At 59.1% G+C, this 55,389-nt stretch carries 53 protein-coding genes (1 of these 53 only partly in view); 28 read left to right on the forward strand and 25 right to left on the reverse strand.

The features are described 5' to 3' along the window. Positions 1–52 precede the first annotated feature (52 nt). From HHJ16_RS13990 to HHJ16_RS14000, 3 genes are all read right to left on the reverse strand, one after another. Positions 53–169, reverse strand: coding sequence for a hypothetical protein (locus tag HHJ16_RS13990; RefSeq protein WP_296901857.1), 117 nt, complete (start codon positions 167–169; stop codon positions 53–55). Between the two features lie 66 nt (positions 170–235). Next, on the reverse strand, positions 236–760 hold the full coding sequence (locus HHJ16_RS13995; RefSeq protein ID WP_296901541.1) for a sigma-70 family RNA polymerase sigma factor: 525 nt from the start codon (positions 758–760) through the stop codon (positions 236–238). Between the two features lie 74 nt (positions 761–834). Then, positions 835–2,334, reverse strand: coding sequence for an AMP nucleosidase (locus tag HHJ16_RS14000; RefSeq protein ID WP_296901542.1), 1,500 nt, complete (start codon positions 2,332–2,334; stop codon positions 835–837). Positions 2,335–2,441: 107 nt separating this feature from the next. Between HHJ16_RS14000 and phnC the strand changes: the two genes are divergently transcribed. The 3 genes from phnC to phnE are packed head-to-tail and all read left to right on the forward strand — an operon-like array spanning position 2,442 to position 5,124. Further along, positions 2,442–3,305, forward strand: coding sequence for a phosphonate ABC transporter ATP-binding protein (gene phnC, locus HHJ16_RS14005; protein WP_296901544.1), 864 nt, complete (start codon positions 2,442–2,444; stop codon positions 3,303–3,305). 35 nt (positions 3,306–3,340) lie between these two features. Further along, entirely contained in the window at positions 3,341–4,306 is a 966-nt protein-coding gene (gene phnD, locus HHJ16_RS14010) for a phosphonate ABC transporter substrate-binding protein (protein ID WP_296901545.1), read from the forward strand. 32 nt (positions 4,307–4,338) lie between these two features. After that, entirely contained in the window at positions 4,339–5,124 is a 786-nt protein-coding gene (gene phnE / locus HHJ16_RS14015) for a phosphonate ABC transporter, permease protein PhnE (protein ID WP_296901858.1), read from the forward strand. A 167-nt stretch (positions 5,125–5,291) separates the two neighbouring features. Here phnE and phnN read toward each other — a convergent pair whose 3' ends face one another. From phnN to phnF, 3 genes are read right to left on the reverse strand one after another with little or no spacing between them, the layout of a single operon-like run. After that, positions 5,292–5,831 carry a phosphonate metabolism protein/1,5-bisphosphokinase (PRPP-forming) PhnN gene (gene phnN / locus HHJ16_RS14020; protein ID WP_296901546.1) on the reverse strand — a complete coding sequence of 180 codons (540 nt, stop codon included), beginning with the start codon at positions 5,829–5,831 and terminating at the stop codon, positions 5,292–5,294. Further along, positions 5,828–6,523 carry a DUF1045 domain-containing protein gene (locus tag HHJ16_RS14025; protein WP_296901548.1) on the reverse strand — a complete coding sequence of 232 codons (696 nt, stop codon included), beginning with the start codon at positions 6,521–6,523 and terminating at the stop codon, positions 5,828–5,830. The genes phnN and HHJ16_RS14025 overlap by 4 nt, the downstream gene beginning before the upstream one ends. Then, complete coding sequence (gene phnF / locus HHJ16_RS14030; RefSeq protein WP_296901550.1) at positions 6,520–7,278, reverse strand: phosphonate metabolism transcriptional regulator PhnF; 759 nt, start codon at positions 7,276–7,278, stop codon at positions 6,520–6,522. Before phnF ends, HHJ16_RS14025 begins: the two co-directional genes overlap by 4 nt. A gap of 114 nt (positions 7,279–7,392) precedes the next feature. On the opposite strand from phnF, the gene phnG reads away from it, so the two are divergent. The 7 genes from phnG to HHJ16_RS14065 are packed head-to-tail and all read left to right on the forward strand — an operon-like array spanning position 7,393 to position 13,208. After that, positions 7,393–7,842 (forward strand): phosphonate C-P lyase system protein PhnG, encoded by a 450-nt coding sequence (gene phnG, locus HHJ16_RS14035; protein ID WP_296901551.1) that lies wholly within the window; start codon positions 7,393–7,395, stop codon positions 7,840–7,842. Further along, positions 7,839–8,438 (forward strand): phosphonate C-P lyase system protein PhnH, encoded by a 600-nt coding sequence (phnH, locus tag HHJ16_RS14040; RefSeq protein ID WP_296901553.1) that lies wholly within the window; start codon positions 7,839–7,841, stop codon positions 8,436–8,438. Before phnG ends, phnH begins: the two co-directional genes overlap by 4 nt. A 1-nt stretch (position 8,439) precedes the next feature. Next, on the forward strand, positions 8,440–9,588 hold the full coding sequence (locus HHJ16_RS14045) for a carbon-phosphorus lyase complex subunit PhnI (protein WP_296901554.1): 1,149 nt from the start codon (positions 8,440–8,442) through the stop codon (positions 9,586–9,588). After that, the gene (locus tag HHJ16_RS14050; protein WP_296901556.1) at positions 9,588–10,514 is read left to right on the forward strand and encodes an alpha-D-ribose 1-methylphosphonate 5-phosphate C-P-lyase PhnJ; all 927 of its coding nucleotides are present in this window, start codon (positions 9,588–9,590) and stop codon (positions 10,512–10,514) included. Before HHJ16_RS14045 ends, HHJ16_RS14050 begins: the two co-directional genes overlap by 1 nt. Further along, complete coding sequence (gene phnK / locus HHJ16_RS14055; protein ID WP_296901558.1) at positions 10,511–11,317, forward strand: phosphonate C-P lyase system protein PhnK; 807 nt, start codon at positions 10,511–10,513, stop codon at positions 11,315–11,317. The genes HHJ16_RS14050 and phnK overlap by 4 nt, the downstream gene beginning before the upstream one ends. A 37-nt stretch (positions 11,318–11,354) precedes the next feature. After that, the gene (phnL, locus tag HHJ16_RS14060; RefSeq protein ID WP_296901559.1) at positions 11,355–12,053 is read left to right on the forward strand and encodes a phosphonate C-P lyase system protein PhnL; all 699 of its coding nucleotides are present in this window, start codon (positions 11,355–11,357) and stop codon (positions 12,051–12,053) included. A 15-nt stretch (positions 12,054–12,068) separates the two neighbouring features. Further along, positions 12,069–13,208 carry an alpha-D-ribose 1-methylphosphonate 5-triphosphate diphosphatase gene (locus HHJ16_RS14065; RefSeq protein ID WP_296901560.1) on the forward strand — a complete coding sequence of 380 codons (1,140 nt, stop codon included), beginning with the start codon at positions 12,069–12,071 and terminating at the stop codon, positions 13,206–13,208. Between the two features lie 52 nt (positions 13,209–13,260). Here the strand turns inward: HHJ16_RS14065 and gorA are convergent, their stop codons facing one another. Beyond that, positions 13,261–14,634: a glutathione-disulfide reductase gene (gene gorA, locus HHJ16_RS14070; protein ID WP_296901562.1), complete on the reverse strand. Its 1,374-nt coding sequence runs from the start codon at positions 14,632–14,634 to the stop codon at positions 13,261–13,263. A 182-nt stretch (positions 14,635–14,816) separates the two neighbouring features. On the opposite strand from gorA, the gene dbpA reads away from it, so the two are divergent. Together dbpA and HHJ16_RS14080 are read left to right on the forward strand one after the other, a co-directional pair. Further along, positions 14,817–16,226 (forward strand): ATP-dependent RNA helicase DbpA, encoded by a 1,410-nt coding sequence (gene dbpA, locus HHJ16_RS14075; RefSeq protein ID WP_296901564.1) that lies wholly within the window; start codon positions 14,817–14,819, stop codon positions 16,224–16,226. 110 nt (positions 16,227–16,336) lie between these two features. Continuing rightward, on the forward strand, positions 16,337–17,071 hold the full coding sequence (locus tag HHJ16_RS14080; protein ID WP_296901565.1) for an SDR family NAD(P)-dependent oxidoreductase: 735 nt from the start codon (positions 16,337–16,339) through the stop codon (positions 17,069–17,071). A 205-nt stretch (positions 17,072–17,276) separates the two neighbouring features. Here the strand turns inward: HHJ16_RS14080 and HHJ16_RS14085 are convergent, their stop codons facing one another. The 6 genes from HHJ16_RS14085 to HHJ16_RS14110 form a co-directional block, all read right to left on the reverse strand. Next, the gene (locus HHJ16_RS14085) at positions 17,277–18,257 is read right to left on the reverse strand and encodes a branched-chain amino acid ABC transporter permease (RefSeq protein ID WP_296901860.1); all 981 of its coding nucleotides are present in this window, start codon (positions 18,255–18,257) and stop codon (positions 17,277–17,279) included. A 30-nt stretch (positions 18,258–18,287) separates the two neighbouring features. Next, positions 18,288–19,172, reverse strand: a complete 885-nt coding sequence (locus tag HHJ16_RS14090) for a branched-chain amino acid ABC transporter permease (RefSeq protein WP_296901567.1) — start codon at positions 19,170–19,172, stop codon at positions 18,288–18,290. Between the two features lie 96 nt (positions 19,173–19,268). Then, positions 19,269–20,465, reverse strand: coding sequence for an ABC transporter substrate-binding protein (locus HHJ16_RS14095; protein WP_296901569.1), 1,197 nt, complete (start codon positions 20,463–20,465; stop codon positions 19,269–19,271). Between the two features lie 67 nt (positions 20,466–20,532). Then, the gene (locus tag HHJ16_RS14100) at positions 20,533–21,237 is read right to left on the reverse strand and encodes an ABC transporter ATP-binding protein (RefSeq protein ID WP_296901570.1); all 705 of its coding nucleotides are present in this window, start codon (positions 21,235–21,237) and stop codon (positions 20,533–20,535) included. A gap of 103 nt (positions 21,238–21,340) precedes the next feature. Continuing rightward, positions 21,341–22,114, reverse strand: a complete 774-nt coding sequence (locus tag HHJ16_RS14105; RefSeq protein ID WP_296901572.1) for an ABC transporter ATP-binding protein — start codon at positions 22,112–22,114, stop codon at positions 21,341–21,343. A gap of 391 nt (positions 22,115–22,505) precedes the next feature. Beyond that, positions 22,506–24,689, reverse strand: a complete 2,184-nt coding sequence (locus tag HHJ16_RS14110; protein WP_296901574.1) for a DUF6600 domain-containing protein — start codon at positions 24,687–24,689, stop codon at positions 22,506–22,508. Between the two features lie 193 nt (positions 24,690–24,882). On the opposite strand from HHJ16_RS14110, the gene HHJ16_RS14115 reads away from it, so the two are divergent. After that, positions 24,883–25,953 carry a DUF6352 family protein gene (locus HHJ16_RS14115; protein ID WP_296901576.1) on the forward strand — a complete coding sequence of 357 codons (1,071 nt, stop codon included), beginning with the start codon at positions 24,883–24,885 and terminating at the stop codon, positions 25,951–25,953. A 93-nt stretch (positions 25,954–26,046) separates the two neighbouring features. Continuing rightward, the gene (locus HHJ16_RS14120) at positions 26,047–26,211 is read left to right on the forward strand and encodes a hypothetical protein (RefSeq protein ID WP_296901577.1); all 165 of its coding nucleotides are present in this window, start codon (positions 26,047–26,049) and stop codon (positions 26,209–26,211) included. 241 nt (positions 26,212–26,452) lie between these two features. Here the strand turns inward: HHJ16_RS14120 and HHJ16_RS14125 are convergent, their stop codons facing one another. Next, positions 26,453–27,118 (reverse strand): c-type cytochrome, encoded by a 666-nt coding sequence (locus HHJ16_RS14125; protein WP_296901579.1) that lies wholly within the window; start codon positions 27,116–27,118, stop codon positions 26,453–26,455. A 54-nt stretch (positions 27,119–27,172) separates the two neighbouring features. Next, positions 27,173–30,466 carry a fused isobutyryl-CoA mutase/GTPase IcmF gene (gene icmF / locus HHJ16_RS14130; RefSeq protein ID WP_296901581.1) on the reverse strand — a complete coding sequence of 1,098 codons (3,294 nt, stop codon included), beginning with the start codon at positions 30,464–30,466 and terminating at the stop codon, positions 27,173–27,175. Between the two features lie 407 nt (positions 30,467–30,873). On the opposite strand from icmF, the gene HHJ16_RS14135 reads away from it, so the two are divergent. The 4 genes from HHJ16_RS14135 (at position 30,874) to HHJ16_RS14150 (ending at position 35,790) form a co-directional block, all read left to right on the forward strand. After that, on the forward strand, positions 30,874–32,112 hold the full coding sequence (locus HHJ16_RS14135) for an ABC transporter substrate-binding protein (protein ID WP_296901583.1): 1,239 nt from the start codon (positions 30,874–30,876) through the stop codon (positions 32,110–32,112). Positions 32,113–32,230: 118 nt separating this feature from the next. Next, positions 32,231–33,106 carry a branched-chain amino acid ABC transporter permease gene (locus HHJ16_RS14140; protein ID WP_296901585.1) on the forward strand — a complete coding sequence of 292 codons (876 nt, stop codon included), beginning with the start codon at positions 32,231–32,233 and terminating at the stop codon, positions 33,104–33,106. A gap of 2 nt (positions 33,107–33,108) precedes the next feature. Next, positions 33,109–35,049: a branched-chain amino acid ABC transporter ATP-binding protein/permease gene (locus tag HHJ16_RS14145; RefSeq protein ID WP_296901586.1), complete on the forward strand. Its 1,941-nt coding sequence runs from the start codon at positions 33,109–33,111 to the stop codon at positions 35,047–35,049. A gap of 18 nt (positions 35,050–35,067) precedes the next feature. Further along, positions 35,068–35,790 carry an ABC transporter ATP-binding protein gene (locus HHJ16_RS14150; protein WP_296901588.1) on the forward strand — a complete coding sequence of 241 codons (723 nt, stop codon included), beginning with the start codon at positions 35,068–35,070 and terminating at the stop codon, positions 35,788–35,790. A gap of 27 nt (positions 35,791–35,817) precedes the next feature. On the opposite strand, the gene HHJ16_RS14155 is transcribed toward HHJ16_RS14150, so the two are convergent. Continuing rightward, positions 35,818–36,741, reverse strand: coding sequence for a PPK2 family polyphosphate kinase (locus HHJ16_RS14155; protein WP_296901590.1), 924 nt, complete (start codon positions 36,739–36,741; stop codon positions 35,818–35,820). Positions 36,742–36,952: 211 nt separating this feature from the next. Here HHJ16_RS14155 and HHJ16_RS14160 point away from each other — a divergent pair, with 211 nt between their 5' ends. Together HHJ16_RS14160 and cqsA are read left to right on the forward strand one after the other, a co-directional pair. Further along, positions 36,953–37,396, forward strand: coding sequence for a rhodanese-like domain-containing protein (locus tag HHJ16_RS14160; protein ID WP_296901592.1), 444 nt, complete (start codon positions 36,953–36,955; stop codon positions 37,394–37,396). A 158-nt stretch (positions 37,397–37,554) separates the two neighbouring features. Beyond that, positions 37,555–38,811, forward strand: coding sequence for an alpha-hydroxyketone-type quorum-sensing autoinducer synthase (gene cqsA, locus HHJ16_RS14165; protein WP_296901594.1), 1,257 nt, complete (start codon positions 37,555–37,557; stop codon positions 38,809–38,811). Here the strand turns inward: cqsA and HHJ16_RS14170 are convergent. Further along, positions 38,808–39,809, reverse strand: a complete 1,002-nt coding sequence (locus tag HHJ16_RS14170; protein ID WP_296901596.1) for a response regulator — start codon at positions 39,807–39,809, stop codon at positions 38,808–38,810. The genes cqsA and HHJ16_RS14170 overlap by 4 nt on opposite strands. A gap of 15 nt (positions 39,810–39,824) precedes the next feature. Next, positions 39,825–40,823, reverse strand: a complete 999-nt coding sequence (locus HHJ16_RS14175; RefSeq protein WP_296901598.1) for a HAMP domain-containing sensor histidine kinase — start codon at positions 40,821–40,823, stop codon at positions 39,825–39,827. Positions 40,824–41,223: 400 nt separating this feature from the next. Here HHJ16_RS14175 and HHJ16_RS14180 point away from each other — a divergent pair, with 400 nt between their 5' ends. The 3 genes from HHJ16_RS14180 (at position 41,224) to HHJ16_RS14190 (ending at position 43,276) form a co-directional block, all read left to right on the forward strand. Then, a complete protein-coding gene (locus HHJ16_RS14180) occupies positions 41,224–41,892 on the forward strand; it encodes a LuxR family transcriptional regulator (protein ID WP_296901600.1) in 669 nt (222 codons plus the stop codon). An 89-nt stretch (positions 41,893–41,981) separates the two neighbouring features. Continuing rightward, positions 41,982–42,752, forward strand: coding sequence for a type III pantothenate kinase (locus tag HHJ16_RS14185; protein ID WP_296901602.1), 771 nt, complete (start codon positions 41,982–41,984; stop codon positions 42,750–42,752). 269 nt (positions 42,753–43,021) lie between these two features. Continuing rightward, positions 43,022–43,276: an acyl-CoA-binding protein gene (locus HHJ16_RS14190; protein WP_296901603.1), complete on the forward strand. Its 255-nt coding sequence runs from the start codon at positions 43,022–43,024 to the stop codon at positions 43,274–43,276. A gap of 50 nt (positions 43,277–43,326) precedes the next feature. Here the strand turns inward: HHJ16_RS14190 and HHJ16_RS14195 are convergent, their stop codons facing one another. The 5 genes from HHJ16_RS14195 to HHJ16_RS14215 all read right to left on the reverse strand — a co-directional run bounded on the left by HHJ16_RS14195 (position 43,327) and on the right by HHJ16_RS14215 (position 49,162). Further along, on the reverse strand, positions 43,327–44,544 hold the full coding sequence (locus HHJ16_RS14195; RefSeq protein WP_296901605.1) for a CaiB/BaiF CoA-transferase family protein: 1,218 nt from the start codon (positions 44,542–44,544) through the stop codon (positions 43,327–43,329). Positions 44,545–44,548: 4 nt separating this feature from the next. Then, positions 44,549–44,872 (reverse strand): polyhydroxyalkanoic acid system family protein, encoded by a 324-nt coding sequence (locus HHJ16_RS14200; RefSeq protein WP_296901607.1) that lies wholly within the window; start codon positions 44,870–44,872, stop codon positions 44,549–44,551. Beyond that, positions 44,865–45,977 carry an aminopeptidase gene (locus HHJ16_RS14205; protein ID WP_296901609.1) on the reverse strand — a complete coding sequence of 371 codons (1,113 nt, stop codon included), beginning with the start codon at positions 45,975–45,977 and terminating at the stop codon, positions 44,865–44,867. Before HHJ16_RS14205 ends, HHJ16_RS14200 begins: the two co-directional genes overlap by 8 nt. Further along, positions 45,974–48,109 (reverse strand): molybdopterin oxidoreductase family protein, encoded by a 2,136-nt coding sequence (locus HHJ16_RS14210; protein ID WP_296901611.1) that lies wholly within the window; start codon positions 48,107–48,109, stop codon positions 45,974–45,976. Before HHJ16_RS14210 ends, HHJ16_RS14205 begins: the two co-directional genes overlap by 4 nt. A gap of 126 nt (positions 48,110–48,235) precedes the next feature. Next, positions 48,236–49,162: a LysR family transcriptional regulator gene (locus HHJ16_RS14215; RefSeq protein WP_296901612.1), complete on the reverse strand. Its 927-nt coding sequence runs from the start codon at positions 49,160–49,162 to the stop codon at positions 48,236–48,238. A gap of 206 nt (positions 49,163–49,368) precedes the next feature. Here HHJ16_RS14215 and HHJ16_RS14220 point away from each other — a divergent pair, with 206 nt between their 5' ends. Further along, a complete protein-coding gene (locus tag HHJ16_RS14220) occupies positions 49,369–49,656 on the forward strand; it encodes a DUF4148 domain-containing protein (protein WP_296901613.1) in 288 nt (95 codons plus the stop codon). Between the two features lie 54 nt (positions 49,657–49,710). Here HHJ16_RS14220 and argE read toward each other — a convergent pair whose 3' ends face one another. Beyond that, positions 49,711–50,898 (reverse strand): acetylornithine deacetylase, encoded by a 1,188-nt coding sequence (argE, locus tag HHJ16_RS14225; RefSeq protein WP_296901614.1) that lies wholly within the window; start codon positions 50,896–50,898, stop codon positions 49,711–49,713. Between the two features lie 96 nt (positions 50,899–50,994). Between argE and HHJ16_RS14230 the strand changes: the two genes are divergently transcribed. The 4 genes from HHJ16_RS14230 to HHJ16_RS14245 are packed head-to-tail and all read left to right on the forward strand — an operon-like array spanning position 50,995 to position 55,058. After that, on the forward strand, positions 50,995–51,870 hold the full coding sequence (locus HHJ16_RS14230) for a decaprenyl-phosphate phosphoribosyltransferase (protein WP_296901616.1): 876 nt from the start codon (positions 50,995–50,997) through the stop codon (positions 51,868–51,870). Beyond that, the gene (locus HHJ16_RS14235; protein ID WP_296901618.1) at positions 51,867–52,835 is read left to right on the forward strand and encodes a lysylphosphatidylglycerol synthase transmembrane domain-containing protein; all 969 of its coding nucleotides are present in this window, start codon (positions 51,867–51,869) and stop codon (positions 52,833–52,835) included. Before HHJ16_RS14230 ends, HHJ16_RS14235 begins: the two co-directional genes overlap by 4 nt. Before the next feature lie 43 nt (positions 52,836–52,878). Then, a complete protein-coding gene (locus tag HHJ16_RS14240) occupies positions 52,879–54,429 on the forward strand; it encodes a glycosyltransferase family 39 protein (RefSeq protein ID WP_296901619.1) in 1,551 nt (516 codons plus the stop codon). Further along, positions 54,417–55,058, forward strand: a complete 642-nt coding sequence (locus HHJ16_RS14245; protein ID WP_296901621.1) for an HAD family hydrolase — start codon at positions 54,417–54,419, stop codon at positions 55,056–55,058. The genes HHJ16_RS14240 and HHJ16_RS14245 overlap by 13 nt, the downstream gene beginning before the upstream one ends. 51 nt (positions 55,059–55,109) lie before the next feature. Here the strand turns inward: HHJ16_RS14245 and HHJ16_RS14250 are convergent, their stop codons facing one another. Then, positions 55,110–55,389 carry the 3' portion of a hypothetical protein gene (locus HHJ16_RS14250; RefSeq protein ID WP_296901622.1) on the reverse strand. The gene runs 494 nt beyond the window's last position, so 280 of the gene's 774 nt are visible here — the last part of the coding sequence; the start codon falls outside the window, past its right edge; it ends in the stop codon at positions 55,110–55,112.

Here is a 55,389-nt window from a genome sequence, read left to right on the forward strand (position 1 = left end):
TTTCATGCGTCTTATGCTACGGCATCCAGGCAAATCGCAGCGTGCGCTAACGCTAACGAGCAGTTAAGGGTACAGGCGGTAACCGTGAGCCATGGCTGGTTTTTTCGCGGCTGGGCACACCACCGGCGTGCACCACCTTGCCGTTGCTGACGACCCCTGGCGCGGACATCACGCGGTCGCTCAGGAGCTTGCGCAGGGGGGCCACTTATCCCGACGCTCGGGTTGAAGCCTGTGTTTAATGGCGCGGCACAAAATCCGCCACGCGGCCGGCATCGTCAAGCTGCACCTGGCAGGCTTGTGTCATGCGCTCTTTCAGTCGCAGGCGTGCGCGCTGCAAGCGTGACTTGGCTGCGCTCAGGCTCAGCCCGCGCGCAGCGGCGAATTGCGCTTGAGGTATGCCTTGCAGGTCACACTGGGTGATAGCGTCGCGGTCCTCGTCGCTCAACTCCAACAGCACCCGCGGCAGGCAGGAGGTGAGGCTATCGACGGTGTCCGTTTCATCCGCCGGCGTGGCCAAGTCCTCGGGTAAATCCACCGTCTCACGGACCACGCGCAATTGATCGGCCAGCGTGTTGCGCGCCACCTCAAACAGCCAGGCGCGCGCGTTGTGGACCGAGCAGAAGCGTTCGCCCTGGCGCAGCGCTTTCAGGAACAAGTCCTGCATCAGGTCGTCGGCTTCCGCCGCATTACTCAGGCGGCGCCGCGCCCAGTTATGTAACTCGCCCTTGTGAGCCGCCCAGGCAGTGGTCAGACAGTTCATGGTGAGTCAATAAGTGGCGGCGTCCCAGCGATCGGGCCGGTGAAGGGCCCGCGCGCGAGCGCGAAACCGTGGGCCTACTGGAATGCCACCTCCGAAAAACTGCGTAGCTTGCGGCTATGCAACTGGCTGATGCCTTGGCCGCGCAGCAGTTCGATAGCGCGAATCCCGATGCGCAAGTGCTGATCAACGCGCTCGCGGTAAAAATGGTTGGCCATACCCGGCAGTTTGATTTCGCCATGCAGGGGTTTGTCGCTGACACATAGCAAGGTCCCGTAGGGCACACGAAAGCGAAAACCGTTGGCGGAAATGGTGGCGCTTTCCATATCCAGTGCGATCGCCCGGCTCTGGCTGAAGCGACGTTGCACCAGGTTGCTGGGCAACAACTCCCAGTTGCGGTTGTCGGTTGAGGCCACGGTCCCCGTGCGCATGATGCGTTTGAGTTCCAGGCCCTCTGCGTGTGTCACGTCTTGTACCGCCTGCTCAAGCGCCAGCTGGATTTCAGCCAGCGCGGGGATCGGCACCCACAGCGGCAGTTCTTCGTCAAGCACGTGGTCCTCGCGCACATAACCGTGGGCCAGCACATAGTCGCCAAGCTGCTGGCTATTGCGCAGACCCGCGCAATGGCCCAGCATGATCCAGGCGTGCGGCCGCAACACGGCGATGTGGTCGGTGATGTTTTTGGCGTTGGCGGGCCCTACGCCGATATTGACCATCGTGATGCCGGTGCGGTCCGAACGCAGCAGGTGGTAAGCCGGCATTTGCGGCTGGCGCGGCGGCGCTACCCCCAATTCGTCGCCCGCCAGAGCGGGCAAACCGACGCGGCGCGTCACCACATTGCCGGGCTCCACAAAAGCGATGTACTCGCTGTGGGGATCGGCCATCGTCTCGTGGCCGAAGCGCACGAACTCGTCAATATAAAACTGGTAATTGGTGAACAGTACAAAGTTCTGGTACCACTCCGGCGACGTACCGGTGTAGTGACGCAAACGCTGCAGCGAGTAGTCCACGCGCGCGGCGGTAAACAACGCCAGCGGTTGCGGCTCACCGGGGCGCGGTTCAAACGTTCCGTTGGCGATGCCGTCGTCCATGGCCGCCAAGTCGGGCAAGTCAAAGACATCCCGCATCAAGAGCCGGCGCGCCGCACTCATCGTGCCCTCGATGTGGTCATTCTCGGCAAACGAGAAGTGGATAGGAATCGCCTGGGTACTGGTGCCCACCTCCAGTTCAACGTTATGGTTTTGCAGCAGCAGCCGGAATTGCTCGAGGTAATAGTCGCCATACAGGTCAGGCCGGGTCAGCGTGGTTTCATAGTGGCCTGGCCCAGCCACAAAGCCATAACTGAGTTGCGAAATGTCTGGCGTTTCAAGAATAGCGCGCGCCACCGTATCGGTGTGAATGCGTACGAAGGGGTAGCAGGCGCGCACATGGCCAGACAGCGTTTCACCTGCTACGTAGCGTTGCATGGCCTCGCGCAAATGGGCAATCTGCTGCTCGTAAATGGTCCGGACCTGTGCCAGCGCGGCAGCAGGGTCGTGGTAGCGGATGGGGGCGATGAAAGGCGGGAGGTAGGGCATGGGGCTTATTGTGCTACGCCGTGGCAGGGGGGATGAAATGTCAGGGCTTGACACGAAAACGACACATTGCGGCCCTAGATTCAAGCGCTTCAACACCGGGAAAAACGATGGAAGCTGCAATTCAAATCAACACACTGAGCAAAACCTTCGCCAATGGCCGCAAAGCCTTGCAGCGGATTGATCTGAGCATTGCCCCCGGTGAAATGGTGGCGCTGATCGGGGCTTCAGGGTCCGGAAAATCCACTTTGCTGCGGCATATGGCAGGCCTGATGGCGGGCGATACGTCGGCATCGGGGTCGATCGTCATTCACGGCCGGACGGTGCAGTGCAACGGAAAAATTGCTTCCAACATCCGGTCGGTTCGATCCGGTATTGGCTTCGTTTTTCAGCAGTTCAACCTGGTGGGCCGCTTGCCGGTGATCGTCAATGTGCTGGCCGGCACGCTGCACCGGATGCCATTGTGGAGAAGTCTGACGCGCTGGTTTACACCCCAGGAAAGGGCCAACGGCATTGAAGCCCTGCGCCGCGTCGGTATTGCCGACTGTTGGGCTCAGCGCGCCTCCACCCTTTCAGGAGGCCAACAGCAGCGCGCCGCCATTGCACGGGCGATGGTGCAGGGTGCCAACGTCGTGCTGGCGGATGAGCCCATTGCCTCGCTTGATCCCGAGTCGTCGCGCAAGGTCATGGATATCCTGGCACGCGTCAACCGGGAAGATAAATGCACTGTGGTGGTGTCGCTGCATCAAGTCAATGTCGCCATGAAGTATTGCGTCCGCACGGTCGCCCTGCATCAGGGAAAAGTCGTTTATGACGGCCCCTCGATCGGGCTGACGCCCGCGGTGCTGCGGGAACTGTATGGGGCAGAAGCCGATGACATCTTGTCCCTTGGCGATGCAATTTCCAGCTTGGAAGACAAAGCAAGACCCCACCCTCATCTCGCATGGCCGGTGCCCCTGGCGCAGGCCGCCTGAACTTCAGCTCGTTTCAACTTACCAAGGAATTGTTCATGATTAAAAAGCTGCTGGCCGGCCTGGCCGTGACTGCGCTGATCGCATCAGCGCCCGCAGGCGCGCAGGAATTGAAAGAACTCAATTTCGGCATCATCTCGACCGAATCCTCGCAGAATCTCAAGCCATACTGGCAGCCCGTGCTTGAAGACATGGCTAAAAAGACAGGCTACAAAGTGAATGCCTTCTTTGCCTCGGACTATGCAGGCATCATCGAAGGAATGCGTTTTGGCAAAGTGCATGTGGCCTGGTTCGGTAACAAGTCGGCGATGGAGGCTGTGGACCGGGCCGGCGGCGAGGTGTTCGCGCAGATGGTTAACGCCGACGGCACCCAGGGCTACTACTCACACCTCCTCGTGCACAAAGACAGCCCGATCAAGTCGCTGGAGGATGTGCTCAAGAACGCAAAAAATCTGTCGTTCGGCAACGGCGACCCCAACTCGACCTCGGGCTACCTGGTGCCTGCCTATTATGTTTTTGCGATAAACAAGTTGGATGCCAAAACTGCATTCAAGGTCACGCGCAGCGCGAACCATGAGAGCAACGCCCTGGCAGTGGCCAACAAACAGGTGGACGTCGCAACCTGCAACAGTGAAACCATGGACAAGCTGAAGGTGACCATGCCCGACAAGTTCAACGCCCTCCGCACGGTGTGGACCTCGCCCCTGATTCCGCTGGACCCGCTGGTGATGCGCAAAGACCTCCCTGAGGCCGAAAAACTGAAGATCAAAGAGTTTTTCTACAGCTATGGCAAGGGTTCCCAGCAGGAAAAAGACAACCTGATGAAGCTTTCCAAGCTGTCGGGCTTCAAGCCGTCGACCAACGCGCAATTGATCCCGATTCGCCAACTTGAACTCTTCAAGGAAAAAAGCAAGTTTGAGGCGGATGCTGCCCTGCCGGCTGCCGAGAAGCAAAGCAAGCTCACCGAGATCGACCGCAAGCTCGCCGAGCTGGCGAAGAACTGAGCCTGCCGGTGCGTACCCCTGCTCATCTTCCGGTGGAGTCGCTGCGAGTGCTACCCCAAGTGCCGCGCGCCAACCTGCTCGGCCTGATGGCTTGGGGCGTGCTGATTGCGCTGCTGGCGGGCTCGTGGAAAGGTGCGGACATGCGTCCGCTCGATCTGCTGCGGGATTCGGGCAATATGGTCGAGTACGCCGCCAGTTTTTTTCCGCCCAACTTCCGGGAGTGGCGCTATTACCTGCAGGAGATGGTGGTGACGGTGCAGATAGCGCTCTGGGGCACCGCGATCGCCGTGGTCTGCGCCGTGCCACTGGCCTTGTTGTGTTCAACCAATATCGCGCCGGTCTGGGTCAGGCAACCGGTGCGACGCCTGATGGACGCAGCGCGCGCAATCAATGAGATGGTGTTCGCGATGTTGTTCATCGTCGCCGTGGGCCTGGGGCCGTTTGCCGGCGTGCTGGCGCTGTGGATTCATACCACCGGCATTCTGGCAAAACTGTTTTCGGAGGCCGTCGAAGCGATCGACCCGCAGCCGGTCGAGGGCATCCGCGCCACTGGCGCCAATGCGCTGGAGGAAATACTCTACGGCGTCATTCCCCAGGTGCTTCCGCTTTGGATTTCTTATACCCTTTACCGCTTCGAGTCCAATGTGCGCTCGGCCTCAGTCGTGGGCATGGTCGGGGCCGGCGGTATCGGCGTGGTGTTGTGGGAAATCATTCGCAGCTTTCAGTACGCGGAAACCTGCGCGGTGATGATCATCATTGTCATCACGGTGAGCGTCATCGACCTGATTTCGGCCCGTATCCGCAAAGCGTTAATTTAAAAATTGCCGGGTTATTGCGAATGAAGCAGCGTACGTTGCAACCCGCCTAACGGGGTCCTCAGCAGGTGGGCTGCAGCGCGAGTTAGTGGTAGCAGCACCATTGCGCCATTCGACTTATCTTCTTGCAGCTACGGGATTACTGCCCGGCATCGACCGGGAAGGAAACTTTAGACTGAGCCGCTCAGGTAGTCTGCCAAGCGGCGTCCGGCGGCGGCCAACTCCGCGTCGTTGACGATCACACAGTCTGCTTTCATTTCCTCAAAACGTGCGTTGCGCGCCAGTCGTTCGGCGACGGCACTTGATCCGTCCCTGCCGCGCTGCCTCAGGCGGTCGGCCAACTGGTCTGGCGCTGCTGTGATGTGCACCACCCGCACCCCCGGCAAAGGCGGGAGTTGGTTGACGTGGCTGCGGGAACCGTTTATCACCACGATGCGTCCCGCGTTCACGTCTGCCGCATAGTGTTGCCCAATGCCGTAGAAAAAACCATGCGCCTGCCAATGCCAGCACAGGCCGCCGGCCTGCGCCAACGCGTGGAAGTCGGATTCAGTCACGGGGTCGTGGTCTGAACCTGCCTGCATGGCGCGCGTCACCAGGCGGCGTGAAAACACAATAGTCTGCCGGGATGACAAGGCCTGACGCGCCGAGGCGATGACGCTGTCTTTACCGGCTCCTGACGGGCCACAGACAAACACCCAGGCCCCGCTCATGCGGACAGCGCCACGTCAGCAATTCGCTGAAACGCTGCCCCCGGCGTTCTTTCGACAAAAAGACACAGGTGGTCGAGCGACAGCGCAGGGCCCCGGTTGAGTTGGGACACGCTTTCCGTCAACGCGTGGCCGACGCGTGATGCTGCAGAACTCTCCATCGGCCCGCTCAGTGTCAAGTGAAAGCGAAACCGATCCATGACATACGGGTAGCCGTACAGGGCCAGCAACTCGGCCTCACGCGCATCGAGATTCAGGTTGCCGCGTCGAGCGAGGTCGGTCGCCCGAAGGGCTGCACGGAAGTCGTCAAGTTCAAGCACGCACGCGCTCGCAAGCGCCTGCAGTCCGGCATGGTTGGTGTCGGGAATGAGCGCCACAAAATTGCCCAGTGTGGCTACGCGCAGCGGGCTTAGTACGACCGGCTCCAGGGTGCTTGCAAGCTTGCGCAGGCGCGCCAGAAGGCCGGTCTCGTCATGCGTGGCGGCCAGTCGGAATGGCGGTTTCAAGGTGGCGTGGAATCCATAGCGCCGGGGTTCGGCGGTGATTCGTGCGAGCTCTGCCGGCGGGATATCTTCAAGCTGCGGTTGCGGCAATGCGCTGTGATCGTATTCGTTGCGACCCAGCCAGTGAGCACCGAATTCCCACCAGGGAGAGTGCCTTTTTGGGGAAAAATAAACCGCATACCGCGCGCTCATGCGAGATCCCCTGCACTGACGACGAGCTGAACCCGGTCGCCGCAAAACACCGTCTCGCCGTACTTGATGGGCTGGCCCTGCATATCTTCATCCAGACACTCCACACACAGTAGCGGCCGGGTGCTGAGCTGCTTCAGCAGCCGAGCGGTTTCGCTCGAAGGCATTTGCGTGGTGATGCGACTTTCCGCGCGAACATAGTCCTGAACGCCAAAATGGCGCAGGATTTCCGTGGTGTGCGTGTCGCTATGGAGCATGTCGAGCAAGCCGGCGAATCGCAGCGCCGGGTAATAGGCGGTCGCCAGTCCGATCGGTTCACCATTCGCCTCATCGAGCATTTCAACCATCAGTACTTTCGCGGATTTGTCCAGCTTGAGCTCATGCGCTGCGCGCTCAGGGGCCAGAATTTCCCGGGCTGTCAGTAACTGGTTACTGGGTAGCAGGCCCTGACGACGCAAGTTTTCACTGAAGCGGGTTCGGCGCGAGAGCGCGTAGTCAAGCAACTCGTGCTGAACAAACATGCCGCGTCCCGGTTCGATGCGCACCAGGCCATCGACCTGCAAGGCCGCAACGGCTTGGCGCAGCGTATGGCGGTTGACCCCAAAGCGCGCGGCGAGTTCATTTTCGCTGGGCAGGCGACCGGTTGCGGTGAAAGCGCGATCGCGAATTTCGGTGCGGAGCGTATCCGCAATCTGCTTCCAGACCGAGACGCCACTGCGCCGGCCGGGCGCGCTGAAAAGGGAAGGTTCGCTTGTCATCATTTGGTCATGTTGTCCGGTTGAACTAGGCGTTACGAGAACACACGGCGAGTGCTGGTGGCCACTGACTTAACTCTAATGACTGATTTAGACATCTGTATGACAAACCAGGCAATGACTCCAAACAATGAGCAACGCAGGCAATGGCTGGGAGTGCTCGCAAGAGCCAGCCGGCCGGCGCTCGAGGACGCGTTGATGCGGATGGCGGACTTGCCACCGATCGACTACGTCAGGCCAGCCGAGTCCGGCATGGTCATGCTGCGTGGGCGTGTCGGGGGCACCGGCGATGCGTTCAATCTCGGAGAGGCCAGCGTAACGCGCTGCGCCTTGCGGGTCGGTGCTGGCGCGCTGGGCGTGGGTTATGCGCTCGGTCGTGACCGCCGCAAGACTGAGCTGGTTGCCATTTTTGATGCGTTGTTGCAAGACGAGGGACGACAGGCCCGGACTGAACGCGAGGTGATTGAACCGCTAGCCCAGCAGCAGCACGCGCAGCGAGATGCGACCAGCCGCTCGGCGGCCTCGTCCAAAGTCGAGTTTTTTACGTTTGTCCGGGGCGAGGCATGAGTCAAAGGAATTCACTCAGTGCCGGTTTTGCAGACCCGGTGCATGACGCCCAAAATGCCTTTCGCCGCGTCCTTGATGCACTCTCGCGGCCGGGGCGACCGGTGGTCCTTGGCAAGCCACTGAGAGGCCTGGCGCTCGGTCCGGCGATGGCCCACCTGCTGTTGGCGTTGACCGATGGCGACACCGCCGTGTGGTGGCAGCAAAACAATCGCGCTGCCGCAGAATGGCTGCGCTTTCATACGGGCGCACCCCTCGCTGCCACGCCACGGGAGGCAGCTTTTGCGGTGCTTGGCGACGCCGCCACTTTGCCGCCGCTCGACACCTTCGCAGCGGGCTCGGCAGACTCGCCCGAGGGCTCTGCGACGCTGCTGGTGGAGGTGCCTTCGCTGGAGGCCGGACCGGCTGTGGAATGGGGGGGACCCGGTATACGGGAAATGCAGACGGTTCGGATTGCCGGGCTAGCCGATAATTTTTGGGCGCAATGGCAAGTCAATCACGCCGCCTTTCCCCAAGGTGTGGACATCGTGTTCACCTGCGCCGACGCAGCGTTGGGTTTGCCGCGCACGACCCGTGTACGGCGTCTGGAAGGGCTCTAGCATGTATGTTGCAGTCAAAGGCGGCGCTGCTGCCATCGAAAGCTCCTGGCGCTTGCTGGCCGAGCAGCGTCGCGGCGATGTCGCGCTGCCGGAACTGTCGGTCGCGCAAATCCGTGCGCAATTGTCGCTGGCGGTAGACCGCGTGATGTCCGAGGGTTCGCTGTACGACCCTGAACTGGCGGCGCTAGCGATCAAGCAGGCGAGCGGCGACCTGATTGAAGCCATTTTTCTGTTGCGTGCCTACCGAACTACATTGCCGCGCTTTGGCTACAGTCTTCCGCTCGATACCGCGCAGATGCAACTGGTGCGCCGGGTGTCAGCCACCTTCAAAGACGTCCCCGGCGGACAGATTCTGGGGGCAACCTACGACTACACGCAGCGCCTGCTCGACTTTGCCTTGCTGGCGGACGGCGACACGGCCAGCCGTACTGGTGAATCGGCCTCAGCCACAGACCTGTTGCCGACCGCCATGCCGCGCGTCAATGAGCTGATGGCGCGTGAAGGTCTGATCGAAACGGCGCGCCCCACGGCGGAGCGTGAACCTAGCGATCTGACGCGCGAGCCCTTGATGTTTCCAGCGGCGCGGCCGGTACGACTGCAGGCCTTGGCGCGGAGTGACGAAGGTTGGCTGTTAGGACTGGGTTATTCAACCCAGCGCGGCTATGCCAACGCCCATCCTTTTGCCGGTGAAATCCGGCGCGGCACGGTGTCGGTAGAGCTGCTTCCCGATGAACTCGGATTTTCAATTGACATCGGTGACGTTGAAGTCACCGAGTGTCAGATGATCAATCAGTTCGCCGGCAACCGCGAGGTGCCACCGCAATTCACGCAGGGCTACGGCCTTGCCTTCGGCGGCGGGGAGCGAAAAAGTATGGCGATGGCGCTGATTGACCGTGCCCTGCGTGCCGGAGAGTTCGGGGAGTTGGTCGTAGCACCTGCGCAAGACCAAGAGTTTGTGCTGTCGCACGGGGACAGTCTTGAGGCCTCCGGTTTTGTGCAGCACTTGAAGCTGCCGCACTATGTGGATTTTCAATCCGAGCTGGAACTGGTGCGCAAGCTCCGTGCGGTCCATGCGCAACAGAATAGCGCTGAGAAAGAGTATCAACAAGCCGGCCCGAACCAGGCTGCCACGAAACAGAAGGCCGCCTGATGGATCAGCATTACAACTTCGGATTTCTCGACGAGACGACAAAGAAAATGATTCGCCGCGCGCTTCTCAAGGCGGTTGCGATTCCTGGCTATCAGGTTCCTTTTGGCTCACGCGAAATGCCTTTCGCCTACGGCTGGGGCACCGGCGGCGTTCAGGTCACGGCCAGCATCATCGGACGTAAGGACGTTCTCAAGGTGATTGACCAGGGCGCTGATGACACCACCAATGCGGTCAATATCCGGCGTTTCTTCGCCCGCACTACCGGCGTACCGACCACTGAAAAAACAGCCGACGCCACCATTATTCAGACCCGCCACCGCATCCCCGAAAAGCCGCTCAAGGAAGGGCAAACCATCGTTTACCAGGTGCCCATGCCGGAACCTCTTTTCCGGCTGGAGCCGCGCCGCCGCGAAACCACTACCCTGCACGCGCTGGCGGAATATGGCCTGATGAACGTGAAGCTGTATGAAGACATCGCGCAACTCGGAGCAATTTCCAAAACCTATGACTATCCGGTGCTGGTCAACGAACGCTACCTTGCCTCGCCTTCGCCGATACCCAAGTTTGACAATCCGAAGATGCACATGAACCCCGCGCTACAACTGTTCGGGGCCGGTCGGGAGAAACGCATTTACGCGATTCCGCCCTACACCGCCGTTCGCAGCCTGGATTTCGAGGACTATCCGTTTCAGGTGCAGCGCTGGGAGCATGCCTGTGCGCTGTGTGGCGCCACCGATAGTTTTCTCGACGAAATGATTGTGGATGATGAAGGCAGCCGGCTTTTTGTCTGCTCGGACAGCGATTTCTGCGGCGAACGACGCGATGCCGGGCAAGTGGGGGTTCAACAGGCCGTGAAGCTGTCGGACGCTTTGGTAGAACGGCAACAACCCGCCCATGCGGCCGCGGCAGGAGGCGATGCGGCATGACCAATAAGCTACTTTTATCCGTCCGTGGCGCTGGCAAGCAGTTCATGCAGGGGAGCCGTTTGCGCTGGGCCTGCCGAGACGTTAGTTTTGATCTTTACCCGGGGGAGGTGCTCGCGGTGGTGGGTGAATCCGGCTCCGGCAAGTCCACGCTGCTGCGTTTGCTGGCGGCCCGTCTGGCCTGCGACGAGGGGTCGGTGCATTACGACGTGCGGGACGAATCCGGCACGGCCGCAGCGGGCCTGGCAAGTCTGGCGCATCTGTCTGAAGCACGCTTGCGCTGGCTGGCGCGCACCGACTGGGGCTTTGTCGAACAGCATGCGCGCGACGGTTTGCGGATGAACGTGTCCGCAGGCGCCAATATTGGTGAACGCATGATGGCCTTGGGGGCACGTCATTACGGTAAGCTGCGTTCGGAAGCGCTGAGCTGGATGGAGCGCGTCGAACTGGAGGTGGGCCGGATCGACGATCTGCCCGACACCTATTCGGGCGGCATGCAACAGCGGCTGCAGATTGCGCGCAATTTGGTGACCCATCCGCGCCTGGTGTTCATGGACGAACCGACGACCGGGCTGGACGTCTCGGTCCAGGCGCGGCTGCTGGATCTGCTGCGCGAGTTGGTGGATCAACTGCAATTGGCGGCGGTGATTGTGACGCACGATCTGGCCGTCGCCCGCTTGCTGGCGCACCGCATGCTGGTCATGAAAGACGGCCGGGTCGTGGAGCAGGGGCTGACCGACCGCGTGCTCGACGACCCACAGCATCCCTATACCCAACTGCTGGTTTCCTCGGTCCTCACGCCGTGAGCCCCTTGCGTTACCCCGCTTCACTCTGATCCCTCCCATGACGGCCCTACTTAAAACCACTGATCTTTCTAAAACCTTCACGCTGCACGGGCGCGGTGGCCTTGAGCTGCCGGTGTTTGCCGATATCAATTTGAGCGTGCGCGCTGGCGAGTGCATGGCGCTGACCGGGCACTCTGGCAGCGGCAAGAGCTCCCTGCTGCGCTGTCTTTACGGAAATTACGGCGCCAGCAGCGGCGAGGTCCTGATTCGACATCAGGAGCGCTGGATCAACCTGTCGGGTGCGGCACCGCGAGAAGTGTTTGAAGTGCGGCGCCGCACGCTCGGCTACGTGTCGCAGTTTTTGCGTGTGATTCCCCGCGTTTCGACATTGGACATCGTGGCCGAGCCGCTGCGGCGACTTGGCGTGGCGGCCGATATTGCACGCGATCAGGCGGCTCAATGGCTGAGCCGCCTCAATTTGCACGAGCGCCTGTGGCACTTGCCACCGGTCACCTTTTCCGGCGGCGAACAGCAGCGCGTCAATATTGCGCACGGTCTGATTGCCAACCAGCCGGTGTTGTTACTCGATGAACCCACGGCCTCGCTGGACGCAGACAACCGCCGCGTTGTGGTGGAACTGATTCGTGCGGCGTGCGCGCGGGGTGCCGCAGTGGTGGGCATTTTCCATGACGATGAAGTACGCGAGGCGGTGGCGAGTCGCTGCCTTGACGTCGAGCAATACCGCAACCCTGTTTAACCCGGATCCAAGCGTATGACACAACGAATCATCAGGAACGCAAAAATCGTCACTGCCACGGAAGAGTTCACCGGCTGCATGGTGATCGAAGCCGGGGTCATTCTGTCCATTGAGCGCGGCGATACCTCCGTGTCCGGTGCCGAAGACTGGGCCGGCGACTGGCTGCTGCCCGGCCTGGTTGAGCTGCACACCGACAATCTGGAAAAGCATCTGGTGCCGCGTCCCGGCGTGATCTGGAACGCGCATTCAGCCACGGTCATGCACGATGCGCTGTGCGCGGCGGCCGGCATCACGACGGTGCTGGATTCGATTGTTATTGGCGACCTGGAGCAGGGCGGTGCACGCAGTCAGACGCAGCACGTGTCGATACAGGCCCTGCACGAATGCCTCGACGAGGGCCTGCTGCGGGTCGAGCATCTGCTGCACCTGCGCTGCGAGGTCGCCGCCCCGGATATTGTGGAGGTGTTTGAGCAGTACGCCGACGATTCTCTGGTGGAACTGGTCAGCTTGATGGATCACACGCCCGGTCAGCGGCAGTGGCGCGACCTCACAAAATACCGGCGCTATTCCGAGCGCTACGGCCGCTTCGACGACGCAGAATATGAAGCCTTGGTGGTCAACCTCAAATTCTATCAGGAGCGCTACGCGGTGCCCAGCCGGGCTGCCATTGTTGCCGCCAGCCATGCGCGCAGTCTGCCGCTCGCCAGCCACGATGACACCGAAGTGGCGCATGTGCAGCAGGCCAGCCAGGAACGCATCGCCATCTCGGAATTTCCAACCACTCTGGCGGCCGCCAGGGCGGCGCGCGCGGCCGGCATGCGCATTGTCATGGGAGGGCCCAACCTGGTTCAAGGCGGTTCGCATTCGGGCAATGTTTCAGCCTCTGAACTGGCCCGGCTCGACTTGCTCGACATTTTTTCATCGGACTACGTACCCGCCAGCTTGCTTCAGTCGGCCTTTTTGCTGCGCGATACGGTCGGCTGGAGTCTGCCGAAAGCCGTTAACACCGTCACCCGCAACCCGGCCCGCGCGATTGGCCTGACTGACCGGGGTGAACTTGCCCCGGGTCTTCGCGCCGACTTGATTCGGGTCAGGATGAGCGCTGACATGCCCATTGTTCGGGGGGCATGGCACAAGGGCGAGCGGGCGTTTTAACGGTTATGGCCCGTAGGTAGCGGTAGCCTCATGTTAGAGGCTCGCCGCTGCGTCACATGCTTACGGCTTCGCGCATCGTCACAAACTCTTCCGCCATCGTGGGGTGAATGCCAATCGTGCTGTCAAAAATGGCTTTGGTGGCGCCGGCTTTCATCGCCACGGCAAAGCCCTGCACGACTTCGCCGGCGTCCGGCCCCACCATGTGCAGGCCGACCACCCGGTCGGTTGCGTCTTCCACCACCAGCTTCATAAGCGTGCGTTCGGTGCTGCCGCTCAGCGTGTGCTTGAGCGACTTGAAATCGCTGCGATAAACACTGATCTTGCCAAATTTTTCGCTGGCATCGGCTTGCGAAAAACCGACCGTGCCAATATTCGGGTGGGTAAACACCGCCGTTGGAATAAAGTCATAGCTCATGCTGCGCGCTTGTTTTCCTTCAGCCGGGCCGAACAGCTGGTCAACCACCACCATCGCCTCGCCCAGGGCCACCGGCGTGAGTTGCATCCGCGCCGTCACGTCACCGAGCGCATAAATGGACGGCACGGACGTTTGGTACCGGTCATTCACCTGAATTGCGCCAGCCGCGTTTTGCTTGACACCGGCCGCTTCCAGGCCCAGGCCCTCGACCAACGGCACCCGGCCAGTGGCATACAGCACGGCATCGACGGTGATGTGGCTGCCATCGAGTAAGCGCACCTGTAGTTCTGTGCCGCTGCGATCGATGGCAGCGACGTCGGTGTTGAGGTGTAGCGTCACGCCGGTTTTGACCATTTCGCTGGCAATGAAAGCGCGTACGTCATCATCAAAACCGCGCAGCACCTGATGGCCCCGGTAAAGCTGCGTGACTTTCGAGCCCAGGCCGTTGAAGATCGACGCAAATTCGCAGGCGATGTAGCCGCCGCCCACCACCAGCAGGCGCTGCGGAAACGGCGATAGGTCAAACATCTCGTTTGAGCTGATGGCGTGTTCGCAGCCCGGAAACTCAGGAATGCTGGGCTTGCCACCGGTTGCGATCAGAATATTTTTGGCGCTGTAGTGCTGTCCGTCAACTGCCACCGTATGGGCATCGACCAGCGTGGCCCAGCCGGTGATGGTTTGAACGCCTGCGCTTTTAAGCAGTTGTACATAAATGCCGTTCAAACGTGAAATTTCCCGGGCGCGATTGATTTTCAGGGTTTCCCAGTTCAGCTTCGGGGCTTCGCCGACCCAGCCAAAACCGTGGGATTCTTCAAAGCTTTCGGCGAAGTGCGCCGCGTAGCTGTAGAGCTTTTTCGGGATGCAGCCCAGGTTGACGCAGGTGCCGCCCATTTCTGCAACTTCAGCCAGTGCTACGCGGGCACCCCGCTGCGCCGCCATGCGTGCGGCGCGGACGCCGCCGCTGCCGCCGCCGATAACGAAAAGATCAAAATCAAAATCAGAGGTCTGCATGCGCGTTTCTTTCGGGGCTAGGGGTCACGGTGCTTTTTAGATTAACACCACCCGGGTGGGGTAGTCGCCAGGCAGGGTCATTGCGCAACGCCCAGGTGTCGGAAATGACCGATCAGGCACACGCTGTGGGGTCTCGACCGGTCGGTCGCGGCTTGAACGGAGCGTCCACCGATAATCCAGGCATGACCTCTTCTTCCTCCGATTTCAGTACCTTGTCTTTGCCGGCCCATGTGCTGGCCAACCTTCAGCAGCTCGGCTACCTGCGCATGACGCCAATTCAGGCCGCCAGTTTGCCCGTGGCACTGTTGGGCAAAGACCTGATTGCCCAAGCCAAAACCGGCAGTGGGAAAACCGCTGCGTTTGCCCTTGCGCTGCTCGCCAACCTGAATGCCAGGCGTTTCGCGGTGCAGGCCATGGTGCTCTGTCCGACCCGTGAACTGGCGGACCAGGTGACGACTGAAATCCGCCGTCTGGCGCGCGCCGAAGAAAACATCAAGGTCGTTACTTTGTGCGGTGGCGTGGCCTTGCGTGGGCAAATTGCCAGCCTGGAACATGGCGCGCATATTGTGGTGGGCACGCCGGGGCGCATCATGGATCATTTGGAGCGCGGCAACCTTAATCTCGAGGCCATGAACACGCTGGTGCTGGACGAGGCCGACCGCATGCTCGACATGGGTTTTTTCGATGACATTGCCACGGTCGCCAAACAATGCCCGAAAGAACGGCAAACCCTGCTGTTCTCTGCAACTTACCCAGAGGGTATTGCCAAGCTCAGTCAGCAGTTCATGAAGAGCCCCCAAACCATCACGGTGCAGGCGCAGCACGAGAAAAGCAAAATTCACCAGCGCTGGTACGAGGTGCCGGACAGCGACCATGACGAAGCCCGGCTGAATGCGGTCGGTTCGGTGCTCAACCATTACCGGCCCGCCAGTACCCTCGCTTTTTGCAATACCAAGGCGCAGTGCCGCGCCCTGGTGCAGTTGTTGAAAAGCCAGGGCTTCAGCGCGCTGGCGTTGTATGGCGAACTGGAGCAGCGCGAGCGCGACCAGGTGCTGGTGCAGTTTTCCAACCGCAGTTGCTCGGTGCTCGTGGCCACCGATGTGGCGGCGCGCGGGCTGGATATATCGCAGCTGGAAATGGTTATTAATGTCGATGTGACGCCGGATGCCGAGGTGCACATTCACCGCATTGGCCGCACCGGCCGCGTTGATGAAGAGGGCTGGGCGATCAGCTTGGTCACCATGGATGAGATGGGTTCAGTGGGAAAAATCGAACAGCTGCAGAAAGTCGAATCCGAGTGGCATAAGTTGTCCGAACTCACGGCCACCAGCCAGGAACCGCTGCAGCCGCCCATGGCGACGCTGCAAATCGTCGGCGGCCGCAAGGAAAAAATCCGGGCTGGCGATGTCTTGGGGGCGCTGACTGGTGAGGCTGGTTTCACGCGCGAGCAGGTAGGCAAGATCAACGTGAACGAGTTCTCAACCTATGTGGCGGTGGACCGCAGGATTGCTTCCGAGGCGTTGCATAAACTGACGACGGGCAAGGTCAAGGGAAAAAGCGTCAAGGTGCGCCTGCTGGATGGTGAATCCTGATAAAACCTCTGAGTAGGGCGCAGTCAAACCTGCTGGTAGCTTTTGTACAGCGCTCACAAGCAGCGATCTAGACCGTAACCAATGGGGATGGTATGCAACTGGGCGATCCGATGAACGAAAAGACCACCCGCCAGTCGGGCATCGCGTTGGTGATAGGCGCTGGCGGGGGCTTGGGAGCGGCGCTGGTGGAACGACTGGCTCAATCCGGGGATTCGGTCGGCGCCTACCAAGCGGTGCTGTCTCTTGGGCGCAGCACTCATCCGCCGCTCGACTATGGTGATGAGGCCAGCGTTTTGGCGGCCTCGCGCTGGGTTGCGGCGCGGTGCGCCGATTTACAGGGTGAACTGCGCCTCCTCGTGGTGGCCAGCGGGTTTCTGCATGGCGAGACCGGCCAGCCGGAGCGCAGCTGGACCCAGTTGGATGCGGATTATCTGAGCCAGGTATTTCGCATCAACGCCATTGGCCCGGCGCTGGTGATGAAGCATTTTTTGCCTCTATTTCCAAAACACGGGCGTTGCGTTGCGGGTTTTGTTTCTGCGAAGGTCGGCAGCATCGGCGACAACGCCCTTGGCGGCTGGTACGGCTACCGCGCATCCAAGGCCGCCCTGAATCAGCTTGTAAAAACGGCGTCGATCGAGCTCGGCAGGTACAACCGGCAGGCGATTTGTGTCTCGCTGCATCCTGGCACGGTGGACACCGCACTGTCGCGCCCGTTCGCCAAGACCGGTCTTACCGTGCGACCCGCACCCGAGGCGGCGGAAAATCTGTTGGACGTGCTGGCAGCCCTCACGCTGGCGGACACGGGCGCCCTGATCGACTACCAGGGCCATCGACTGCCTTGGTGACATGCAGATCAGTAAAAAGTGACTGATTCTCTTACTGGGAAAGTTTGAGAAGCTACAAAATAAATAGCGCTTGTGCCATGTAGCGGGTCCTCATGGCGGTCCTCTAACGTTACCGGTCCCTGTCAACCCAGCGCTGCGAACGGCTGAGGGTGAAACGTTTCCAGAGGTGCGAAAGAGGGGCGGTGAATGGCCACCACCCTTCAGATCAAGCGCCGGATTCTTTGGCGAGCTTCGCGGCAGCGCGCCGGCGTTCCAGATACGCCTGCAACTCGCCCACCACGCCTTTGCGGAAAGCCAGCACGCAGACCACAAAGATGGCACCGATGATCACCGTGACCCAGGAACCCACTTTGTCGGCCAGTACGTTTTGCAGCGAAATCACGACGCCTGCGCCAAAGACTGGACCAAGAAAGGTGCCCACGCCGCCGAGCAGCGTCATCAAAATGACTTCGCCCGACATGGACCAGTGGACATCCGACAACGAGGCAAATCCCATCACCAGCGTTTTGAGCGAGCCCGCCAATCCGGCCAGCGCCGCCGACAGCACGAAAGCCAGCAGCTTGTAACGGTCTACCTGATAACCCAGCGAAATGGCGCGCGGCTCGTTTTCCCGGATCATTTTCAGCACTTGCCCAAAAGGCGAGTTCACGATGCGCGAGATGAACAGGAAGCACAGCACAAAAATGGCCACCACAAAATAATACAAGGCGGCGTCGGATTCAAGTGAGAACACGCCAAACAGCTTACCGCGCGGGACGCCTTGCAGGCCATCCTCACCGCCCGTAAAGGGCGCTTGCAAGCAGACGAAGAACACCATCTGTGCAATGGCCAGTGTGATCATGGCAAAGTAAATGCCCTGGCGCCGAATGGCGACCAGCCCCACCACCAGACCAATCAGGCCCGCCGCCACCGTACCCGCGAGAATTCCCAACTCCGGCGTCCAGCTCTGCGATTTGATGAACCAGCCAGTAACGTAGGCGGCCGAGCCGAAAAATGCAGCGTGACCGAACGACAGCAAGCCGGTATAGCCCAACAGCAAATTGAAGGCGCAGGCAAACAACGCGAAGCAAAGCAGCTTCATGACAAACACGGGGTACAGCCCGATCACGGGGGCCGCCAGCATCAAAGCCAGCAATGCGATGTACGTGATGCGGGTAATATTTTTGTATTTTGCGACTTGGGTCATGGGTACGGTATTTGCAGCTTCAGTCATGGCTCATGCCTCCTTGCCAAAGAGGCCGTTCGGCTTGACCATCAGTACCAGCACCATGATGACGAAAACCACAATGTTGGACGCTTCAGGATAAAAAACGCGGGTCAGCCCTTCCACCAGTCCCAACGCGAGGCCGGTAACCACGGACCCCAAAATTGAACCCATCCCGCCGATCACGACCACCGCAAACACCACAATGATCAGGTTCGAACCCATTAGCGGGTTGACCTGAATGATCGGTGCGGCCAGTACGCCCGCGAGCCCGGCAAGCGCAGCCCCCGCGCCATAAGTGCACATCACCATCACCGGGACGTTGACGCCGAACGTCTGCACCAACGCTGCATTTTCAGTACCGGCGCGCAGGTAGGCACCCAGTCGGGTCCGTTCGATCAGAAACCATGTGCCCAGGCAGACGACCAGCGACACCAATACCACCCAGGCGCGGTAATTCGGCAGCACCATGAAACCCAGGTTGGTGGCGCCCGACAACAATTCTGGCACTTCATAATTTTGGCCCGATGCGCCAAACAGTTCGCGGAAAATGCCCTCTGTAATCAGCGCAAGGCCAAAGGTCAGCAGCAGTCCGTAAAGTGGATCGAGCTTGTACAGGTGCCGAAGAAACAGCCGTTCAATCAGTACCCCCAGCACGCCAACCGCGAGTGGGGCCAGCACCAGTGCATACCAGTAATTGAGGCCAAACTTGTCGAGCAGGATCCACGCGGCGAAGGCGCCCAGCATGTAGAGCGCCCCGTGTGCAAAGTTCACAATGCCCAGCAGGCCAAAAATGACCGCCAGCCCCAGGCTGAGCAAGGCATAAAACGCGCCATTGACCAGACCCAGCAAGAGCTGACCCATAAAAGCTTGCAGGGGAATACCAAAAATTTCCATGGAGGCCCGTCGGTTCTCGCCTTGAGAATATGAAAAGTGAGAAATCGAAAAAAGTTGGCCGATCACGAGGTGTGACCGGCCAACTGGAAGATCAAGTTACTTCTTGTTGATCAGCGGGCACTTGGACTCGGCAACCGTCGTGAATGCCTGGTCGCCAGGAACTTTAGCCACGGTTTTGTAGTAGTCCCATGGCGTACTCGACTCTTTGGGGCCTTTGACCTGGTAAAGGTACATGTCGTGAATCATGCGACCGTCGGCGCGGATTTGACCCTTGTTGTAAAAGTCGTCGATCTTCATGGTTTTCAATGTGCTCATGACCTTGTCGCCGTCGGTCGTACCGGCGGCCTGAACAGCTTTCAGGTAATTTGTGGCAGCTGAGTAGTCAGCCGCCTGCAGGCTGGAAGGCATCCGTTTGTATTTGTCGAAAAATCGCTTGGCAAATTTGCGGGAGGCATCGTCCTGGTTCCAATACCAGCTGTCGGCGAGTTGCAGGCCTTCGGTATTGGCCAGACCCAAACTGTGCACATCGTTAATGAACACCAGCAAGCCGGCAACCTTCATGGTTTTGGTAATACCGAATTCCTTGGCAGCCTTCATGGAATTGGTGAAATCGCCGCCGGCATTGGCCAGCGCCAGAATCTGTGCCTTGGAAGACTGAGCTTGCAATAGGAAGGCCGAGAAGTCCGAGGCATTGAGCGGATGGCGTACGGCGCCTACCACGGTGCCGCCATTGGCTTTTACGACATTCGCCGCGTCGGTCTCGAGGGAGTGGCCGAATGCGTAGTCAGCCGTCAGGAAATACCAGCTTTTGTAGCCCGCTTTGACCAGTGCCGCACCCGCCACTTTGGACAAGGCCACGGTGTCATAGGCATAGTGAACGGTGTATCGCGTACAGTCTTCGTTGGTCAGCCGGGCTGAGCCGGCGCCGATGGAGATGAAAGGACGCTTTTTCTCGGCGGCTACCTTGGCCATGGCCAGCGACGTGCCGGAGTTGGTCCCGCCAATCAGCATGGCCAGGCCGTCTTTGTCCATCCACTCGCGCGCCTTGGAGCTGGCAATGTCGGGCTTGTTCTGATGGTCAGCGGACAGCACTTCGATCGGGCGGTTAAGCACCTTGCCGCCAAAATCCTGCACTGCCCACTTGACCATTTCAGCGCCAGCAGGACCGTCGATGTCGGCATACAGGCTGGACATGTCGGTGATGATGCCGATCTTGATCGGGCCGGCGTTCTGTGCGGATGCTGCGGCGCTTAGGCCAATGGCCAGTGCGGCGACAAGTGTTTTAAGTTTCATGGATGTCTCCTGGTTAAGGTTATGAGCTCAAAGGGAAAAAACGGGACGGGCAGGCTTGAACACGGCACTAGACGCCCAAATACTCCTGCAGCATGCCCATGTTCTGGGTCAACTCGGCTTGGGCAAACTGCTTGACGATTTGGCCGTGTTCCATGACATAGAAACGGTCGGCCAGCGGCGCGGCAAAGCGGAAATTTTGCTCGACCAGCACGATGGTGTAGCCCTTGGCCTTCAGGGCCAAAATCATTTCAGCCAGCTTCTGCACGATGACGGGGGCGAGTCCTTCAGAAATTTCATCGAGCAACAGGAGCCGTGCGCCCGTGCGCAAAATGCGCGCCACTGCCAGCATCTGCTGCTCGCCGCCTGACAGGCGGGTGCCGGGACTGTTGGCGCGTTCCTTCAGGTTAGGGAACATGGCGTAAATCTCGGCAATGCTCATGCCCCCGGTGGCGATGGTCGGGGGCAGCATCAGGTTTTCTTCGGCCGACAGGCTGGCAAAAATGCCGCGCTCTTCAGGGCAGTAGCCGACGCCTAGCCGGGCTACTTTGTGCGGCGCCAGCTTGATAACCTCTTCTCCATTGATCCGGATCGAGCCCTTGCGGGCGCCGGTCATGCCGACGATCGCGCGCAGCGTGGTGGTGCGACCGGCCCCGTTGCGGCCAAGCAGTGTTACCACTTCACCTTCATGCACCGAGAGGTTCACGCCATGCAGGATGTGCGACTCTCCGTACCAGGCGTGCAGGTTTTCAATGTGGAGCAGTTCTTTAGTCATGCGAAGCGCTCGTGGGGGGATTTTTTCGACGGTCGGCTCGTCAGGCGTTGAACTACCTTGGACCGCCGCGTAGCCCACGAAGTGAAAAGCGTGGGAGCCATAGTTAATGAGCGCCCTGTAGTTCGGTGTTGGCGGTGCCCATGTAGGCTTCAATCACCTGCGGGTTTTTAGAGACCTCGGCGTAAGGGCCGTCGGCAATGATGGCGCCCCGTTGCAGTACCGTGATGCGATGGGCAATCGACGACACCACGTTCATGTTGTGTTCGACCATCAGAATCGTCCGCCCTGCCGACACCTTTTTGATCAGCTGGGTCACGCGGGCCACGTCTTCGTGGCCCATGCCCTGGGTGGGCTCGTCCAGCAGCATCAGTTCTGGCTCAAGGGCCAGCGTGGTGGCCAGCTCCAGGGCGCGTTTGCGGCCGTAAGGCAGGTTCACGGTCAACACGTCGGCAAAGTCGCTCAGGTCGACTTCTGCAAGCAGCGCACGTGCACGGTCATGCAGGTGAAACAGCGTGTCTTCGGCTTTCCAGAAATGGAATGAAGTACCCAAGTTGCGCTGCAGCGCCGCGCGGACATTCTCAAGCACCGTCATATGCGGGAAAACGGCCGAGATCTGGAAAGACCGAACGATGCCGCGCCGCGCGGTCTGGGCCGGCTTCTCGAAGGTGATGTCGTTGCCATTGAAGACAATGCTGCCTCTGGTAGGCGGCAGGAACTTGGTGAGCAAATTAAAAAAAGTGGTTTTCCCGGCTCCGTTCGGTCCGATCAGCGCGTGAATGTGCCCGCGCTGGACTTTCAGGTCTACGTTGTTGACAGCCACGAATCCCTTGAATTCCTTGGTCAGCCCTTGCGTTTGAAGAATGAACTCAACAGACAAATTGCTCTCCGGCGGGGTGGGGTTGAACTCACGGGAAGCTGCCTGCAGACGCAGCGCCAAATGGAGTATAAGTCCCGTGAATCACAGTAGGCGATCCTACCTATCCGAAGGCTGCGGTGCTACTCGGTTAGACCCTTAGGTAGTTTTGCGTGATGGGCAACCCTTAGCCCTTACCGCACTGCTTAGCCCCTGGGGCAAAAGTCTGGGCGCGATGACCTCGATGCGAGCAGCTTTACTTTTTCGGGCGACGAAACGTGGGTCAGCCGCACCGCCTCAAAGGTAAAACCAAGTGAAATATTCGGGGTCCGCTGGCCGGCCGCACAACCCTATTAAACCTGTAGCGTTGTGAGCGCCTGCGCCTGACCTTCGTTGGGCTGCCCGCAATGCGAGATTACGGTTCCCGATTGCGTCGGGGCTCGCCTTCCGGTGGGTTGGCCGGTGCGCTGGAGGGATCTGCTCTCCGTTTGTTTTGCCGCTCCTGCTGCGGTTTCTGTTGTTCCGGCGGCGGCTCATGGGCTTGCCGCTGCTGATCTTGCCGAGCCCGTTGCAACTGCTGTTGTTGCTGTTGTTGCTGCTGGTCTTTCATCTGCTTTTGGGCTTGCTCTTGTTGCTTTTGCGCCTGTTCACGCACTGCGCGCTGCCCCTGCAAGTCTTCGGTTTGGCGGCGTTGCTGGTCTTGTTGACGGATGAGTTCCGTTTGTTGACGCTGCTGGTCACGCTGAAGCTGCTGTTGCGCGCGTAAAGCTGAATTACGCTCTGCGGTGGCTTTCGCATCCGGGTTCAGTGGCGGGGCGGTGCCGTTCTTCTGAGCTTGCTCAAGTACCGCGCGCTGCCTCGAGGCCGCTTCATTTTGCCGACGCTGTTGATCACTCCGAGCGCGTTGGTCTGCGTCCATTGCGCTGTGGTCCGGTGTCAGCGCCGGGACCGGGCGCAAAGAAGGTGGCGCAGCCGGCGTCTGCTTCGTCGCAGGCAGCGGCGCGCCCGCAACGCCAGCGGTCACGGGTACTGCTAGCGTTGGCGCGGAAATGCGGGTATTGCGGTCGGTGCTCTCGGGGCGCGCGGCCTCCCGGCGGCTATTCGAACCGGTATCGCGGCGCTCGTCGCGGCTGCTGACGACCGGACGCGCCACCACGGCGGCGGGTGGCAACGAACCGGCCGCAACAGGCCTTGGCCGGTCACGGCCCTCAGCGCGATCGGGGCGCTGTGGAATCGCGTTACGTTCCACCACTTGGGCCCGGTTCAAATCCTGGGCGCTCAATGGGTGGAAGTCGCCGTGTACCGGCCGACCTTGGACAAAGTCGTTTGAACTCACCGCGGTGACCGCCCCGGGTTGACGCTGATAGCGGTAGATATTGGTCACGTTGACCGTGTTGTTGACCACAATGTTCTGATTGACCTGGGTGACATAGTGGGGGCTTACTCGGTAGGCGGGCCTAAAGGCCTCACCCGGTGCGAGTGGGAACCAGCCGACGCTGGGTTGTGGCGCGCCGCCGGAGCCGATTGAAACGCTCCAACTGACGCCGCCGCTATTGCCCCCAACGAAAGCGACCAGCGCCGGCGCATACACCGGACGCTGCGCCAGCTGCCCCGGTACCCAGGCCCAGCGCGGGCCTATTTGCGCCCAGCGCCCATAGTGAAACGGTGCAAAACCCCAGGGCGCGTCGTCCACCCAAGTCCAGCCCCACGGGGAGATCCAGCTCCAGTGGCCCACACGGTAGGGTGCCCAGTTCACCGGAACAGCGCGTGGCAACCAGACCGCGCCGTAGCCTGGATCCTGGCTCCAGTCGCCATAGCTGTCCAGCTGCTGGTAACCGAGGATCTCGCGCGGCACATAACGCGCCGATATCGAGTGGTCTTCGCGCCGGTCGCGGTCGGCCGCCCAGCCATCAAAACTGTCTTGCCATGCGGCGCCCGGTCCGGCGGGTATCAGTTGCGTGCCGGTGAAATTGATTTGCTGCGCGCTGCCCAAATTGACCGCCTCGCCGGCAGCGCCGTAAATGACACCGCTCCCAGATAGCGCCACGACCCGCGTGGTGTTGCTGGCAGGGTTGACGTCCAGGCGGTAGTCGCCAGGCTGTGAAATAACGAAAGCCAGATTGGGCGTGTCAACCTCCAGACGCTGCCCCTCGAACAGGGTGCGAACGCGCAACTGAAGGGTTCCTTGCGCCAATCGGAGCTGGGCCAGATTGTCGTCCAGCGCTAAAAAATCCAGGCTGGTCTGCTCGCTCATGCGCACCGCCGCTGAACCAATATGCAACTCCGACCGCGCGCGGGAACCGGTCCACAACCTGTCCCCGCTGGTCAGAGGCCAATTTAGCGCGGCGGGCGTCCATGCGTTGCGGTCTGCGTATCCAGTGCTGTCTCCCCGCGCAAAGCTCACCGGGCCTTCCGTGAGGTTGAGGCGAGCGACGCGACCTGGTGGGTCCAGCGGAGCGGGCTCCTGGGCCCAAACTGCGGACTGCAAAGAGGCCAGCAAGAGAAACAGCAGCGGGACGACCCGCTGCAACCTGAGACTCGGCAAAACCCGGAAAGACCGGACGCGGGGGCTGAATAAATCGACGCGGGGTGTTGTCATGTTGCACGCTCTCTTTCTGTCGTTCGGGGCCTGAACTGCGCACGTAGCGGGACCGGTCCCTGATGTGGGAAGTCTGACCCTGTTTAGATCAACGCGCCAGTCGGTGAGCGGCTTGCTAAGCTCAGGTAAAGATTGCAGCGTTCGGTTAATGTCGCCTCAGCCACTCGTCGTTGACTGTGCGACGATGGCATCCATGCAAGATTTTTGGCTTTCCAGTGGCTTTGGCCTCCTTCAGCGCAACGACCGCGGCTGGTTGCAACCGACTGACGACTACTTACGGCTTTTTTTGTCACGGCCTGAATTAGCGCTGGTACCCGAATCCTGCAAGGCCGAGCGGACCCTTCGTTCCAGACTGATGGATTCCCCTTCACGGCGGGTTGAAGCCGACGAATTGCAGGCAGTGCAGGATGTTGATGCGCGTGAAAGCTACACGCTCTTTCTGCGTTTTCGGGACGGTCTTCTAGCCACCGGGACGCTGGAGGCGTATTACCTGAGTTTGTTTCCTCGCGACGGGTCGGGTCGCGTCAACATTCCGCCGCTGTTCATCGATTTGCTGGTCCAAGCCATCACGCACAACCTGCTGGAGGACTCCACGGACGCTTACGAAGTGCGCGCCAGCGAGATGCTGTTCAGAAGCCAGCGCATCAGCACGGAAGGCGGACAAGTGCTCAGCGGCGATCGTGAGGTGATGGATTTGCTCCAGCAGACCAGCGGCCTCGGCGACTTTGGACGCTTTCTGGCTGAAGCCAAAGCGCCCCTACCGACCGTCAATCTGCAGGTCCTGAATGATGACAATGCCCCGAACTATTGGCAACAGGCCAGCCGCCAGACGTTTTTGCTCGACCTGACCCACGAAGTCACCCAGGACCTGAGCCACGGCCTGGTCTTCACGATGACGCGAGCTCGATCGGGGCTCAAGGCGCTGGCAGGCGTGCTTCAAAAGTGGGTACAACATTTCCTCGGTGTCGCCGTCACCATCAAGCCTTTACAAAAAGTGGCGGACGACGCGTGGCGCTGGCATGTGGGGCTGGATGTGGAAGCGACGGCACTGTTGAACGATCTGTATCAAGGCGATGATGTTGAGCCGGCGCGAATGCAGCGCCTGATTAGCCTGTTTCGCCTGGATTTTGTCGACCCTCAGGAGATGCGCCCGGACGTCGCGGGCAAGCCGGTTTATTTGGGGCTCATGGTGAGTGCTGACGGCGTGGTCAGGCTGAAGCCGCAGAATTTGTTGGTCAACTTACCGCTGCCCAAGACGCTGTAGCGCCCGAATAATTAATTGCCGGGCACCGGGCAAAGTAATTCCTGTGGTGTGGCTTAAAATCCGGGGTTAAGCCATATTTATCAGGAGTCTTTCATGCCGAAAAAAATCAGAGTCGAAGCCGACATCTGCGCCCCCAAGCCCGTGCCCCCCAAAGGCTACACCGTCACTTCTGGCCGTGGCCAAAAGATCAGCCTTGAGCGCGGTTCTTCAACCCGCAGTAAGAAGAATCCTGGCAAGCGTCCGACAAAAGGCGGCTGAAAAAGCCTGCATCTGTCAGGCCAGCTCGAACCGCTATGGTTCTGCCGGACCAGATAACCCGAGCAGCCGGAGCCGATGGGCACAGTGGTTCGGGTTTTTTTCTGGGCCATCCGCAGGCTGACCCTCTCGAGTCATTGGCGGAAAACTCTTGCAGCGGATCCAATAGCTACGTCCGCCAGTGCTGTATCAGTCTTCGCCCGGTACCCGGAACGATCCCGCCCCCGCCGAGCGAATGAAAACCTTATTTCATCGACGCCACATAGGCGACGACCGCAGCAATATCCGGGTCGGTCATCAGTCGGGTGTTGGCGGCCATCAGGGGATCGGTCCGCAGAGTGGAACCGTCACGGTAGCGCTTCAGCGTCAAAGCCAGATAATCCGGTTGTTGTCCGGCGATCCGTGCAATTTTTTCATTGCCGCGACCTTGTTCACCATGGCAGCGAAAGCAGATAGTGCTGTAGTACTCCTTGCCCTTGCTGATCAGGGCGGCATTCGCCGCGGGCCTCTGGATGACTTGCTGGTTTGAATAAAAAACGACGATGCCGATTTTCTCGTCGGGGCTGAGCGCCTTGATCATCCCCTGCATAAATTCGTTGCGCCGCCGCCCATCGCTGAACTGCCGCAACTGCTCCAGCAAATAAGCGGTGTTCTGCCCGGCTAGGTTGGGAATGCCGAGTGAAACGCTGTTACCGCCACCGCCGTGACAGTTGGCACAAAAAGCGGCGACCTTGCTTCCGATTTTGTACGTTGCCTCGAACTGGCGCGGATTGGCTTCCACCTCTTTGAGGCGCGCGTTCAGGTCCGTGTCGGCCGTTGCGCGAACCATTGCGGGTTGGCCGATAGTCGGAAAAGAGACGAACATTGAAACCAGCAAGGTGGTCAGTGCCACTGAAATCCGCATCGCCATGGTCTACTACCCTTTTACTTAAAGGGGTATTTTAGGTCATGGAGGGTAGTCTGTTCACATGTTTCGGCGGTACTGGCCACCTACTTCAAAGAGGGCGTTGGTAATCTGCCCCAGCGAGCACACCCGCACGGCGTCCATCAGCACCTCAAAGACATTCTGGTTGTCTATCACTGCCTGCTGTAACCGTTTGAGTTGCACCGGTGCCTCGTTTGCGTGCAGGGCGTGAAAGCTTTGTAGCCGGTTCAACTGGCTTTGTTTTTCTTCGTCAGTGGAGCGCGCCAGCTCCAGCTTGTCCTGCACCGCGTCGCCATGCGGATTGCGAAAGGTGTTGACGCCGATGATGGGCAGTTCACCGGTGTGCTTGAGCATTTCGTAGTGCATGGATTCGTCTTGAATCCTTCCGCGCTGATAGCCCGTTTCCATCGCGCCCAGCACGCCACCGCGGTCGGCGATGGCTGCAAATTCCGCCAGCACGGCTTCTTCGACCAGTTCGGTCAGCTCTTCGATGATGAAGGCCCCTTGTGAGGGGTTTTCGTTTTTGGCCAAACCCCATTCGCGGTTGATGATGAGTTGAATGGCCATGGCACGGCGGACCGAATCTTCAGTCGGTGTGGTGATGGCTTCGTCAAAAGCGTTGGTGTGCAAACTGTTGCAGTTGTCGTAAATGGCGATCAGTGCCTGCAGCGTGGTACGGATGTCGTTGAACTGGATTTCCTGCGCGTGCAGGCTGCGACCCGAGGTCTGAATATGGTATTTCAACTTCTGGCTGCGCTCGTTCGCCCCGTATTTTTCTTTCATGGCCACAGCCCAGATGCGACGCGCAACGCGTCCCATGACGGTGTATTCGGGGTCCATGCCGTTGCTGAAGAAGAACGACAGGTTGGGTGCGAAGTCGTCTATGTGCATGCCCCGCGCCAGGTAGGCCTCGACAAACGTAAAGCCGTTGGAAAGCGTGAAGGCAAGTTGCGAAATCGGGTTGGCACCTGCTTCGGCGATGTGATAGCCGCTGATGGAGACACTGTAAAAATTACGGACGCGGTGGTGCACAAAATACTGTGCGATGTCGCCCATGACTTTCAGGCTGAACTCGGTTGAAAAGATGCAGGTGTTCTGCCCCTGGTCTTCTTTCAGGATGTCTGCCTGCACGGTGCCGCGCACATTTTCCAACACCCACTCGCGGATTTTTTCGGCTTCTGTGTCGGTCGGCTCGCGGCCATTGTCGGTGTTGAACTTTTCCAGGTTCTGATCGATGGCCGTGTTCATGAACATCGCCAGAATGCTGGGAGCCGGGCCGTTGATGGTCATGGACACCGAGGTGCTCGGATTGCACAGATCAAAGCCGCTGTACAGCACCTTCATGTCGTCCAGGGTGGCAATGGAAACGCCCGAGTTGCCTACCTTGCCGTAAATATCAGGACGGACGTGCGGGTCGTTGCCGTAAAGCGTGACGGAATCAAACGCCGTAGAAAGTCGCTTGGCGGCCATTCCTTCGCTCAGCAATTTGAAGCGCGTGTTGGTGCGAAAAGGATCGCCTTCACCCGCAAACATTCGAGTGGGGTCTTCGCCTTCGCGCTTGAAGGCGAAGGTGCCAGCGGTATAGGGGTAGCTACCCGGCACGTTGTCCAAAATCAGCCACTTGAGAATTTCGCCGTGGTCTTCGTATTTTGGCAGGCAGACTTTTCGAATGGTGGTGCCCGAGAGCGATTGGGTCGTCAGCGCCGTGCGAATTTCCTTGTCGCGGATTTTTACGACATATTCGTCGCCTGCGTAGGCCTTCTGCATCTCGGGCCACTGGGCCAGTAATTTTTTAGCCGCCGGATCCTGGACTTGTTCGCGTTGGACAGCGAGGTCGATCGCGGCTTCAGCAGCCCGAGCCTTGCCGGGCTTGCCCACGGTCAGCATGGCGGCAGCGGCCCGCAATTGCTGAATTTCGCGGGCCAGCGTGGCTTGCTCACGACCGCGCTTTTTGTAAGTGCGCACCGTGTCGGTAATTTCGGCCAGATAGCGCGTGCGAGCGGCGGGCACCACTGGCGTCTGATTGGTACTGTGGCGCACTTCGACCAGCGGCAGTGTGCCGTCCTCCAGTACTAGTCCCAAGCTGGCCAAGCGCGGTTTCAGCGCCTGGTAAAGCGCCGTGACGCCGTCATCATTAAATCGGGCGGCCATGGTGCCAAACACCGGCATCTGGTCGGTCGGGACCGTCCAGGCTTCCTTGTTGCGCTGCACTTGTTTGGCGACGTCACGCAGGGCATCGAGTGATCCCTTACGGTCAAATTTGTTAATCGCAATGAACTCCGCAAAGTCCAGCATGTCGATTTTCTCGAGCTGACTGGCAGCGCCGAATTCCGGCGTCATCACGTACATGGGGACGTCCACATGCGGCACGATGGCTGCATCGCCCTGGCCGATGCCAGAGGTCTCGACCACGATCAGGTCAAATCCGGCCGCCTTGCAGGCTGCAATCACGTCGGGTAGCGCCGGACTGATTTCCGAGCCGAAGTCGCGGGTCGCCAGGGACCGCATGAAAACGCGTGGTCCCTGGCTCCACGGGTTGATGGCATTCATGCGGATGCGGTCGCCCAACAGGGCGCCGCCGCTCTTGCGCCTTGAGGGGTCAATGCTGATGATGGCGATGCGCAGGCGGTCGCTCTGGTCCAGACGCAGGCGCCGGATCAACTCGTCGGTGAGGGACGACTTGCCTGCACCGCCAGTGCCCGTGATGCCCAGCACCGGTATTTTTTTAGTGGCAGCCAGTGCACGTACCGCTTGCACGACGGTTTCGTTAACCTTCTCATTCTCGATTGCGGTAATGAGCTGGGCAAGCGCCCGCCAGTTCATTTCGCCATGGCCTTCGATCGCCTTGACGTCTTGCGGTGCGCGGGCTGTCAAGTCCGTGTCGCAACGCATCACCATCTCGCCAATCATCCCCGCCAGCCCCATTTTCTGACCGTCTTCGGGACTGTAGATGCGCGTCACACCGTAGGCATGCAGCTCGCGGATTTCCGGCGGCACGATGACGCCCCCGCCACCGCCAAATATCTGAATGTGTTCGCCGCCACGGCTTTTCAGCAAATCCACCATGTACTTGAAATACTCGACATGCCCGCCCTGATAAGAACTGATGGCGATACCTTGAGCGTCTTCCTGCAAGGCGGCCGTGACGACTTCGTCCACGCTTCGGTTGTGGCCTAGGTGAATGACTTCCGCACCCATGCTTTGCAAAATGCGCCGCATGATGTTGATGGCAGCATCGTGACCGTCAAACAAACTGGCGGCCGTGATGAAGCGAACTTTGTTCGTGGGGCGGTAATTGGCGAGCGATTTGTATTCTGCGGACAGGTCGGTCATGGTATTCCTCGGCTGTGTCAATAGACCCTCTGGTCAGGGCCTGGATGTGATAGCAACCCTGGATGATATTACGTTTACGTAAACGTCAATTGTCAATTCAAGGTCCGAAAAAACAAAAGCTCGTACAGGTTAAAACAGCTTTGCTTTTTTTAAACAGGAATGTCGGGTTAACCCGTATGATTTTTCACCCTGACCCGTAATGCCGCCCTGTGTGAAATATTTTTGATGGCTAGTTGAAAAAAATCACCGCTTTTTTGGGCCAATTGCTGTTCGTCTGAGGAAAGTACTAAGAAGATCTCCCCGCAAGTCGGATAAATTAGGTATCCGCGCCGCGGCTGCCATAGCCGTCGTGGCGTTGTCCTGTTGATTAACATGTATGCAAATTTATATACCAAGATGGAGACACCATGAATATTCGTTTTGTAAAACTGGCCGTTGCGTCAGCTGTTTTCAGTATTGCCGGCCTGGCCGCTGCGGCTGACCCGATCAAGATCGGCGTGGCGGGTCCCTTCACCGGCGGCTCCTCCTCCATGGGCGTCAGCATGCGTGACGGCGTCAGGCTTGCAGTCGAGGAAATCAACAAGTCGGGCGGCGTGCTGGGCCGCAAGCTGCAAGTCGTTGAACGCGACGACGAGGCCAAAAACGAACGTGGTGTGCAGATTGCCCAAGAGTTGATCAACAAGGAAAAAGTCACTGCCGCCGTGGGCTACATCAATACGGGCGTGGCACTGGCTTCCCAACGATTTTTCGAAGAAGCCAAGATTCCAGTGATGAATAACGTGGCAACGGGCAGCATCATTACGCAGCAGTTCAAGGATCAGCCCGAGAACTACATCTTTCGGAACGCCGCACACGACAGCATTCAGGCGCCCATGATCGTGGAAGAAGCCGTGACTCGCCGCGGCTTCAAGAAGGTCGCCATTTTGGCCGACTCCACCAACTACGGACAGCTGGGTCGGGAAGACCTCGAAAAAGCGCTCGCCGCCAAAGGCCTGAAAGCCGTCGCGGTCGAGAAGTTCAACATCAAGGATGTAGACATGACCGCCCAGTTGCTGAAAGCCAAATCAGCCGGTGCCGACGTCATCTTGACTTATGCCATCGGTCCCGAACTGGCGCAGATTGCCAATGGCATGACCAAGCTGGGCTGGAAGGTGCCTATGGTTGGCAGCTGGACGCTCTCCATGGCGAACTTTATTGACAATGCCGGACCTGGTGGTGAAGGCGCCCGCATGCCGCAGACCTTTATTCAGCAGCCGGACACACCCAAACGCAAGGCTTTCATTGATGCCTACCTGAAAACCTTCAAGCCCAAGAACAATCGCATTGATTCACCGGTGTCGGCGGCGCAGGGCTATGACTCCATCTATTTATTGGCGGCCGCCATCAAGCAGGCCAACAGCACGGATGGACCGAAAATCCGCGAAGCCCTGGAAAACCTGAATGCCAAGGTGGAAGGTGTTGTGACGACTTATGAAAAGCCCTTCACCAAGGCCGACCACGAGGCCATCACCGCCAACATTCCGGTATTTGGTGAAGTCCGGCAAGGCCGGGTGGTCTACGCCTATGCGGACGATATGAAAAAAGGCGGCGATTTGCGCATCAAGGACGCCAAGGCCAAGGTTGCGGCACCGGCGGTCAAGAAGTAATCGGGCGAGTATATTTAAGAAGCGTGTTTTGAGAAACAAGCACCGCGCCGGCCAGACCGGCTGCCGCGGTGCTTTTTTTATGTGCTGAGCCTCCGGGCCATTTCTTGGAAATGTATGTATGGAAATCCTGCTTCAACTTGTCTACAGCGGCGTTGCACTGGGGATGATCTACGCGGTCATCGCATTCGGTTACCAGCTGACCTTTCAGACATCAGATACCCTTAATTTCGGCCAGGGCGACGCCCTCATGCTGGGCGCCATGGTCGGTTTGACCTTGGTCAATCTCGGCGTAAATTACTGGTTGATGATTCCGCTGGTGATTGTGTTTGGGTTGTTGCAGGGGGGATTGGTCGAGCGTATCGGCGTGCGCCCCGCCATCAAAATCAAAAGCGAGTTCGGCTGGATCATGTCGACCATCGCGCTGGGCATTATTTTCAAGAACGTGGCGGAGAACATCTGGGGACGGGATGATCTCAAGTTCCCTTCGCCGCTTTCCGAATCTCCCATCAAAGTCTTCGGTGCCAACGTACTCCCCATGGAGATCCTCGTGGTGGTGGGTGCCGTGCTGATGATGTTGGCCGTAGAATTTTTTAACCGCAAGACGATTTACGGAAAGGCGGTCGTGGCCACCTTTAATGACCGCGATGCCGCCAAACTGATGGGCATCAACACCGGCCTGGTCATCACGTTTTCCTACGCGCTTTCTTCCGCCACCGCTGCATTTGCGGGCGTGCTTATCGCGCCGTTAACCCTGACGGGTGCCACCATGGGCGCAGTCCTGGGGCTCAAGGCCTTTGCGGTCGCCATTATTGGCGGCCTGACCAGTGGCATGGGCATTATTGTGGGCGGCATTATTCTGGGCGTCGCTGAAACCACCACCGGTTTCTACATTTCGACTGGCTACAAGGACGTCCCCGGACTGGTCCTGCTGCTCCTGGTGCTGGCCTTCAAACCCGCTGGCCTGTTTGGCAAATCCGCGATCAAGAAAGTCTGAAGATGAACCGCAAGTCTCTTTTTGCAGCGGTGATCGGCCTCGCCTTGCTGGCCGCTGTGCCCTTGTTTACCGGCAATCCCTATTACATCCACATGGTCGGCACCATCATGATCTACGCGATCCTGCTGTTCGGTCTGGACATCGTGGTCGGCTATACCGGTCAGGTATCGCTTGGCCACGCTGGCCTGTTTGGTGTCGGGTCGTATACGGCCGGCGTGCTGTTCATGAAGCTGGGAGCGCCGCTGTGGGCAATCGTCCCTGCCAGCATCGCCGTGACTGCACTCTTTGGCGCCGTGTTGGCCTTGCCCGCACTGCGCGTCACCGGTCCTTATCTGGCGATGGTCACACTGGCGTTTGGCACCATCATCCAGATCCTGATTAACGAGATGACCTTTCTAACCGAAGGTCCGATGGGCATCAAGATTCCCAAGCCTTCCATCGCCGGGCACCAGCTGAATGAAAATGGGTTTTACTGGCTGGTATTTGGGCTGATGGTGATTTCGCTGGTGGTGGTGCACCGCATTCTACGGTCGCAAATCGGTCGGGCGTTCGAAGCCTTGCGGGGTAGTCCGGTGGCCTCGGACTGCATGGGCGTATCGGTCTACCGCTACAAGGTTTACGCATTTGTGATCAGCGCAGGTTTCGCCGGACTGGCGGGCTGCCTTTATGCGTATTCGGAGCAGTACATCTCGCCCAATACCTACAACTTCGAGTTGACGGTACTGTTTTTGCTCGCCGTCATCATGGGTGGCCGCAAGACGCGCTCCGGTGCTTTGCTGGGGGCGGCCATCATCGTGATTTTACCCAAGCTGTTGGACGACCTGGAGTTGTTTCGCATCGTGGCGACGGTGCTGGCCACGCTAATTACCGTGGGTGCGTTGGTCGGTATTGTCAAAAAATTGACCACGCCAAAAGCGATGGCGATTCCGGTGGTGGGCACGATCGCTCTGGCGGGATTTGCGTTCTGGCTGGAGTCCATTACCGACTGGCGACTGAGTATTTTTGGTCTGATGATTCTTTTCGTCGTGTATTACCTGCAGGACGGAATTGTTGGATTTGTCAAAAACCTGTTGCATATACGCAAGCCGGTGTTCTTGAATGCGGCTGTCACCGCGAGCGTCCCTTCCGGGCAAGACTCGGTCATGGTCGCGGCCAGCGCGGGTGACCGCGAAGCAGGCAGCGATCTGTTGATTGCACAGGGCATACTGATGCAGTTCGGTGGCCTCAAAGCGATTAATCAGGTCGACCTGCGCGTCAAGCGTGGCACCATTCACGGCCTGATCGGTCCCAATGGATCTGGCAAAAGCACCATGATGAATGTGCTGACGGGCATTTATGTACCGACCGCCGGTGATATTAATTTTGCAGGCCGGCCTGTGGTGGGTCGCACCTCCTCGGACATTGCGTTGTCAGGCATTGCCCGAACCTTCCAGAATGTGCAGTTGTTCGGTGAAATGACCGCACTGCAAAATATTCAGGTGGGTTTGCACCACACGTTCAATAGCAACATCCTCGACGTGTCGCTGCACACGCCGCGTTACAAGCGCGAAGAAAAAGCAGCGACCGCGCGCGGCCTCGGCCTGCTTAGCTTTGTGGGCCTGGGTGATCTGGCTACCGAAGAGGCGCGTAATCTGCCTTACGGTAAACAGCGTCTGCTGGAAATCGCACGCGCACTGGCGCTTGATCCGCAGTTGCTGCTGCTGGACGAGCCCGCTGCCGGACTAACCGCACCCGACATCAAAGAGTTGGTCGCCATCATCCGCAAGATCCGCGACCATGGCATCACCGTGATCCTGATCGAACACCACATGGATGTGGTGATGAGCATGTGCGATACGGTGTCGGTGCTGGACTTTGGGCAGAAGATCGCCGAGGGCAAACCAGCCGACGTGCAGGCCAACCCGAAAGTGATCGAGGCTTACCTCGGTGGCTCGGCCGCCTAAGCAAAAAGGGAATTCACCATGTTGAGTATCAAAAACCTAGAAGCGGGTTACGGCAAGGTTCAAGTCCTGCACGGCATCTCGTTGGACGTGCCAAAAGGCAAAGTAGTCACGCTGATTGGCTCCAACGGCGCCGGCAAAACCACCACCATGCGCGCTATTTCTGGAATGATCAAGCCCACCGCAGGCGAAATCAGTCTGCACGGCAAGCGTGTGGATGGCCTGGAGTCTTACACCATCGCCAAGCAGGGCCTGGCCCACTCGCCCGAGGGTCGCCGCGTGTTTGCCACCATGACGGTGACCGACAACCTGCTTTTGGGCGCGTTTCCGCGCTTGACCGGTAGCCGCCCCAAAGGGGATGTGCCGGGCGACCTGGAGCGAGCCATGGACCTGTTTCCCCGACTGAAGGAGCGTCGCCTGCAGTTGGCGGGAACCCTTTCCGGGGGCGAGCAACAAATGCTCGCCATGGCGCGTGCCGTGATGTTGAATCCCGAAATAGTCCTGCTGGACGAGCCCTCCATGGGTTTGGCCCCCATCTTGGTGGAGGAGGTTTTTCGCATCATTGGCGACCTGAAGGCGCGGGGCGTCACCATGCTGCTGGTCGAACAGTTTGCCGCTGCAGCCTTAAAGGTGGCCGATTACGGCTACGTGCTGGAAAACGGACGCATCTCGGTGCACGGCGAAGCCGCTAGCCTTCGCGACGATCCGGCTGTCAAAGCGGCTTACCTGGGCGGCGGGCACTGAGGCTTGCCGGTCGCGGTGGGCGGCTCGTCAGGTGATCTTGATGTCCTTTAGCGCGGGGTCGCCAGGCGGGTAACGCAAATCGAGCTGCTGCAGCGTGCTGCGTACGATCGTGGCAATCATTAAATCTCGGTGGTTCTTGGAGTTTGCGGGTACTACAGTCCAAGGCGCCCAGGAGGTGCTGGTGGCGTTGAGCAGACCTTCATAGGCTTTCTGATACTGCTTCCACTGTTTGCGCGCTTCCAGATCGCCCATGTTGAATTTCCAGTGTTTGGCAGGGTCGTCCAGCCTGGCTTGCAGCCGTTCGCGCTGCTCATCCAGGCTGATGTGCAGCATGAACTTGAGGACCACCGTCCCGGTATCGCTAAGCAGGCGTTCAAAGTCGTTGATGTGCTGATAGCGCTGAACCGTTTGCTCCGGAGTGATCTGGCCATTGACCGACGGCACCAGTACGTCTTCGTAATGGCTGCGGTTGAAGATCATCATTTCGCCCAGACCGGGCATCATCTGGTGAATGCGCCACAGATAATCGTGTGCACGCTCCTCGTCGCTCGGGGCTTTCCAGCCCACGGTGCGCACGCCCAGAGGACTGATGCGGCTAAATACGCCGCGTAGTGTGCCATCCTTGCCAGACGTGTCAGTGCCCTGCAAGATCACCAGCAGTTTGTGGCGCTTGTCGGCATAAAACAAGTTCTGCAGCGCATCGAGTTCCATCGCCAGTGTTTCGACCGCTGCCTTGTCATCTTGCTTGTTGCCAGTCGAAAAAGGCTTGGCGGAGGGATCGAAGTCTGCCAGTGTGCAACCGGTGCGGGTCTTTTTGCTTTTGTCCCCATTGGGGCTTGCATCGGTTTGGGGGGGTTGCCATCGGGCCATGAGGCCAGCCAGCGATTTGAGTTCGGCCTTGGTAGGGCGGGTGTCTGGCAAAGCAGGGCGCGCGATATGGGGTGAGGACATCTGGGGTTCCAGTATTTCTTTTGGGGATCTGCCCGATTTTTACACGCCGTTCGGCGCTGGCGTAGCGTTAATAAACCGATATTTTCCGGCTATGCCGGCGAGGTAATCCAAAAGAATACACTCGATTTCAGGCTTTACCCCCACGCGCCGTTGACCCCGTATAGCTGGGCGCGATTGGGTAATTCAACTTGAAACCCGACAGGTCCTGAGCATGAAAATTGTTTCTTTATCCAATGCGTCCCCTTCACGTCAGATACAGCCCGCGTCAGGCTACGCCGGCGACGTATCGCCGTTATTGGCCTTCGACTGGGTGCAGTCAGGCGAGGCGGTGTTGGTGGATGTGCGTACCGACGCCGAACGCGAATGGGTCGGGCAGGTGCCGGGCGCCGTGCCACTGGCCTGGAAACAATGGCCTGGCATGGCGATAAACCCCGGGTTTGATGTGGGCCTTAAGGCCGCAGTGCCTTCAGGCAAAAAAGTCGTGTTGTTGTGCCGAAGCGGTGTACGTTCGGTCGCTGCGGCCAAACGGGCCAGTGATCTGGGCATGGAGGCCTACAACATTCTTGAGGGCTTTGAAGGCGATGCCGATGAGCAGGGCCAGCGCGGCAATAAAGGCGGCTGGCGCTTTCTCGGACTGCCCTGGAAACAGGGATAAGCCCTGGCCCTAAATGACACTGTTGCCGCACCCGTCTTTGATGGTTTTTGTTTAGGGAAGAGGTGGGGACCAACCCTGTTAGTTCTGACAGGGGTATGAACGCGTAAATTTTTTAGAAAGTTTTCAATAAGGTTGTTTTTTATGAACGGAACAACCTTATGCAAGTACTCGAAAGTCCCCCGAAACTCACAGCCTCAAACTCCCGCAACCCCCACATGTTGCCTCAGTTGCGCGAGCGGTTAGAGAAGCAGTTTATGCCGCATTGGGAAACGCAGTGGGGTGGGAAATGTATTTTGCATGGACGCAGCCCCGGCCCAGAATCGATTCGACTCGACGGCAATGACTACCTTGGCGTATCGGGAAATTTGGATATTGTTCGGGCCCAGATAGGGACGCTGCAGCGTGACAATGAAACCGTGATCCAGTCGGGCGCTTATTTGCTCGATGCACATCCATCGCGCGAACTTGAAGCGTCACTTGCGGCTTGGGTAGGCAAGGAGGACGGTTTTGTCTGCCAGTCAGGCTACTCTGCGAATGTCGGACTGCTGCAGGCGATTGCCGATGAAAAAACTCCTGTTTATCTTGATACGCTGGCCCATACATCATTGTGGGAAGGTGTACGTGCAGCACGCGCTCCGGCGTATCCATTTCGTCACAACGACCCCGCTCATCTTTCCCGCATGATTGCCCGTCACGGTCCCGGCATCGTGGTGGTGGATTCGGTCTACAGCACCACCGGCGCGTTGTGCCCATTGGCTGAAATTGTGGACGTAGTCGAGCAGCATAGTTGCACCATTTTGGTCGATGAGTCGCATTCGCTGGGCACCCACGGCCCGAAAGGAGCGGGACTGTGCGCCGAACTCGGACTGACCGACCGAGTGCACTTTATTACTGCAAGTCTGGCCAAGGCCTTTGCGGGTCGCGCCGGTTTCTTTACAGTTCCGGCTGAGCTGCGTTACTTCGTGCTCCACCACAGCTATCCCAATATTTTCAGTTCCTGCTTGCTGCCGCATGAAATTGCGGGATTGCGAGCCACGTTAGACGTGATTCGCCAAAGCGACGATGCGCGGATCAGACTGCATGCCAACACCCGGCGTCTGCGCGCCAGCTTGTCGGATATGGGATATCCAATCCATCAGGGCAGCGAACAAATCATCGCGCTTGAGGCGGGTACCGAGCCCGACACCATGGTGCTTCGCGACCGGCTGGAAGAACGGCATTTGTTCGGTGCCGTATTTTGCGCACCCGCCACCAGCCGCAATCGTGCAATGGTCCGGTTGACGCTCAATGCTGGACTAACAGCGTCGGAACTGGATCGGGTGGAATGGGTGGCGCGCGAAATTGCACCCCTCGTAAAACCTTGGGACTGGCCTATTGCACGACGCGCCCGCGCGGGCCAGATGGATGCCGGTTAATCCTGCAGACGTCTTTCGCCACAAGCGATCACAAAGCGCTCGTGGCTGTTGGGAAAACCGGGGCTAAAGCTATCGTCGATTTCGAACAAGGCGGCATATAGACGTGTTGGTTCGCCTCCCAGAGCAAACGCCTGATAGGGCTTTGCTGTGTGTTTTTCGCCCAATGCCAGTTGCAGTTCCAGGTCCAGGAGGCTTTTTCCGGTGCGAATATCCTGAACCGTAATAGCATCCCACCCTTGGGTGCTGGCCATTTCAGCTAAGTCTTGAAGGTTTTCAGCCGGCTCCAACTGAACCCAGATCACGCTGCCCTTGGGGCCAAGCGCGAGTATGCCAAATGGGGCGCCGATCACCATGTGCTCTACCCAACCCTCCCTGAGAGTCAGATCTTCCAACGCTTGAGAAATCAAGGGGTCGCACATCAGCGCGTGCTGCTCGCGCGACAGCGTGGCGCGCCAAGTTTGTTGATGGCGCACATCTGAAAAATGCCCCAGGCTCTGAATGGCGTCGATTAGACGCCGGCGAATCTCGGGGGTTTGCTTGGGTATGAACTGTTCGATCAAGCCGCGATTAAAGGCCGACACAGCGAGCTGCTCATCGACACGACCGGTTAGTAAAATTCGCGAACCCGACCACCTCGTCAACTCGCCTAAAACCCGCAGTCCGCTCATGGCCGGCATCGCGTAGTCCACCACAAAGACCCGGGTGAGTGCAAAGCGGGCGGCACCGTCCTCTCGCCAGTATTGGAGGATTTCTGTAATCAGAGAGGCCCCTTCGCGCCAGCGATTGATGATTTCCTGCTGGCGCCAAGCGTCCGCCTCCAGGTGTGGGGTTTCTTGCAGTAGCTGATCAATGCAGGCCACGGGACGCAAAAACAGGCGTACGTACCAGTCTGGCGGCATGACTTCGGCCAGCATTTCTAGATAGTCCCGGTCGTCATCGAGAAAAACTACGCCACCGGGGCGGCGATACAGTGGGAAGGATAGGAGTGTCGGGCTCATGCGGAGTGTCAAAAATTAGCTGTTCGCAACGATTTCCAACCCACTAGGAGGCAGGTCGATCGTAAAAATGGCGCCAACGGCGTATTCGGATTTCACATAAATGTTGCCGCCTGCGCTCTGCACCACTTGCTGGCAAAAAGCCAAACCAAGGCCGTGCCCCGTACCACGGTTGCTGGAGAAAAAAGGTTTGAATATCTGCGGCAGCATCGCGGCGTCAATTCCCATACCAGCATCCGCTACAACGATACGGCCACGCTCCTGCAGCAGACCCACTTCGAGGCGCAAGGCCCCCAGCGGGTATCGGGAGTCCGCCGCCGTTAACGAGTGCAGGGCGTTCTTGATAAGGTTGTCCAGCACCTGTGAAAATTGGGTAGTGGAGGACAGAAAGTTGAAGTCATGATGGATCAACACCTTCACGCACTCTCTTTGACGACTGGAGGGGTAGGGGTAGGCCGCGACCACGTCGTTAACCACCTTGCTTGCCGAAATCAGCTCGGTGTAGCGCGGCAACTGCAACAGTTTGGCATTGGCAATTTGCATGTCAATCTGGTGGTTCATATTGCGTACCAGCGTGTGCAGCCGCGAGGCGAGCTTGTCCAGCTGAAGTGCGCGCGGGTTGTCTGGTTGACGCTCCACTTCGAGCTGGATCGCGTCACCAATCAGAGCCGCCGTCGCAAGCGGTGTTCGCAGCTCGTGGGCCATGATGCCCATGGTCGCGAGGGTGTTGGCCAGATGTTCGAGGCGTAAGTTGGCAGACGACAGTCCTAACAAAAGGGCGGAGCCCCAGCTGAAGCCGATCACCACAACATCAACCGCATTCCCCGCCGCGGTTAAATGCGGTCCATTGGGCATGAGCCAGCTGAACAGACCCCACGCGATCAATGTAGCGCCGACGGTTCCGACCGTAGCAATGCGCCAATCGGTTAAATAGTAATAAATCAAAATCATAGAGCAGACGCTCGCCAGCCAAACCGTCCCACCGGCATTGCAAAAGTACATCCAGCTGAAAAACATAGGGAGCTCGATCCATGTAATCAGAGCGACCAATACTCGAGCTGTCTGATTCGAGAGATCGCGGATCAACGGAGGAAGCATTAAAACTCCGCCCAAGGCGCTCATCAAACCACGTAGCCAAAGATTCTCATAGGTTTGCACCAGCCAGCTCGACCAGATAAATCCGAATAAGGGTTGACCCACTAGCGCTGACAATCCAAGAAGTCGGAGCCGCCAAGGCGTTGGATGCAGAATCGGCTCCAGCGGCGAGTGTGGCGAATACCGCTGCGGGTGCCGTGAAAGCCAGGACAGGAAAGGAGGTGTAGTCAAGTGCGAGATGTTTTTAGTGAAAGTTGCGGCCTGACCGATGATCTATTGGATATTTTGGCTGTATTGTCAGTATTTTGTTTCGAGTGAGCTAATGCAACTACCTGCTAACTTTGACAGTGTCAGCGTTGACGGCATCATGAGTGACTGGCTGCGCGCCCTGCGCGAATTTTCGGTGGAAGCACTCGTGGTTTTAGGCCCGGATCCTTTTGCAGTTCAGGAAAACCGGCTGGTACTGGCCCTGCATCCCCCACGCCTGCTGGATGCTGCAGAAGCACTGGCCAAGAGCCAGGATTTCGGCGCACCCTGGAGGGATTCCGATGCGCCACTTGTGGCCTGGCAGGATATTTCAAAGTCGGCATTTGAGAGTTCAGGTCGCTGGCGCAGGCTCTGGCTTGCACATGGCTATCAGAGCGTGGTCCGGATCGCGTTTCCGCTGACTGCAGGGCGCGCCTTCGAATGCTATCTTTTCAGCCCACGACAATGGCCGGATCGCAGTGAGCCCGCGCTGCTCGCCTGGTCGGCGCTCAACATCTGGCCTTTGCTGAAGCGCGCACTCGCCGAAGCCCGCAGCCCGCTGAGCCCGCGTGAACTCGAATGCCTGAACCTGGCTTTTCAAGGCATGACAGCGCGTGGTAGCGGTGAGGTTCTGCTTTGCAGCGAGCGCACCGTCAATTTTCACTTGGCCAACGCCATGGCTAAATTCAAGGTCGACAATAAACTGGCGGCGATCCAACGCGCTTGCTGGTTTGGCCTGATTTAAGAGCGGCACTGCGAGTGAAGCCGACTGTGGAAAAATCTCTTGGATCTCGGTTTCAGCCCGATTAAAAATCTGTTCATAATTCACCCCAAATGACTTTTCTAGCGCTAGATGTGGGTAACACCCGCTTGAAGTGGGCCCAATACGACACGCCTGCGCCTGGGGCCACCTTGCTGGCTCAAGGCGCAGTGTTTTTGGAGAACATCGACAAACTTGCCGAGGACGAGTGGCGGGCGATGCCCCCGCCGACGCGAATTCTGGGCTGCGTTGTGGCTGGCGATACCATCAAGCAGCGCGTGGCCGAGCAAATGGAACTCTGGGATGTGGCCCCGCGCTGGGTCGTGTCTAGCCCAAAAGAGGCTGGCCTGACCAACGGCTACGACCATCCGGCACGGCTGGGCGCTGACCGCTGGGTGGCCATGATTGGGGCGCACCATCGTCTGCTGGCGCGCGGTCTCCGAAAACCCTGCGTAGTGGTCATGGTGGGAACGGCGGTCACAGTCGAGGCCATCGATGCCTCTGGCAAATTTCTGGGCGGCATTATTTTGCCCGGCCACGGCATCATGTTGCGTGCGCTCGAGTCGGGAACGGCCGGGCTGCACGTGCCGACGGGCGACGTGCGAGATTTCCCAACCAACACGAGCGATGCGCTAACCAGCGGCGGCACCTTTGCCATTGCAGGCGCTGTGCAGCGCATGGTGGAAAATATCACGCGTCATTGCGGCGAAGCGCCCGAATGCATCATGACCGGCGGCGCTGGCTGGAAGATGGCCCCCAGCATGTCGGTGCAGTTCGAGTTGGTGGACAACCTGATTTTTGACGGCTTGCTGGAGATCGCCTCCCTCCGCTTCGCCGCTTCGTGACCGCCGACCAGATACGGTTGGGTCCCTGGCTGCTTGCCAGCGTTTTTAAAAGGCGTGGTCTTCAGACGGTTAACTGGGTAGCAGCTGAGGGGGGGCACTGGCGGTTGCGAGCCCATCGCGGTCAAACTGAACTTCCTCAGTGCAAGTTCTCGCTAGTGCGCGACATTGCTGCCTTGTTGACGGCGGAGTCGCTAAGATACCGGGAAGTTATGCGAGCACGCCTCAGCGGTGTCTCTCTTTGAGTATCAATTCCTAAAAGGAGCACCTCCATGTCCGCACTGAAAACCGCCTTCGACAACGCCATGGCCGATTCCAAGAATCTCAGCGAACGTCCCGACAACGCCACATTGCTGAAAATCTACGCGCTCTACAAACAAGGCAGTACCGGCGACAACACCGAGAAAAAGCCGGGCTTCAGCGACATGGTGGCCAGAGTCAAGTGGGACGCGTGGAGTCATCTGAAGGGCACCTCACAGGACGACGCCATGCAGCAGTACATTGACCTGATAGCGGAGTTGAGCTGACCAATCCGGTTGGCAGAAAATTAATACAAACAGGCTGACGTGCGTAGCACTCAGGCCACAACGCCGCGCTGCCGCAGTGCGCTGATTTGTTCTTCGGTCAGGCCCACCTCGCGCAGCACCGCGTCGGTGTCCTGTCCCAAAGTGGGCGCATTGCGCTGGTGGCTGCCAGGCGTCGTCGACAGCTTGGGCACAAAACCCGGCACAGTCAGGAGCGTGCCATCCTCCATACGAACCTGCTGCAGCATTCCGCGCGCGGCGTAGTGCGGATCGTTGGCAATGTCGGCGATGGTGTAGATTTTTCCGGACGGCACCTCGGCCCGTTCGAGTGCCGCCTGCGCCTCGGCTACTGTCAGACGCCGAGCCCATTGCCCGATCGCCTCATCAAGCTCGATGACTCGGGCGACCCGTCCGGTATTGTGGGCCAGGTCTGCATCTTGGGCCAGGTCCGGTCGACCAATGCACTGCATCAAGCGTTTGAAAATACTGTCGCCGTTGCCAGCAATCAATGCGTAGCCGTCCTGGCAGGGATACGCGTTGGTGGGCGCGATGCCGGGTAGAGCGCTACCCGCCGGACCACGCACCGCGCCAAAAGCGCTGTATTCGGGCAGCAAGCTCTCCATGCAATTGAACACCGCTTCGTACAAGGCCACATCAATCACCTGGCCCACGCCATGCTGGTTGCGGTGATGCAGCGCCATCAATATGCCGATGACACCGTGCAGCGCGGCCAGCGTGTCACCGATGCTCACGCCCACACGCACGGAGACGCGGCCAGGCTCGCCGGTCAGGTAGCGCAGGCCGCTCATGGCTTCGGCCACCACGCCAAACCCTGGCCGGTCGCGATAAGGTCCGGTTTGTCCATAGCCGCTTATACGCAGCAGGATAAGCCGCGGATTGAGCGCCAGCAGGGCATCGGGGCCCAGTCCCCACTCCTCCATAGCGCCAGGCCTGAAGTTTTCAATCAGCACGTCGGCGTCCTGCGCCAGTTTGCGCACGATGTCTTGCGCCTCGCTTTGCCGCAAATCGAGTGCCACCGAACGCTTGTTACGCGACTGCACTTGCCACCAAACCGAGGTGCCATCCTTGAGCAGACGCCATTTTCGCAGTGGGTCACCCGTTCCAGGAGGTTCTATCTTGATGACCTCAGCGCCAAAGTCTGCGAGTGTCTTGGCGGCAAACGGTCCCGCAATCAACTGGCCCAGCTCCACCACCTTCAGACCGGCCAGCGGGCCAGTCGGCGTTGGCGTTGTGGGCGTGGGGGTGTTCATCGGCTTACTGGTCCTCATTTTCTTTTTTGGGGGCAGTGGTTTTTGCAATCAAGGCGTCCAGGTTTTTTTCGACTTCGCTCTCGATCTTGCCCTTGAAGGCGCTGAACAAAAAGCCGAGTTTGGCGTTCAACTCGAAGCGGTCTGGGGTCACGGTCAACGTGCCGTTCACACCGGAGCGGCTAAAACGGACCAAGTCGCTCGTCGGGCCCTCTTCGTAAGTGCAGGTCAGGTTGAATTCCTCCCCCGCCTGTTCGACCCAATTGGAAGCGATTTTGCGCGCTGCTGGTAAGCCAAGTGTGTGTGCCCGTTCAATTTGGATGTCAGCCATTCGGTATCTCCGCGTTCTTTGATGTCAGGGCTTTAAGCGCTTTGTGTCGCTCGTCTTTGGCAACACCGGCCAGCTTCTTCACCGCCTCATAAAACCGCGGCCAGTCCCGGCCCTCCAGCTCAAACAAGGCCTCAAAGTCAGGCACCAATTCATCATAGGCGGCCTGCGCGCCGAACGACGCATTGTTCGCGCCTGCCACCCACAGGTCATAACCCGAATAGCCGCCCCATGACGCCTTGAGTTGGGTGTATTTCTCGCGAAAAGTCTGCATGGCTATTATTTTGAGAGCTGCCAGCGACTGTCCATCATGGGGTGTAGCCTCTTTTTTCTCGTAGATCGCGGTTAATTCCCGGCGTGTGGTCAGTGTCAGTGCCCGGAATTGCTGGCGTCGGCCGTCAAACACAGCGTAGGCGTCTCGGGCCTCGGCGCTGGCTTGACGGTCCAACCAGCGGCGGCTACCCAAGCGCTCGACGGCGGTGGCGTATGACTCGTTGAATAGGGTGTCGTCCGGGGCATACACCACCTGGTGCGCGAGTTCGTGAAAGATCAGTCGGGCCAGCTCACCTTCCGGATAAACGATGAAGGTGTTGAGGAGTGGGTCGCCGCCCGCCCAGTTCATCCAGCCCAGCGTGGAGTACGCGGGCACGCCGTACACGCTGGCCTCGAATCCTTGGCTTCTAAGGAGTTCCGCTTCGGCGCGGGCTTGCGCCTCGTTGAAATAACCGCGGTAGCCAACACAGCCCGCAACCGGAAAGCACCAAGTCTTGAGCGTGAGCGAAAACTCGGGTGCCGCCACCACGTTCCAGACCACTGCGCGTCGGTGTAAATCGGCGTAGCGGTGATAACTCGGGTTGTCAGGCAGCTTGAGTTCGGTCACGGCAAAGCTTCGAATGCGCTGTGTCAGCGCCAATCGAATCTTGAGTTGCGCGGGTGTTTGGGCGTCGGCCAACCAGTCATCGACCGGGCGAGCGGCATGCAGTATCTGCAGATGGCCGTTGACCGATTGCCAGTAATAACCTAAATCGGCGCAGCCCGTCAGGCACAAGGCTGCCAGGCCGGCTGCAAATCCAGTTAATGTCAGGGCCACGGCAGTTGGTTTCTTCACGCGGTTTGCGACTCGGGCTGCATCGCGCTCAGCTGCACCTCCACCAGGCAGTCGTAAAACACCGGCCCCTGGCCCAGGTCGGTCAGATGCTGGCTGGTGAGCTGATTCACATTGGTGCCGTCCAGCCCGAGCTTGCGCCACCAAATGCCCAACCCATTGACCACGCCGAGTCGGGCGCGCGGTGACACCTTTGCCTTGACGAGGTAGTCGCCACGTTGGTTGAATACCTTGACGATGGCGCCGCTGGTGATACCGCGTGCTTTCGCATCCTGCGCGTGAATCTCCAGTACCGGTTCGCCTTCGATGTCACGCAGGCTTTTCACGTTGACAAAGCTGGAGTTGAGAAAGTTGCGCGCGGGGGGCGAGATCAGGGCCAGCGGAAATTGGCGGGACGAACCCACGGTTTCGTAGTTGGGAACATGGTCGGGCAGTCCGTCCAGGCCTCGGGCTTTGAGTCGTTCGCTGAAGAACTCGCATCGACCTGAGGGCGTGGGAAAGTGGCCCTCGGCAAACGGCGCATCGGCCAGTTTCAAGGTTGCAAAGCCCTGGCTCAACAGGGTCTCGAAATCGATCTTGTCGCCATAGACTGCCCGGCACAGCGTCTCGTCGCTGTCGGCGAAGCACGCATCTGTGAAACCCATCTGGGTCGCCAGCTCGCGAAAAATCTGGGTGTTTGGCTTGGCCTGGCCGAGCGGCGCGATGGCCGGACGGTTGAGCAGGGCGTCCGTGTGGCCGTAGGCGCTGTGCACATCCCAATGTTCCAGTTGAGTGGTAGCGGGAAGAATGTAGTCGGCGTAATCGGCGGTATCGGTCTGAAAGTGCTCCAGCACGATGGTGAACAAGTCTTCGCGGGAAAAGCCCCGTACCACCTTGCCGGACTCGGGCGCTACTGCCACCGGGTTGCTGTTGTACACAATCAGCGCTTCGATTTTTGGGCCAAACTGCGGGGAAGTTTCGCGCAGGAGGTCGTCGCCGAGGGTGATCATGTTGAGAGTGCGCGGTTGCCGGCCATTCAGCAGTTCGGGGCGTTGCAGTGCGGCTTTGTCGACCGGAAACAAGCTCGAATTGCTCAACAGCACACCGCCAGCACGGTGCCGCCATGCACCAATCAGCGCCGGTAAACAGGCCACAGCGCGGACGGCGTTGCCGCCCCCCCGGACGCGCTGCATGCCATAGTTCAAGCGAATGGCGGCAGGTTGCTGGTGGACAAGGCATTGGCCGTAGTCGAGTGCGAGCGCTTTAATTTGCTCGACAGGTACACCGCATACCTGGGCGGCGCGCTCCGGGCTCCACTGCAGCGCTCGTTCGCGCAAGGCCTCCCAGCCCAGCGTATGGCGCGCAATGTAGTCACGGTCCAGCCAGTCGTGGGTAATCAACTCGTGCATCAGCGCCAACGCGAGCGCCGCATCGGTTCCCGGCAGCAGGGCAATGTGTTCATGGCATTTTTCCGCCGTCTCGCTCCTGCGGGGATCAATGCAGACGAGCTTGGCGCCGTCGCGTTTGGCCTGCTGTGCATAGCGCCAGAAGTGCAGGTTGCTGCCGATGGAATTACTGCCCCAGATGAGAATGAGTTTGGACTCTGCAAAAAACTCCACGCGCATGCCGACCTTGCCGCCCAAGGTGTGCAGCAAGCCTTCGCCGCCGGCTGTAGAGCAAATCGAACGGTGTAACAACGACGCGCCCAGTCGGTTGAAAAAGCGTCCGGCCATGCTTTCACCCTGCACCTGCCCCATGGTGCCGGCATAGCTATAGGGCGCGATAGCCTCAGGATTGCGTGCCGCGATGGGTTTTAGCCGCGCCGCAATCTCGCTAAGCGCCGTGGCCCAGCTCACAGGCTCGAACTGGCCGCTGCCTTTAGGACCCGAACGCCGGAGCGGCAACAGCAGGCGCTCGGGATGGTAGGTGCGCTCGGCGTAACGCGAGACTTTGTTGCACAGCACGCCGCCCGTCTGCGGATGATCGGGGTTGCCCTGAACCTTGGTGGCCACGCCGTTCTCTACGGTTGTCAGCAGGGAGCAAGTGTCTGGACAGTCGTGGGGACAGGCTCCGCGCACCTGTGTCGGCTTCGACTCAGGCGTCTGACTGGCTTCAAGCGCTGGGGTATCGGGGGCAAGGGAGAAAGTGTGGCTCATGGCTGAACTCTACAGCGGCTGCCCGCGTGGACAGTCGTGATGGCGGAAAACCGGATAAAGCGACAGTCTATCGAGGATGTACTCCACGCCGCAAGACTGCCGTAGCCGCCGGGTTTGCAAAGGCGCTTAGCCTTGAAACGTATCTAATTTCTTGATCACAGCGCGCGTGTATTCGGTCACAAATTCCAGAAATACACTGGTTCGCGCCGGAATGAATTTGCGGCTTGGCAGCGCGACATAAAGCGTATTCCTTCCTGTGATCCAGGGCGACAGAACTCGCTGCAGCTGGCCATTGTTGAGTAGGGTCGCCACCAGATCTATCGACTGGCTGCCAATACCGGCACCGTCGACGCAGGCCCGTATCAGGGTGTCGGTGTGATTAACCAGCAGCGCCGGTTCGATCTGCACTTCCAATTCACGCTTGTCGTCTTCCGGGTTGATCAGGTGCCAGGTGCGGTGCCGATTGGCCGGCAGCTTGATGCGCAAGCAGCGATGATGGACGAGATCTTCGGGCCGTTCAGGAATGCCATGGCGGTTGAGGTAGACCGGCGATGCACACAGGATGCTGTCTGACGAGGCGATCGGACGGGCGACGATGTTGGCGTCAAAGGTGTCGCTGACGCCCAGCAGGGTCAGGTCGTAATCTTCTATGGGCGGCACCAAGGGCGTGTCCACATGAATGTCGAGCACCACTTTGGGATAGCGCCGTCCGAATTCAGCCACCAGCGGTGCCAGCACATGCACGCCAAAGATCGGGGGCGTCAGGATGCGGATGACACCCGACATTTCTTGAACGTGTGCCTGTGCCGCCGCATGCGCGTCGTCGATGTCGTTAAGAATGTGGCGCACGCGGGTTAGGTAGACCTCGCCAGCATCGGTCAGGGACAGGCGGCGGGTGGTCCGCTGCAGTAGCCGCACGCCCAGGTGGCTCTCCAGATCGCTTACCAGGCGAGTCACCACGGCGGCGGAGATGTCAAATTTTCGCGCTGCGGCAGCAAAGCTCCCGTCGTCCACTACCTGCTGAAACACGCGCATAGATTGAAGTCGGTCCATGGTGTCTTCCTGGTTATGGTGGCCATTGTTGCTGTTTTAACATCAATTTATTGTTCTTTGTGCACTTTTTCTATCTATTTCAGAGGAATACAGTCGATCTATCGATGAGCCAGAGCCTTATAAGGCGACTCACCGAGGCTGGACAGACAGGATGATGAGTCCGCCATGCCCGGAATGTCACATTAACTTCAAGAGGAATATCCATCATGAAATCAAAATTTATCGCAGCCGCTGTTGTGGCGGTTGGTGCCATGACTTGCATGGCTGCATCGGCTGACACCTTTAATTCTTACCTGTTTGACCAGATGAAGGCTCCGGTGACTAAAACCCGTGCGGAAGTCAGAGCCGAAGTTCTCCAGGCCCAGCCGGGCGTCACTTCAGGCTCAGCGTACAACGGAGCGGTAGCCCAGCAAAAGCTGGTCACTCCCAACGCAGAAAAGGCGGGCACAGCGCCCGTGGCCGGTGTTGGGTTTGCAAAACCCCGTCAGCAGTAAGCGGCGTGACGCGTCCCGCCCAGCACTTGGTGCCACGCGGGAAGTAGCCTTGGGTTAGGCAAGATTCCGCGTCGCCACCAACCCGTGCATGAAGGCTTGGCAACGCGCCAATTGCTCAAGGCTCACAAATTCATCCGGCTGGTGGGCCTGGTTAATGCTGCCCGGGCCGCACACCACAGTGGGAATGCCGGCGCTTTGAAATAATCCCGCCTCTGTGCCAAACGCCACCAGCGTGGTGTGGTCGGCCCCCGCGAGGCGTTGCGCCAACTGGCTCACGGCATCCTTCGATGAACCCAGAAAAGCGGGTACTTCACAAAGCGTTTCAAAGCTGAATCCCGATTCTGGCGCTATCTTTTTCATGGCTGGTTGTGTGCGTTCAGCAAAGGCCAGGACCTCTTTTTGCATTGAAAGGGCGTCGGCGTTCGGCAGATTGCGGAATTCATAGCGGAACTCAGCGTCGCGCGGCACCACGTTGTCGGCGATGCCGCCATGGAATTGCCCGACGCTGGCCGTGCTGAAGGGAACATCAAACCCTTCGTAGCGGGGTTCGTTGGCCTCAAAGCCTTCGGCCATGTCGCGTAACTTGCCTATGACGCGCGCTGCCATCTCGATCGCATTGACCGATTGCGGGGTGAGCGACGAGTGCGCCTCTTTGCCGCGCACACAGCATTTGTAGCGATACACGCCTTTGTGGGCGGTGGCGGGCAGCATGCTGGTGGGCTCACCCACGATGCAGGCCAGTGGTGCAATACCCGCATCCTTCAGGTCCGCAATCAGCTCCTTCACGCCCATGCAACCGACTTCTTCGTCGTAGCTCAAGGCCAAATGAACCGCAAAAGGCGCTGCGCTGTTTAGAAAATCAGCGGCGTGCGCCAACGCCATGCCGATAAACCCTTTCATGTCGCAGCTGCCGCGCCCGTACAGCTTGCCGTCCCGGACGATGGCCGACAGGGGATCGAGTGTCCAGTCTTGCCCATCCCAAGGCACCGTATCGGTATGCCCCGAGAGAATGACGCCCGCTGATTTGCCTTCGCCCAAAGTCGCAAACAGATTGGCTTTGGTTTTGTCAGCGTTGGTGGTGATACGGCTGGCTACTCCAAGGTGCTGAAGCTCGTCGCGCACGAAATGGATCAGCGCCAGGTTGGAGTTGTGGCTGACCGTGTTCATCCGCACCAGCGTTTGAATCAGTTGCAGCGCACGCTGAGAAACTTGCGGGAGGGGAGAGGGGAATGCTAGAGCCATGGTGTTATTTTGGCTCGGTTCGGGAATTTCTGTCGGGAGCGCAGTCAGTTATGCTTCAACGTTGCATTCAGACCGAATGCTCTCCCTACTCTCTTGATGCTTTCATTGCCTCCGTTCTTGCTCGCGTTGATCCGGCTAATCCAGTTGATGCGGCCGCACCAGTGGCTGAAGAACGCGTTTGTATTTGCGGGCCTGGTGTTCAGCCAGTCCTTGCACGATGGGCCGCTGGTACTGCGTGTTTTTTATACCTTTGCCGCGTTTTGTTGCTTCTCCAGCATGGTGTACATCCTTAATGACTGGTACGACCGCGACAGTGACGCGTTGCACCCCACCAAACGCAACCGACCTTTAGCCAGCGGAGCGGTATCGGCGCCGGCGGCCTTGATTTTGGCCGGATTGCTGCTGGTTGCAGGCGTCTTGCTGGCCGCGAACAATGCTATTTTGCTGGGGTTGCTGGGCGCCTATGCATTGATCAACGTGGCCTATTCCTGGCGGCTCAAACAGGTGCCGGTAGTCGATGTGTCAATTATTGCGGCGGGATTTATGCTTCGGTTGTTGGCAGGCACTTTGGCCGTCGGGATTCCGCCTTCGCGTTGGCTATTGCTCACCGGGATTTTCTTGACGCTGTTCCTCGGCTTTTGCAAACGCAAGGCCGAGAGTTTTCAAGACGAGGCCAGCCAACGCGCTGTGCTGGCGCACTACCCGGCCGCGCTGCTCGACACTTTCATCGCCGTGACCATGACCGCCACGCTGACGACCTACAGCTTGTTTGCGACCACCCCGGAGGCGCAGCTTCAACATGGTGAGCGCCTGCTCTACACCGTACCTGTGGTGATTTTTGGCATGCTGCGCTACACCTACCAGGTGCATAGCGGGCGCGGTGAAGACGTGGCGCGGGACCTGGTGCGGGACCCGTGGATTCTGGCAGCCGGCGCGCTGTGGCTGGCAATCTTTCTGGGTCACTGGCTGTGACTCGAAACACCGGGCCGCAAGCGGGCTCTTTTCCAGTCAAGTTGCCGGTCAAGCTGCCGATTAAAAAACTGTTGCTTGTGCTGGGCCTGGTGGCCACAGCTTACGCGGCGGCGCTGCTGATCTGGGGCGACAGCCCCAAGATCTCGCTGGTCCGCTTATGGTCTTGGGCCGGCTTGCAGGCGGCCGTCTTGTGCCTGCTTAATTATTTGCTGCGGGGAATCCGCTGGCGCTTGTGGATGGCGCACTATGGGCGCCATTTCGGCTGGCTCGAAGGCCTTCGCCTGTATCTGGCAGGCTATGCGTTCACGCCCACGCCGGGCAATGTTGGCGAGGCAGTAAGAGGCCTGATGTTGGCGCGCAACCCCTTGGGTGCCAGGCAAAGCCTGGCGATCTTCGGTGCCGAGCGCTTGGCCGATCTGCTGTGCCTGCTGCTGCTGTGCCTGCCCGCCGCGGGATGGGCGCTGGCGCAGAGCGCAATGCAGCCGGCACCCTCCTGGTTAGTCGGGCTGGTCGTGGCCGTGCTACTGGTCGCCGCGATAGTGCTGGGTGGGCTGGCCAAGTACCGACGTGTGCTGCTGCAGCGGTTTGCCTGGCTGCAAGAGGCCTGGCATTGCCTGGCCGTGCGTCCGCTGGTCTGGTTCGCGCTGACGCTGAGCGCCTGGGTCGTGCAGGGAATCGCGGTCTGGTTGATCTGCACCCATATGAGCGTGTCTTTAGGTGTCGCCACAGCGGTGGGCTTTTACGCGGTGGCCATGGTGGCCGGCGCGTTATCGGCCTTGCCCGCCGGGCTGGGCGGCACCGAGGCCGTCCTCACCGGTTTGCTGGTGGCGCAGAGCGCGACGCCCGGCCAGGCGCTGACCATCACCGTACTCGTCCGGCTGCTTACCTTGTGGCTGGCGGTCGCTATCGGGGTGATGGCCTTGCTTTATAGTGCGGCCATTCGCAAAGACATCAGTTTTCGCTAGACCCTGCCGACTGCCTTTCAGTTTGCCTTCCCCTCAACTCGCCATGCCCCAGTACCCCGACTCTGTTCGCTCTCCCGCCAATTTTCCCGTCACCCTGAGCCGATGGCTGCTGGCCGTCGGGCTGGGTTCGCTGCTGTTGAGGTTCTGGATCGCCGTAAGCTTTCCCATTTCTGGCGACGAGGCCTTCTTCTATTGGTGGGGCGTTTATCCCGACTGGGGCTACTCCGACCATCCGCCGATGGTCGGCTGGCTGATCGCCCTGATGCGGGCCACCCTCGGCGACAGTATCTGGTCCATTCGCCTGCCTGCAGTGCTTTTGCCACTGGCGCTGGGGGCTGCGCTTTGGTGGGCGCTCAAGCCCGTAGATCGGACGCGTGCCGCTTGGGCTGTGCTGTTCTTCTGGTTGGCGCCCCTGAATTGGCTCAATATGCTGATCACCACCGATACGCCGCTGATTTTTTGGTCGGCCTTGTCGGTGGCCGCTTTGCTGCGCGCCGAACGGCGGGAGCAACTTGACCGAGCCGCGTATGGCCTGTACGCCTTGTCGGGGTTGTTTTTAGGGTGTGCTTTTCTATCGAAGTATTTCTCGGTGGTGCTCGGGTTGACGTACCTTGTGTACTTTGGGCTGTACCGCCGCCAGCGATTGGCGGGCTTTGCGCTGCTGGTGCTTTGCGCCTTGCCGGGCCCTGCTATCAACATCGCCTACAACGTGACGCACGGGTGGTCGAACATCATGTTCAACTTGTACAACCGCAACGAGGCCGAGTTGTTTGAATGGCGTAAACCGCTGCTCTACATTGCCATGATGGCCTACTTGATCACACCTGCCGCAGTGTGGCTGGCTGTGCGCCACCGCAAGGCGATGGTGGCGGCCGCTTCGACTCAGCGGTTGTTGGCCTGTCTGGTTCTGGTGCCGCTGCTGTTTTTTGCGCTGCTGTCGGCCAAAAAGGTAATCGGCCTGCACTGGGTGCTGTCGTTTTACCCTTTCGGCTTCGCCTATCTGGCCTTTGCCCTCCCCGCTGAGAAGTTGAAGGTCTGCGCCAATGGGTTGGCCGTGTTTGCCGGACTGCATGTGCTGGTGGTGGCGGGGCTGTATATGACCACGCTGGACACTTGGCGCTCGACCAAGCTTTTCCCGCAAATTGTCCGCAGCTATAAAACTGCCGAGATGCTTCAACAGGTCAGCAGCCCGGGCGTGGTGCTGATGGCCGAGGCTTATACCCCTGCGTCGATTTACGGCTTTGAGCGGCGCCAGTACATGCCGATCTTCGGCGTCGGAAAATTTCACGCGCGGCAAGATGACATGCTGGTAGATTTTTCGATTTACCAGGGTAAAACCCTGCGCATTATTGTGTCTGATAGCCCGCATCTGGAAGACTTCCAGCCTTATTTTGAGTCGGTGCGCGTGCTCAGCTTCGCACAGGATGGCGTGCCGTTTTATGCCGTGGAAGGCAAGGGTTTCAAGTACGAGGCCTACCGCGAAGGCGTGCTTGGCGCTATCTTCAAGCGCTTCTACAACATACCGTCTGCGCTGCCCATGACCGGCTGCCCATTTTGTGAACGCTACTGCGGGCAAGTGCGATGCCCACGGTAGCCGCATTCGACTTCGATGGCACGCTGACCCGGCGCGACACCTTTACGTCATTTCTGGCGTGCGGCTTGGGGTGGCCGCGGTTTTTGCTGGCCTTGCTGCAGTGTTTGCCTTGGTTAGCGGGTTACGCCTTGCGCTTGATCGGCAACGACGAGGCCAAGGCGCGCCTGATGCTCGCGACGCTAAGCGGACGAACCACTGCCGAGATGGAAGTCTGGACCACGCGCTGGCTGAATCAAGCCTTCCCCGGCCAGTTGCAGGACTGGACCTTGGCACGGCTGGTTTATCACCAGCAGGCGGGTCATTGCTGTGTTTTGGTGAGCGCCTCGCCCGACATCTACCTTCCGCGCGTAGCCAGTCAATTGGGGTTTGACGGCCTGATTTGCACCGAAATGGAGGTGCAGCAGGACGGGGAGGGTGGCCGCTTGACGGGGCGCATGCGCACGCCCAATTGTTACGGCGCGCAAAAGGTGCTGCGGCTCAACGCCTGGCTCTCGGAGCGGTTCGGTGCTGAGTCACTCGGCAGCATGACGCTCTATGCCTATGGCGACACGGCGGGTGACAAACCCATGCTGCGCTTGGCACAACACGCCTGGTACCAGGGGCAGCCGTGGAAAGATCGTGAATTGTAAAAAGGCCGCCCGTCTCTGAGGCTGGGCTGGAGCTATCAGGTGCCCGAAAATTCAGTCTTGCAGTTCGACCTTGGCCATGTCGACAGCCAGCCTCTCTCTGGCATCCAGTGGCTTGCTGGCTGCCGCCTGCTCATAAAGCTTGGTCGCCTCCCCGATCTTTTTATCGCCTTCCAGCATGACCATGCCGTTGGCATATTCCATCATGGTAATCGCCGAGCCGGGGTTGAGTTTCAGCGCGTCCTGGTAGAGCGACAGACCGATGTCTTTCTTCGCGCCATAGGTCATTCCGCCAATCAGCACGCCAACCTTGTCTATTACCTCGGCATGAAAA

This window comes from Polaromonas sp., assembly GCF_012927485.1.
Taxonomy (GTDB): Bacteria; Pseudomonadota; Gammaproteobacteria; order Burkholderiales; family Burkholderiaceae_C; genus Polaromonas.

What these genes read in the sequence shown, in the direction of transcription:
- HHJ16_RS14160 (WP_296901592.1), top strand. Translation starts at nt 36,953, where the DNA reads ATGAAAATTGTTTCTTTATCCAATGCGTCCCCTTCACGTCAGATACAG.
- HHJ16_RS14185 (WP_296901602.1), top strand. Translation starts at nt 41,982, where the DNA reads ATGACTTTTCTAGCGCTAGATGTGGGTAACACCCGCTTGAAGTGGGCC.
- HHJ16_RS14125 (WP_296901579.1), bottom strand. Translation starts at nt 27,118, where the DNA reads ATGGCGATGCGGATTTCAGTGGCACTGACCACCTTGCTGGTTTCAATG.
- HHJ16_RS14120 (WP_296901577.1), top strand. Translation starts at nt 26,047, where the DNA reads ATGCCGAAAAAAATCAGAGTCGAAGCCGACATCTGCGCCCCCAAGCCC.
- HHJ16_RS14110 (WP_296901574.1), bottom strand. Translation starts at nt 24,689, where the DNA reads ATGACAACACCCCGCGTCGATTTATTCAGCCCCCGCGTCCGGTCTTTC.
- HHJ16_RS14065 (WP_296901560.1), top strand. Translation starts at nt 12,069, where the DNA reads ATGACACAACGAATCATCAGGAACGCAAAAATCGTCACTGCCACGGAA.
- HHJ16_RS14000 (WP_296901542.1), bottom strand. Translation starts at nt 2,334, where the DNA reads ATGCCCTACCTCCCGCCTTTCATCGCCCCCATCCGCTACCACGACCCT.
- HHJ16_RS14220 (WP_296901613.1), top strand. Translation starts at nt 49,369, where the DNA reads ATGAAATCAAAATTTATCGCAGCCGCTGTTGTGGCGGTTGGTGCCATG.
- phnF (WP_296901550.1), bottom strand. Translation starts at nt 7,278, where the DNA reads ATGACAAGCGAACCTTCCCTTTTCAGCGCGCCCGGCCGGCGCAGTGGC.
- HHJ16_RS14045 (WP_296901554.1), top strand. Translation starts at nt 8,440, where the DNA reads ATGTATGTTGCAGTCAAAGGCGGCGCTGCTGCCATCGAAAGCTCCTGG.
- phnH (WP_296901553.1), top strand. Translation starts at nt 7,839, where the DNA reads ATGAGTCAAAGGAATTCACTCAGTGCCGGTTTTGCAGACCCGGTGCAT.
- HHJ16_RS14175 (WP_296901598.1), bottom strand. Translation starts at nt 40,823, where the DNA reads ATGTTTTTCAGCTGGATGTACTTTTGCAATGCCGGTGGGACGGTTTGG.
- HHJ16_RS14170 (WP_296901596.1), bottom strand. Translation starts at nt 39,809, where the DNA reads ATGAGCCCGACACTCCTATCCTTCCCACTGTATCGCCGCCCCGGTGGC.
- HHJ16_RS14090 (WP_296901567.1), bottom strand. Translation starts at nt 19,172, where the DNA reads ATGGAAATTTTTGGTATTCCCCTGCAAGCTTTTATGGGTCAGCTCTTG.
- HHJ16_RS14050 (WP_296901556.1), top strand. Translation starts at nt 9,588, where the DNA reads ATGGATCAGCATTACAACTTCGGATTTCTCGACGAGACGACAAAGAAA.
- HHJ16_RS14190 (WP_296901603.1), top strand. Translation starts at nt 43,022, where the DNA reads ATGTCCGCACTGAAAACCGCCTTCGACAACGCCATGGCCGATTCCAAG.
- phnC (WP_296901544.1), top strand. Translation starts at nt 2,442, where the DNA reads ATGGAAGCTGCAATTCAAATCAACACACTGAGCAAAACCTTCGCCAAT.
- phnN (WP_296901546.1), bottom strand. Translation starts at nt 5,831, where the DNA reads ATGAGCGGGGCCTGGGTGTTTGTCTGTGGCCCGTCAGGAGCCGGTAAA.
- cqsA (WP_296901594.1), top strand. Translation starts at nt 37,555, where the DNA reads ATGCAAGTACTCGAAAGTCCCCCGAAACTCACAGCCTCAAACTCCCGC.
- HHJ16_RS14115 (WP_296901576.1), top strand. Translation starts at nt 24,883, where the DNA reads ATGCAAGATTTTTGGCTTTCCAGTGGCTTTGGCCTCCTTCAGCGCAAC.
- HHJ16_RS14155 (WP_296901590.1), bottom strand. Translation starts at nt 36,741, where the DNA reads ATGTCCTCACCCCATATCGCGCGCCCTGCTTTGCCAGACACCCGCCCT.
- HHJ16_RS14240 (WP_296901619.1), top strand. Translation starts at nt 52,879, where the DNA reads ATGCCCCAGTACCCCGACTCTGTTCGCTCTCCCGCCAATTTTCCCGTC.
- HHJ16_RS14100 (WP_296901570.1), bottom strand. Translation starts at nt 21,237, where the DNA reads ATGACTAAAGAACTGCTCCACATTGAAAACCTGCACGCCTGGTACGGA.
- phnD (WP_296901545.1), top strand. Translation starts at nt 3,341, where the DNA reads ATGATTAAAAAGCTGCTGGCCGGCCTGGCCGTGACTGCGCTGATCGCA.
- HHJ16_RS14195 (WP_296901605.1), bottom strand. Translation starts at nt 44,544, where the DNA reads ATGAACACCCCCACGCCCACAACGCCAACGCCGACTGGCCCGCTGGCC.
- HHJ16_RS14215 (WP_296901612.1), bottom strand. Translation starts at nt 49,162, where the DNA reads ATGGACCGACTTCAATCTATGCGCGTGTTTCAGCAGGTAGTGGACGAC.
- HHJ16_RS14145 (WP_296901586.1), top strand. Translation starts at nt 33,109, where the DNA reads ATGAACCGCAAGTCTCTTTTTGCAGCGGTGATCGGCCTCGCCTTGCTG.
- phnG (WP_296901551.1), top strand. Translation starts at nt 7,393, where the DNA reads ATGACTCCAAACAATGAGCAACGCAGGCAATGGCTGGGAGTGCTCGCA.
- HHJ16_RS14245 (WP_296901621.1), top strand. Translation starts at nt 54,417, where the DNA reads ATGCCCACGGTAGCCGCATTCGACTTCGATGGCACGCTGACCCGGCGC.
- HHJ16_RS14200 (WP_296901607.1), bottom strand. Translation starts at nt 44,872, where the DNA reads ATGGCTGACATCCAAATTGAACGGGCACACACACTTGGCTTACCAGCA.
- HHJ16_RS14210 (WP_296901611.1), bottom strand. Translation starts at nt 48,109, where the DNA reads ATGAGCCACACTTTCTCCCTTGCCCCCGATACCCCAGCGCTTGAAGCC.
- HHJ16_RS14095 (WP_296901569.1), bottom strand. Translation starts at nt 20,465, where the DNA reads ATGAAACTTAAAACACTTGTCGCCGCACTGGCCATTGGCCTAAGCGCC.
- HHJ16_RS13990 (WP_296901857.1), bottom strand. Translation starts at nt 169, where the DNA reads ATGTCCGCGCCAGGGGTCGTCAGCAACGGCAAGGTGGTGCACGCCGGT.
- argE (WP_296901614.1), bottom strand. Translation starts at nt 50,898, where the DNA reads ATGGCTCTAGCATTCCCCTCTCCCCTCCCGCAAGTTTCTCAGCGTGCG.
- phnL (WP_296901559.1), top strand. Translation starts at nt 11,355, where the DNA reads ATGACGGCCCTACTTAAAACCACTGATCTTTCTAAAACCTTCACGCTG.
- HHJ16_RS14025 (WP_296901548.1), bottom strand. Translation starts at nt 6,523, where the DNA reads ATGAGCGCGCGGTATGCGGTTTATTTTTCCCCAAAAAGGCACTCTCCC.
- HHJ16_RS14230 (WP_296901616.1), top strand. Translation starts at nt 50,995, where the DNA reads ATGCTTTCATTGCCTCCGTTCTTGCTCGCGTTGATCCGGCTAATCCAG.
- HHJ16_RS14150 (WP_296901588.1), top strand. Translation starts at nt 35,068, where the DNA reads ATGTTGAGTATCAAAAACCTAGAAGCGGGTTACGGCAAGGTTCAAGTC.
- HHJ16_RS14135 (WP_296901583.1), top strand. Translation starts at nt 30,874, where the DNA reads ATGAATATTCGTTTTGTAAAACTGGCCGTTGCGTCAGCTGTTTTCAGT.
- HHJ16_RS14140 (WP_296901585.1), top strand. Translation starts at nt 32,231, where the DNA reads ATGGAAATCCTGCTTCAACTTGTCTACAGCGGCGTTGCACTGGGGATG.
- phnK (WP_296901558.1), top strand. Translation starts at nt 10,511, where the DNA reads ATGACCAATAAGCTACTTTTATCCGTCCGTGGCGCTGGCAAGCAGTTC.
- icmF (WP_296901581.1), bottom strand. Translation starts at nt 30,466, where the DNA reads ATGACCGACCTGTCCGCAGAATACAAATCGCTCGCCAATTACCGCCCC.
- HHJ16_RS14180 (WP_296901600.1), top strand. Translation starts at nt 41,224, where the DNA reads ATGCAACTACCTGCTAACTTTGACAGTGTCAGCGTTGACGGCATCATG.
- HHJ16_RS14085 (WP_296901860.1), bottom strand. Translation starts at nt 18,257, where the DNA reads ATGACCCAAGTCGCAAAATACAAAAATATTACCCGCATCACGTACATC.
- dbpA (WP_296901564.1), top strand. Translation starts at nt 14,817, where the DNA reads ATGACCTCTTCTTCCTCCGATTTCAGTACCTTGTCTTTGCCGGCCCAT.
- HHJ16_RS14080 (WP_296901565.1), top strand. Translation starts at nt 16,337, where the DNA reads ATGAACGAAAAGACCACCCGCCAGTCGGGCATCGCGTTGGTGATAGGC.
- gorA (WP_296901562.1), bottom strand. Translation starts at nt 14,634, where the DNA reads ATGCAGACCTCTGATTTTGATTTTGATCTTTTCGTTATCGGCGGCGGC.
- HHJ16_RS13995 (WP_296901541.1), bottom strand. Translation starts at nt 760, where the DNA reads ATGAACTGTCTGACCACTGCCTGGGCGGCTCACAAGGGCGAGTTACAT.